The following is a 57,671-nucleotide window of genomic DNA, read 5'->3' as shown; positions in this document are numbered from 1 at the left end:
GCGCTCCCAGCCGTCCGACTGCAGCTCCGAAGGCCAGCGCGTGCGGGTCAACCTCTCGCGCAGGTCGTCGAGCGTCGCCTGTGGCACGTCGACGGTGAACGGACGGAACTTCATGGTCGCCTCCGGTGTCTGGTGCGTTCTCTTCGTCCACGCTACGAGGAGTAGCGGTCAGCCGACGTCCTCTTCTGCACACGCATCCCTGGCTATCGGGACCGTTCTGATCGCCAGACGACGCCAGGACGGCGTGCACGTCGCTCCCGTCACGACGCTGGGTCCGTGACGACGTCCCCTGACGGGAGGTGACCGCAGCGCTCGTCGGGTGCAACCTGACCGATGAGTGCGGGACGGAAAAGCAGTCGTCAGGACGTCGGGGAATAACGCAGGATTGTTCGTGGTCGTACTGGGTACGGATCGACGTGGTGCGCACCGCGTGGCCCGCCCGGGACGCGACACCGGCCTCCCGCTCCCGCCCCGACCGACACCCGACGACGCCCGCGCACCCTGCGCGTCGTCGCCCCCTTCCCACAGCCGGCCCAGACCGTGACCGGCGTCCCGACGCGAGCGGAGACACCCGTGCCATCCACGAAGACCAGACCGGAGACGACGAGGCCGGTCCCGCCGTCGGGCACCGTGTCCCCCGTCGTCGCCGACAAGCTCTCGCGCCGGGACTTCACCGTCATCGCGCTCCTGCTCTCGTCCGCGTTCGTCGTCATCCTCAACGAGACCACCATGGGCGTGGCGCTGCCCGCGGTGATGGACGAGTTCGGGATCACCGAGTCGGCCGGGCAGTGGCTGACCACCGGGTTCCTCCTGACGATGGCGGTCGTCATCCCGACGACGGGCTGGCTGCTGCAGCGCCTCGGCACCCGCGGGGCGTACATCCTGGCGATGTCGCTGTTCAGCGCGGGCACCCTCCTGGCCGCGATCGCGCCCGTGTTCAGCCTGCTCGTGGCGGCCCGCGTGGTCCAGGCGACCGGCACCGCGATCATGATGCCGCTGCTCATGACGACCGTCATGACCACCGTCCCCCACCACCGGCGGGGCCGCGTCATGGGCAACGTGTCGATGGTCATCGCCGTCGCGCCGGCGCTCGGCCCCACGATGTCCGGCGCCGTCGTGACGGCTCTCGGCTGGCGCGAGGTGTTCTGGGTCGTGCTGCCGATCGCCCTCGGCGCGCTGGTGCTCGGCGCGCTCAAGGTCCGGGACGTCGCCGACCGCGCGCGCAACCGGCTCGACCCGCTGTCTCTCGTGCTCTCCGTGGGCGCGTTCGGCGGCCTCGTCTACGGGCTCTCCGCCCTCGGCGAGTCCGCGCAGCACGCGATGCCGGTCTCCCCGGTGGTGCCGCTCGTCGTCGGCGTGACGTTCCTCGGCCTGTTCGGGTGGCGTCAGCTGGTGCTCCAGCGCACCGACGCCGCCCTGCTCGACCTGCGCGTCTTCCGCGCCCCGGGCTTCGCCGTCGGCCTGGGTGTGATGGCGGTGAGCATGATCGCGATGTTCGGCATGATCATCGGGCTGCCGCTCGTGCTGCAGCGCGCGATGGGCCTGTCTCCCGTGGTCAGCGGGCTGCTCATGCTGCCGGGCGGGCTCGCGATGGGCGTGCTCGGACCGATCGTCGGGCGCCTCTACGACCGCGTCGGGCCACGCCCGCTCGTCCTTCCCGGCGTCACCGCCGTGGGGGTCGCGATGGTCCTCTTCGCGGCCCTCGACCCCGCCTCGCCGTTGTGGCTGGTGCTGGTGGGCCACATGGTGCTGAGCGTGGGGCTCGCGTTCATCTTCACCCCGACCTTCACGTCGGCGCTCGGCGGCCTCAAGCCCTCGATGTACTCGCACGGGTCCGCCGCCGTCGCGACGGTCCAGCAGCTCGCCGGTGCCGCCGGCACCGCGCTCTTCGTCGCGCTGCTGACCCTACGGTCGGTGGCGCTGCTCGACGACGGCGCGTCGCAGGCCGAGGCCACCGCCGGCGGCGCGCAGCTCGCCTTCACCGTCAGCGCGGCCGTCGTCGTCGTCGCCCTGGTCCTGGCCTTCCGGCTGCGCAAGGCGGAAGCCCCCGAGGGTCCGGTCGGTCACTGACCAGCCGGGCGCCCTCTGCCGAACCCGGGGTTACCTACCCATCACGACGCTGATCGGTAGGTAAGCCCGGGTTCGGCGTCACGGGGTGGTCGACTCGGGCTGCTCGGCCCACCACGCCAGCAGGTCCGCTCGGGCGGTGTCCTCGTCGACCGGGCCCCGGTCGAGGCGCAGCTCCAGCAGGTGCTTGTACGCGCGGCCCACCACCGGACCGGGCGCGATCCCGAGGATCGTCATGATCTGCTGCCCGTCCAGGTCGGGACGGACCGCGTCGAGCTCCTCCTTCGCGCGGAGGTCCGCGATGCGCCGCTCGAGGTCGTCGTACGACTCGCGCAGCCGCTGCGCCTTGCGGCGGTTGCGCGTCGTGCAGTCGGCGCGTGTGAGGCGGTGCAGCCGCTCGAGCAGCGGCCCGGCGTCGGTGACGTACCGGCGCACCGCGGAGTCGGTCCACGCGCCGTCACCGTAGCCGTGGAACCGCAGGTGCAGCTCGACGAGCCGCGCGACGTCCTTCACGACCTGCTTGTCGTAGCGCAACGCCTTGAGCCGCTTCGCGACCATCTTCGCGCCGACGACCTCGTGGTGGTGGAAGCTCACGCCGCCGCCCTCCTCGAACCGCCGCGTGGGGGGCTTGCCCACGTCGTGCAGGAGTGCGGCGAGGCGCAGCACGAGGTCGGGTGCGGGGACGGCGCCGTCGGGCCCGGTCTCCTGCGCGATCGCCTGGTCGAGCACCGTCAGCGAGTGCTCGTACACGTCCTTGTGCCGGTGGTGCTCGTCGATCTCGAGCTTGAGCGCGGGGAGTTCGGGCAGCACGTGGTCCGCGAGGCCCGTGTCCACGAGCACCTCGAGCCCGCGCCGGGGCTCGGCCGCGCACAGCAGCTTCGACAGCTCGTCGCGCACACGCTCGGCGGACACGATCTCCACGCGCTCGGTCATGAGGACGAGCGCGGCGAGCGTCCCGCCGTCGACCGCGAACCCGAGCTGCGCCGCGAACCGCGCGGCGCGCATCATGCGCAGCGGGTCGTCGTCGAACGAGCGCTCCGGGGCGATCGGTGTGCGCAGCACGCGGCGCTCGAGGTCCCCGAGGCCGTCGAACGGGTCGACGAACGTCATCTCGGGCACGCGGACGGCCATCGCGTTGACAGTGAAGTCGCGGCGCGACAGGTCGCCCTCCAGCGTGTCGCCGAACGCGACGACCGGCTTGCGCGACGTCGCGTCGTACTCGTCGGACCGGTACGTCGTCACCTCGACGACGAGGTCACCCGCAGCGCCCGGCGGGGACGACGACGCCGGGTCGTGGCGGGTCTGGCGGGAGGACCCGAGGGACGAGGGTCCGGATGGTAGACCCGGCGTCGTCGTCCCCGCAGGGCGCCGCCTGCCGAAGCGCTTCGCGCCGATCGTGCCGAACTCCTTGCCGATGTCCCAGTGCGCGTCGCCCCACCGCGCGAGGATGGCCTGCGTCTCGTCGGGGGACGCGGACGTCGCGAAGTCGAGGTCGTTGCTCGCCCGCCCGAGGAACGCGTCCCGGACCGGGCCGCCGACGAGCGCGAGCTCGTGGCCTGCCGCGCGGAACGCCTCGCCCAGCTCGATCGCGGCCGGCGCGAGCTCGGCGAGCACGGCGAGGGCGCGGCGCTGCAGCTCGAGCGCCGCAGGGGTCGGCTGGGAGGACGGTGGCGTGGGCACGACACCCAAGCCTGCCAGATCGGACGGTCGGCGGAGCGCCACTCGGTAGTGTTGGTGCATGTCCACCCCTGCGCGCGCCGACGACCCCCGGAGGTTTCCGGGCGCCGACGGGCCGGGCGACGGGGGGACGACGGCGGGAGACCGCGGGCACGAGCGTCCCGTCGCCGTCCCTGCCCCGCCCGGAGGGCATCCCCTGCACATCGACCCGCGCGTCCGCTCCGCCCCGACGCCGGCGCCGCTCCCCGTCGTGGAGGAGGTGTCCGCCGGGGGACTCGTCATCCACGACACCGCCGACGGCCCGAGCGCCGCGGTCATCGCCCGCCGCAACCGGGGCGGCCGCCTCGAGTGGTGCCTGCCGAAGGGCCACCTCGAGGGTACGGAGACGCCCGAGCAGGCGGCCGTGCGCGAGATCGCGGAGGAGACGGGCATCCGCGGCGAGGTCCGCGAGCCGCTCGGCGTCATCGACTACTGGTTCACGGGCGACGACCGCCGCGTCCACAAGGTCGTGCACCACTTCCTGCTCCGTGCGACAGGTGGGTACCTCACGGTCGAGGGTGACCCCGACGGCGAGGCGGAGGACGTGGCCTGGATCCCGGTCGACGCGCTGCCCGATCGCCTCGCGTACCCCAACGAGCGGCGGATCGCGCTCGTCGCGCACAGCGTCCTCGCCGGTCGACCGGCGCGGTTCCACGGGACGATCACGAGTAGGGTGACCGGGACGATCGTCCGCTCGTCCCGCCGGCCGACCGACGAGCCGGGCGGGCCGCCCCCGCCCGCCCCACGGAGCCCCACCGACCACCCATGACGTCCTCCGACCCTCGCGGCGCGCGCGTGCACCACGCCGCCCCGGCCGTGCTGCTCGCTCTGCTCCTTCTCGTCCTGACGGTCCTCGCCCCGGTCACGAGCCGTGCGACGCCCTCCGAGGTGGGCGCGGACGTCGCACCGACGGACGGCGAGGTCACGGTCACGATCGACACGCTGTCCCCCGGCGTGCTCTCCGCGGGCGGGACGCTGGCCGTGACCGCGACCGTCGCCAACGGGACGGACCGCACGCTCGACGCGCCCGTGGTCGACCTCGGCGTCCAGCGCGGCGCCGCGGTGACCCGCTCGGCGCTCGACGCCTGGGCGACCGCCGACGCCTCGTCCCTCCCGGGCAACCGCGCCGCGCGCGAGACGCTCGACCCGATCGCTCCCGGCGCGACGGCGCAGGTCGCCTTCTCGGTGACCGCGGCTGAGCTGAGCCTCGGCAGCGCGAGCGACTGGGGGCCGCGGGGGCTCGCCGTCCGGGTGTCCGACGGCGGGGAGCGCCTCGCCGTGCAGCGCACCTTCGTCGTGTGGGCACCGTCGGGCGAGGTGCCCCCGGTCCGGCTGAGCGTCGTCGCCGCGGTCACGGGCCCCCCGGTCGACCCGGACCCGGAGACGTACGACGACGCGCTGTCGGCCGCCGTGGGGACGGACGACGAGCCGGGCCGTCTCGCGCGGCTCGCCGCGGCGACCGAGGCGACGCCCGAGATCGGCTGGGTCGTCGACCCGGCGCTCGTCGCGGCGGCGCAGGCGTCCCCGGACCCGGCGGTGACCCGATGGGCGAGCAGCACCCTCGCCGCGGCCGAGCAGCGGACGACGTTCGCCCTGCGCGCCTACGACCCGGACGTCGCGGCCTACGCCCACGCGAGCGTCGCGCTGCCCGAGGGCACGCCGCTCCCCGGCGCGGACCCTGCCGCCGTCCCCGTGGACCAGTCGGCCACGGCAGCCTGGCGGACGGACCTCGCGTGGCCCGCCGAGACGGTCCCGGACCTGCCGACCGTGACCCTGGCCGCGGCGTCGGGCGCGACGACCGTCGTGGTGGGCGGTGACGCGCTCGCCCCGGACTCCTCCTTGACGTACACGCCCACCGGGAGCGCACGGGTGCCCACGTCGGCGGGCGACGTCACGGCCCTCGTCCCGGACCCGGTGCTCACCGGCCTCCTGGCCGCCGGCAGCAGCGCCGAGCCCGTGACGACCCAGCGGCTCCTCGCCGAGACCGCGGTCATCGCGCGCGAGCGCCCCGCCGAGACGCGGAACGTCCTCGTCGCGCTGCCGCGCGCGTGGGACCCGGACCCTGCGGCGTTCAGCGCACGCCTCGCCGCGCTGCAGGGCGCCGCCTGGGTGGACGTCGTCCCCGTCGACGACCTGCTCGCCGCGGCCGTGCCCGACGTCGCGCGCACCGCCCTGCCGGAGAGCGCGCCGGCAGCGGACGAGATCTCGACGACGCTGCTCCGGACCCTCGCCCGCTCGCGCGACGACCTCGCCGCCTTCGCCACGGTCACCCCCGACCCGGCGGCCCTCACGCGGCCGCTCGAGAGCGGGTTCGTCACGCCGACCTCGGTCGCGTTCCGTGCCGTCCCCGCGGCGCGCACCGACGCGGTCGGTCAGGCCGAGCAGGCGGCCCGGTCGGTGACGGGGAGCATCTCGATCGTGCGCGGTTCGTCGATCCTGCTGCTCGCCGAGCAGCAGAGCCTTCCCGTCCGGCTGAGCAACGACCTGGACCAGGACGCCGTGGTCCAGGTCGTCCTGCGCCCGGACGAGCCGCGCCTCAAGGCGCCCACGCGGCCCACCGCCACCATCCCGGCGGGCTCCGAGATCACCGTGCAGGTGCCGGTCGAGGCCGCGGGCAGCGTCAACGTCGTCGTCGACGTCGAGGTGGTCAGCGAGGCGCGCCCCGACGTGCGTGTGGCCGACCCGCAGAAGTTCGTGGTCCGGGTGCGTGCGGACTGGGAGTCCGTCGGCACCGTCGTGGTCGCGGTCCTCCTCGCCGTCGGGATGCTCGCCGGCATCTGGCGGACCGTGCGCCGCGGGAGGTCCCCGCGACGTCTCGCCGGGGCGACCGTCGACCAGCCCGCTCCTCCCCCGACCGGCCCCCCGACCGGCTCCCCGACAGACGGAGGGCCGTCGTCGTGACCGGCGCACCGCGCCACGTGCGCCCTCGGGGCGAGGGCCACGGCGACCGGCCCGGCACGACGCGCGGGGGTGGCCGGACGGGGCCGTCGACCCTCCCGGGCGACCCCGCGGCGTCGGGCACGCCGGACGAGGTCGCCGAGGCGGGGGCGACCGAGGCCCCGAGCGGCGGCACCCGCACGGGCGGGCTCGGCCGGTCGTCGGCGCTCATGGCGTCGGGGACGTTCGTGTCTCGCGCGCTCGGCCTGGTGCGCAACGTGCTCCTCGTCGCGGCGATCGGGACCACCGGCCTGGTCGCCGACGCGTTCGACGTCGCGAACAAGATCCCCAACGTGCTGTTCGCGATCCTCGCGGGCGGCGTGCTCAACGCGGTCCTCGTCCCGCAGATCGTGCGGGCGTACCGAGCCCACAACACGCAGGAGCGGCTCGACAAGCTCCTCACCCTCTCGGGCGTCGTCCTGCTCGCGATCTCCGCGCTGCTCACCGCGGGGTCGAGCATCCTCGTCGCGCTCTACACCGGCCCGGGGTGGACGTCGCCCCAGATGTCGCTCGCCGTGGCGTTCGCGTTCTGGTGCACACCGCAGCTCTTCTTCTACGGGCTGTACACGCTGCTCGGGCAGGTGCTCAACGCGCGCGGCCAGTTCGGCCCGTTCATGTGGGCGCCCGTGCTCAACAACGTCGTGTCGATCGCCGGGTTCGCGGCGTTCATCGCCGTGTACGGGCCTGCCGCGGCGGGCAACGTCGACGACCTGTCGCAGTGGGACGGGCCGAAGATCGCGCTGCTCGCCGGGACGGCGACGCTCGGCGTCGCCGCGCAGGCCGTCATCCTCGTGGTGCCGCTGTGGCGTGCCGGGTTCCGCTGGCACGTCCGGTTCGGGCTGCGGGGCATCGGGCTGCGGTCGGCGGGCCAGGTCGCGCTGTGGACGTTCGCGGCCGTGCTCCTCGAGCAGGTCGGCGTGCTGTTCACGACGCGGTTCGCGAGCGAGGCGCCGCGCGCCGCGCTCACCGACACGTTCGGGCGGTACGCCGACGACCCCGGGGCGCTCGGCGTCGTCACGGGCCTCACCGCCGGCGCCCCCGAGGCGTTCGCCGACTCCCTCACCGTCGCGGGGAACGCCGCCTACACGCAGGCGCTCATGATCTACCTGCTCCCCCACTCGCTCGTCACGGTGTCGATCGCGACCGCGCTGTTCACCGGGATGAGCGCCGCCGCGCACGCCGGCGACGTCGCGCGCGTGCGGCACGACCTGTCGCGCGGCGTCCGCACGGTCGGCGTGTTCACCGTGTTCGCGACCGCCGTCTTCGTGGTGCTCGCTCTGCCGATCACCAAGCTGCTCGTGCCGTCCGTCGACGCGGCGTCGGGCGCCGCCGTCGCGCAGATCCTCGTCGCGATGGCGTTCGGGCTGGTCCCCCTCGGCGGCATGGTGCTCATGAAGTGGGTCTACTACGCGTTCGAGGACGGCCGGACCGTCTTCTGGATCCAGGTGCCGGGCACGATCGTGCTCGTCGGCGTGTCGTGGCTCGCGACGCGCGCGCTCGACCCGCAGTGGTGGGTCGTCGGCGTCGGCGCGGCGATGAGCCTGTCCAACCTCGTCGCGGTCGCGCTGCGGACCGTGGGTCTGCGCCGCACGCTGCGCGGCCTCGACGGCTTCCGCATCGTGCGCATGCACGTCAAGGCGGTCCTCGCGGCCCTCGTCAGCGCCGGCGTGGGCTGGGGCCTCCTCCAGCTCCACGGGCGGTTCCTCGGCGAGCTCTACGGTCTGACCTGGTGGCACGCGGTGCTCGTCGTCGGGGTGGTCGGGGTCGTCATGACCGCCGCGTACGTCGTCGGCCTCAAGGTGCTGCGCGTGCGCGAGCTCGACCAGCTCCTCGGACCGGTCGTCGGCCGCGTCCGACGTCTCGTGCGGCGATGAGGCGCACACCCGGCCCGGCGTGCCGACGGGCCCTGCGGCGGGCTCTCCGACAGGCTTGCCGATGGCAACCCGGGCATTCCGGGCCCGCGTACCATGTGGTGGTGTCGACCACGAGTCCCCCGAAGGAGGTCCGGTGAACGGCGTGGCCCCCGGAACACTGCTCGTCGCCCGCTACCGGTTGGACGAGCAGCTCGCGTCCGACCTCGCCGACGTCACGGCCTGGTCCGCGCACGACCAGATCCTCGACCGGCCCGTGCGGGTCTCGCTCGTCACCGGCGCGCACGTCGCCGACGCGCTCGACTCGGCACGACGCGCCGCGCTCGTCGCCGACCCGCGTCTCACCCGCGTCCTCGACGTCGGGGCGGAGGACGGCACGGCGTACGTCGTCACCGAACCGTTCGTCGGGATCACGCTCGCCGAGGTCGTCGCCGGCGGGATCGTCGACCCGCAGCAGGCCCGCGCGATCGTCGGCGAGGCCGCCTCCGCGCTCGAGGCCGCACGACGTCGCGGGGTGCACCACCTCGCGCTGCGGCCCGACGCCGTCCGGGTGGACGGCAGTCGCGTCGTCGTGACCGGGCTGGGTCTCGACGCGGGCGTCGCGGGTCAGGACCAGCAGGACCCCGACCGCACGTCCCGGGTGGACGCCGTCGGGCTGGTCGCCCTCCTGTACTACGCCGTCACCGCCCGCTGGGCCGGACCGTCGCTGGACGTCCCGTGGATCTCCGCGGACGCCATCCACCCGCTGCCCGCCCAGCTCGCGGGCGACCGCGCTCTCCCGCCGTCCGCCGTCCGCTCGGACGTGCCCCCCGAGATCGACGAGCTGTGCAGCGAGACCTTCACCGCCACGACGGGCGACGCGGCGTCGTGGACCGGCTCCGTCCCCGGCGGTGGGCCGAGCACGCCCGCCGACGTCGTCTCGGCCCTCGAGCCGTGGGGCGAGGTGTCCGTGGTGGCGGCGCTGCCCGCGTTCGTCCAGCCTGGCGCGGCCGCTTCCGCCGCAGGCGTGAGCCGCCAGTCCGTGCGGACCGCGTTCGACGGCGGGGCGTCGGCCCCGCCCGGGACGCCGCCTCCCGCTCCTCCCGTCCGCCGCCCCGCCACCGGTCGGATCCACCGCGTGGGTGCCGTCCCGGGAGCGGCCGGCTACGCCGCTGCGGGATACGCGGTCGGGGCCGCAGGGTACGGCCCGGAGCAGACCGTCGGCGCGACCGCGGTCGGACCGCCCCCTACCGGCCCGCTCCCCGTACCGCCGCCGCCCGCGCACGACCCCGGTACCACCCCGACCGAGGCCTACGCCACGCCGCCCGACGCCTACGCCGTCCCAGGCGGTACGCCGGCTTCCTACGCTCCCGCGGTCCAGCAGCCTGTGGTCCAGCAGCCTGCGGTCGGGCCGCCCGCGGAGCCGGGTGCCGAGGGCAGCTGGGGCGAACCCGTCCCGCGCCGTGGACCGCGCCGCTTCAACGCGACGCCGTTCGTCCTCGTGCTCGTGGTCCTGCTCGTCGGTGCCGGCGTGTTCTGGGCGGTCAACACCGCGTTCGACGGGTTCTCCCCTCCCGTGCAGTCCGACGGCCGCGAGACCACGGGCGTGGAGACCCCGGCCGAGGGCGAACCGAGCCCGACCGACGGCGGCGAGGAGCCTGCGCCGGCGCCCGACGTCCGGCCCGTCATCGCGTCCGCCCAGGCGCTCGACCCCCAGGGCGACGCCGACCCGGGCAACGAGGGCGAGCACCCCGAGGCCGTCGCGCTCGCCTTCGACGGCGCACCCGAGACGTTCTGGTACACCCGCCGGTACAACAGCCCCGACTTCGCCGGGCTCAAGGACGGCGTCGGCTTCGCCGTCGTCCTCGAGGAGAAGGCTCCCGTCCAGACGATCGTCATCGACTCGGGCGTCAACGGCGGCAACGTCGAGATCCGCGCCACGTCGCCGTCCACCCCGACCGAGGGGGCGGTGCTGGCCTCGGGCCCCCTGTCGCCGGGCGTCGAGTTCGAGTTCGCCGAACCCGTCGAGGCCGAGTCGATCGTGCTGTGGTTCACCGCGCTCCCGCAGAACGCGGCCGGTGAGAACCGCATGGAGATCAACGAGATCCTCCTCTCCTGAGACGCTGCCCGATGGCGGGGCGCCGTACCGTGGGAAGAGCACGCCGCGGAACAGATGGGCCGTCGCCAGCGTTCACCACATCGCGCGGACGGGTACGCCGCGCACCGACACCGAGGAGCATCACGTGACCGAGCAGCCGACCGTCGAGAACCTGATCATCGTGGGATCGGGTCCTGCGGGCTACACCGCCGCGATCTACGCGGCCCGCGCGGGCCTGGCTCCCGTGGTGCTGGCCGGATCGGTGACCGCCGGTGGTGCGCTGATGAACACGACGGACGTCGAGAACTTCCCGGGCTTCCCCGACGGCGTGATGGGCCCGGACCTCATGGTGTCGCTGCAGGCGCAGGCCGAGCGGTTCGGGGCCCGGGTCGAGTGGGACGACGCGACGTCGCTCGAGCTCGACGGCCCCGTGAAGACCGTCGTGACGGGGAACGGCGACACGTACCGTGCCCGCGCGGTGATCCTCGCGACGGGCTCCGCCTACCGCGAGCTGGGTATCGACGACGAGAAGCGCCTGTCCGGCCGCGGCGTCTCCTGGTGCGCCACGTGTGACGGGTTCTTCTTCCGTGACCAGCACATCGCCGTCGTCGGCGGTGGCGACTCCGCCATGGAGGAGGCCACCTTCCTCACCCGGTTCGCGGAGAAGGTCACGATCGTGCACCGCCGCGACGAGCTGCGCGCGTCGAAGATCATGGCCGACCGCGCTCTCGCCGACCCCAAGATCGAGTTCGCCTGGAACTCCGAGGTCATCGGCATCGCGGGCGAGAGCAAGGTCGAGGGCGTCCGCCTCCGCGACACGGTGACCGGCGCCGAGAGCGCCCTGCCGGCGACGGGCCTCTTCGTCGCGATCGGGCACGAGCCCCGCAGCGAGCTCCTCGCCGGTCAGATCGACCTCGACGACGAGGGCTACGTCCAGGTCGTCGGTCGCACCACCGCGACCAACCTGCCGGGCGTCTTCGCGTGCGGCGACCTGGTCGACCACACCTACCGGCAGGCGATCACCGCCGCCGGCTCCGGGTGCTCCGCCGCGCTCGACGCCCAGCGCTACCTCACCGAGCTCGCCGACCGGCTCGAGGACGCTGCCGGGCTGCCGCACTCCGCCGGCACGCCCGAGGCGCCGAACCCCGAGGAGCTCCCCGACGCGCTCGCCGAGCTCCACGTCTGACACCTCTCTCACCCGTCCCCGGCGGAGGCACCCTCCGCCGCCACTCCACCCTGGAGGTCACGCATGGCCACCGTCCCCGTCACCGACGCCACCTTCCGCGACGAGGTCCTCGCGTCCGACGTGCCCGTCCTCGTCGACTTCTGGGCCACCTGGTGCGGTCCGTGCCGCCAGGTCGCGCCCATCCTCGAGGAGCTCTCCGAGGAGTACGGCGACAGGATCAAGATCGCGAAGCTCGACACCGACGCGAACCCGGAGACCACCGGCGCCTACGGCATCGTGTCGATCCCGACCCTCAACGTCTACGTCGGGGGCGAGCTCCAGCGCTCGATCATCGGCGCCCGCCCGAAGCGGGCACTGACCGAGGAGATCGATGCCGTCCTCGCCACGACCGCCTGACACAGAACTTCACGACGCCAGAGGGCGGGCCGCCTCGAGCGGTCCGCCCTCCGGCGTCTTCACCGGATCCCCCGAACCGCCGTGCGAGACTGGGGATCGTGAGCGCGACCACCCCTCCCCCGCAGCCGCCGGCCTCCGGAGGCACCCGCCTCGACCCGTGGTTCGGCGCCTACGCAGAGCGTGCGCACGGCATGCGGGCCTCGGAGATCCGTGCGCTCTTCGCGGTCGCCAACCGCCCGGAGGTCGTGTCGCTCGCCGGGGGGATGCCCTACCTCGAAGGTCTGCCGCTCGACACGATCGCCGAGACCATGCAACGGCTCGTCGCGACGCGCGGGACGACAGCGCTCCAGTACGGCTCGGGCCAGGGCGACGAGACCTTGCGCGAGCGCATCGTCGACATCGTCCGGCTCGAGGGCATCGACTGCCACCCCGACGACGTCGTGGTCACGACCGGGTCGCAGCAGGCGCTCGACCTCGTCACGAGGATCTTCATCGACCCGGGCGACGTCGTGGTCGCCGAGGCCCCGAGCTACGTCGGTGCACTCGGCGTCTTCCGGTCCTACCAGGCCGACGTGGTCCACGTCCCCCTCGACGAGCACGGGCTGGTGCCCGAGGCGCTCGAGGAGACGCTCACCGCCCTCGCCGCCGACGGCCAGCGGGTCAAGCTGCTCTACACCGTGCCCAACTTCCACAACCCGGCGGGCGTGAGCCTGTCCGCCGAGAGACGCCCTCGGGTGCTCGAGATCGCGCGGCGTCACGGCGTCCTCGTCATCGAGGACAACCCGTACGGTCTGCTCGGCTTCGACGGGCAGACCCTGCCCGCGCTGCGCTCCCTCGACGAGGACGGCGTGCTCTACCTGGGGTCGTTCTCGAAGACCTTCGCCCCGGGCTACCGGGTCGGCTGGGTCGTCGCGCCGCACGCGGTCCGGGAGAAGCTCGTCCTCGCGAGCGAGTCCGCGATCCTGTGCCCGTCGAACGCGTCGCAGCTCGCGATCGCCGCCTACCTGGACGCCAGCGACTGGAAGGGCCAGATCAAGCAGTTCCGCGAGCTCTACCGCGAGCGTCGCGACGCGATGATCGGGGCACTGTCGGAGCACCTTCCGACGGCGCGCTGGACGGTCCCCGAGGGTGGGTTCTACACCTGGGTCCGGCTGCCCGAAGGGCTCGATGCCCGGTCGATGCTGCCCCGAGCCGTCACGGCACGCGTCGCCTACGTCCCCGGCACGGCCTTCTACGCGGACGGCACCGGAGCCGACCATGTGCGCCTCTCCTTCTGCTTCCCGACACCGGACCGCATCCGCGAGGGAGTGCGACGCCTCGCCGGCGTCGTGAACGCCGAGCGCGAGCTCGTCGAGATCTTCGGGACCGGCGCAGCGCTCGACCCCGATCTCACGGACGTCGAGAACCCCTCGCCCGACCTGGCCTGATCACCACAGCCATCTCACCGTGAGCTCGTCGCGCGACGCCGCGAGCTCAGCGACAAGGAGTCCGACCGTGGACACGACCACCGGCATCCCCTCCCCGGCGGACGAGCGCACGCAGCGCACGCCGGAGCCCGAGGCCTCCCGCTCCGAGCGGACGACGGGTGCGGGCCATCTGCCTCACCAGGACCTTCGTGCCGGAGAGGGGAACGTCGCCGCGGACGGTGTCGGGCACGTGCTCATCCTCGCCGGTGGCCTCTCGCACGAGAGAGACGTCTCCCTGAGGTCAGGTCGACGTGTCGCCGAGAGCCTGCGCTCCGCAGGGCTCGAGGTGTCCGTGCACGATCTCGACGCGACGCTGCTGCCCTTCCTGGACAAGCACCGCCCCGACGTCGTGTGGCCTCTTCTCCACGGCGCCAGCGGCGAGGACGGGTCGGTCCGCGACATGCTCGAGCTGCTCGGCCTCGCGTACGTCGGAACCGGGCCGCGGCAGAGCCGCACCGCCTGGAGCAAGCCCGTGGCGAAGAGCACCGTGCTCGGAGCCGGGATCAGCACCCCCGAGTACGTGACGCTCCCCCAGAGCCTGTTCCGCGAGCTCGGCGCGCAACCCGTCCTCGACGCCGTCGTGGCGCGCCTGGGGCTGCCGCTCGTCGTCAAGCCGACCCACGGCGGCTCGGCGTTGGGAGTCACGCTCGTCACCTCGGCGGACGCGCTCCCTCGCGCGATGGTGAACTGCTTCGCGTACGGCGAGGTCGCGCTGATCGAGCGCGCTGTGCAGGGCGTCGAGCTCGCGGTGAGCGTCGTCGACCTCGGCTCCGGTCCTTCCGCGCTACCTCCGGTGGAGATCGTGACCGACGGCCCGTACGACTACGACGCGCGGTACAACCCGGGCCGTACCGAGTACTTCGCGCCGGCCCGCCTCGACGACTCCGTCCTCCAGACCGTGCAGGACGTCGCTGTGCGCGCCCACACGTCTCTCGGGCTGCGTGATCTGTCCCGCACCGACGTCATCCTCGACGCCGACGGCGTGGTCCAGTTCCTGGAGGTCAACGTCGCGCCGGGTATGACTGAGACGTCGTTGTTCCCCCAGGCGGCTCGAGCAGCAGGGGCTGACCTGCCTTCGTTGTACCGCTCCCTCGTGGACTCTCGCGTCCGCTCCTGACGAGAGCAGCCAGCGGCCACGCCCAGCGGCACACCTCGACCGGTTCCTCACCGGACGCGCGGCGCGCGCTGTTTCACGTGAAACACTGCGGGCGGGATCCTCGCGAAGGCGTTGCGAACCGCCGCCACGCCGGTCTCCGGCACCGGGTCTCCGGCACCGGGCGAGCGGTCGCGGACGTCCGGTGCCTGCGACCTCCGACGGCACGGGCGCCTACAGGCCCCTCGGCAGGCCCTCGACCACATCGTGGATCGACCTTCGGGATCGCCCTTCACGTCGTGGACACGCCACCCGCCGCGCGGCGGAACCTTCTCGCGAGGCGATCGAACGCCGCCGCGAGCTCCTCCCCCTCGATCACCTCGACGTCGACGTCGAGCTGGGCCATCCAGAGCGCGAGCCGGTCCGGGTCGTCGGAACCCAGCTCGACACGGCACGAGGACGTGTTGACCGGCGTGATGTCGAGCGGGATCGGGATCATCGCGGCGACCCTCGCGGCAGGAGCATGCACGAGCACTCGCGCGCGGTACTTCCAGGACCCCGAGCTGACGCGCCGGACGACGAACTCGACGACCTTGTCCTCCGAGATGACGCGGGGCGCGAACCGCGAGCCCGTCGGTGCGCGCGGAACCATCCGGTCGACACGGAAGACTCGCCAGCTGTCACGGTCGAGGTCCCACGCGAGCAGGTACCAGAGCCGCCCCCAGGTCACCAGGCGTTGCGGCTCGACGTGGCGCGCCGCCTCGACGCCCCCGGGCTTCGTGTACCCGAAGCGGAGCCGTTCGTGGCCGCGAATCGCGACAGCGACCGCGCCGAGCACCGAGAGATCGAGCGGCGGATCCGCCCCGGGGACGGCGCTCGTCGCCTCCCGTACGGCGTCGGCGCGTCGACGCAAGCGCGAGGGCAGCACCTGCTCGAGCTTCGCGAGCGCGGTGAGCGACGTCTCTTCGACGCCGACCCTTCCGGTCGCGACGGCACCCAGCCCGACCGCGACGGCGACGGCCTCGTCGTCGTCGAGCAGCAGCGGGGGCATCGCCGTCCCGGCGGCCAGCCGGTACCCGCCGGTGACGCCGGAGCGCGCCTCCACGGGATAGCCGAGCGTCCTTAGCCTGCCGATGTCGGCACGGACCGTCCTCGTACTGACCTGGAGCCGACCGGCGAGCTCTGAGCTCGTCCAGTCGCGTCGGAGCTGGAGCAACGACAGCAGTTCGAGCAAGCGAGCCGAGGTCTCCAACATGGTGTCGATCCTTCCAGCGAATGCGGAAGCTCACCTGCCGCGTTACCTGGAAACGTCGGCGTCATGATCCAGACAAGCGTCAACGACGCCACCGCTCTCACACCGTTTCGTATCGACATCCCGCAGGCCGACATGGACGACCTGCGACACCGGCTGGCACGGACGCGCTGGCCGTTCCCCGTGCCGGGGCGAGCCGATCGCACTGACTTCAGCCGTGGCATCCCGTTGGCCTACCTGAAGGAGCTCGCCGACTACTGGCGCGACGGGTTCGACTGGCCTGCCCAACAGACCACGCTGAACGAGCTCGACCAGCTGACGACGGTCGTCGACGGGCAGACCTTCCACGTGGTCCACGTGCGCTCGGCGAACCCGGCGGCCACTCCGCTGATGCTGAACCACGGCTGGCCGGGGTCGTTCGTCGAGTATCAGCGCCTCGTCCCGCTGCTGACGGACGAGTTCCACATCGTCATCCCCTCACCGCCCGGCTTCGGGTTCTCCACGCCGCTGTCCGGGACCGGGTGGGAGCTGGCGCGGACGGCGGGGGCCTACGCAGAGATCATGACGCGCCTCGGCTACACCACGTTCGCCGCCCACGCGACCGACAGCGGGACGGGTGTCGTCGGGTGTCTCGCGGCGGTCCACCCGGAACGCATCACCGGCATGCACCTCGCCGTCGACCGCCCCCTGCTCGGGCTGGTCGGAGAGAAGTTCCCCTCCCCCACCGGGCTGTCCGACGGCGAGATCGGCCAGCTCGAGGCGCTGCAGGCCGCTAGTGCGGCAGAGCGCGGATACCTCGGCATGCACAACCATCGACCCGACACGATCGGCCCGTCTCTCACCGACTCGCCGGTCGGTCTGCTCGCCTGGATCGCCGAGAAGTTCAAGACCAGAACCACCGAGGGCTACGGGGTGCCGGTCGTCGACCGCGATCAGCTCCTCACCAACATCTCCCTCTACTGGTTCACCCGAAGTGGCGCGTCGAGCGCACAGTTCTCCTACGAGTTCGAGCACTCCGGGCTCGAACTCGTCATGGGCGCCGGGGTGCCGACCGGGTGGGCCGTGTTCGACACTCATCCGCTCATACGCCGCGCGATGGACCCGTGGAGGGCGACAAGCCACTGGAGCGAGTTCACCGAGGGCGGCCACTTCCCCGCGATGGAGGAGCCGAAATTGCTCGCCGACGACATCCGCACGTTCGTCCGCGGCATCGCCTGACCTTCGTGGGTCACCCTGTGGCGGGGGCTCGCAGCCTGTGGCGGAGGCTCGCAGCGGGGACTTTCGGCGAACGGCCGGCACGCCGCGACAGGCTCTCGTTTGCCTCGAACCTGGGCGTCCTGCGATGCGCCGCGCCTTGCCGGGCGTCGACCCACAGCGTCGAGCCTGAACGGGGACGCGTCACCGGGCGGGCAAGGAAGCGGCGGGAAGCAGACGGGAGGCGGGAGAACCGCGGGAGCGCAGGTGCTCGGAGAACGGCCTCCAGGAGTTGGCTCCCCCGCGCCCGCCGCCGCCTGCCGCCCGGAGATGGAACGGGGACTGCACTCACCGACCGCGCCGCCGCGACTTTCGTCGTGACGTTTCACGTGAAACGACTCCGAGCTCGACATGTTCTCCATCGCATCGACCCGCTGCCTCAATGTCGACGTCAGCCGACGTTTCACGTGAAACGTCTCCGATCACAGGATCCGCCGCTTCGGTCAGCGTCCGGCGGCGGACGTTTCACGTGAAACAACACCTCGGCAGCGGGGCAGCCATACGCGCGCCGATTGGCCTGTCGTAGACCTCCGCGCACTGATCCGGAGACCGAGTACCCCACTCGGTGATCAACCTGTCAAGACCCCGCGCACCTGATCGGCCTCACGAGTACCCAGCGCGGTGATCTGCACAACCGGTCACCACTCCGTGATCGGCCCACCGAGTCGCCCACGCGGTGATCGGCGTCCCGACCGCACCTCGTGGTGATCGTCATGTCGAGGGTGAGCGCAGTGTGCCCTGGGGAACAAGGTCCGACCACCTCATCGGCTCATGTCCGGGCGTGCTGCGAACGCACCGTGGACAGCAGGAACGTTGACACCCGGCTGCGGGCTCTCGCCGGCACGGCGCTGCTGCTACTGCCTCAGCAGGCCCGGGTCCTCGGGAGCCATGAGGTCGAGGATCCGGTTGAGGTCCTCGACGGAAGCAAACTCCACGGTGAGACGGCCCTTGTTCTTGCCGAGATCGACCTTGACCCGTGTCTCGAACCGATCGGACAGACGGGTTGCCAGCTCATCGATAGCGGCCGAACGGTGCCCCGCCCTGGGGGCCCGGGCCTGCCGACGCTCCTGATCCAGCCCGCCCATGGCGACGATCTCTTCCGTAGCGCGCACCGAGAGCCCTTCAGCCACGATGCGCTGGGCCAGACGCTCTATCTCGCCACCATCGGTGAGGCCGAGCAGCGCACGCGCATGGCCGGCCGAGAGCACGCCGGCGGCGACCCTGCGCTGGACGAGCGGAGGGAGTCGCAGGAGGCGCAGGGTGTTCGAGATCTGCGGGCGGCTCCGCGAGATCCGCTCGGCAAGCTCTTCGTGGGTGCAACCAAAGTCGTCGAGGAGCTGTCGGTAGGCCGCCGCCTCCTCGAGGGGATTCAGCGCACTCCGATGCAGGTTCTCGAGGAGCGCGTCGCGCAGAAGGTCTGCGTCCTCGGTCTCGCGCACGATTGCCGGGATGGCCGACAGGCCCGCCGCCTGGGTCGCGCGCCACCGGCGCTCACCCATGATGAGCTCATAGGAGTCGCTCTCCCCCGGCACAGGACGCACCACGATCGGCTGGAGGACACCGATCTCGCGGATCGAGCCGACCAGCTCTTCGAGGTCACTCTCATCGAAGACCGTTCGCGGCTGTCGCGGGTTCGGCCGGATCGCCTCGACGGGGATCTCGGCGAACCGCGCGCCCGGAACAGGCACCAGGTCAGCCCCGGCGCCGCCGGTCCACTGGAGGTCCTCCTCGAGCGTATCGATGGCCTCAGCCGACGGTGCGCCCGCGTCGTCGGCCACGGCGATCGCGGATGTTTCACGTGAAACCGTACCCGCGCCGTCCAGGATGTCGGCGTTCAACGCAGGACGGTGGGCGTCAGCGGCGGTCCCGTCTCGCCCGGCGGAGGACAGTTCCGCACGCACGGGCTCATCTGTCCGCGCCTCTTCGAGGGCAGCCAGCTCAGCGAGATCCTGCTCAGAGAGACTGACGACGCCGATGACGTCAGCAGGTCCAGGCGTTCCGTCGATCGGAGCGACAGCGACGGCAGGCTCTGCGTCGGAGCTACGCAAGGGATCGCTGCCGACAGTGGCCGCGCCATCGCCGACCGACTCCGTGCCCTGCGAGTCGCCAGCGTTCGCTGGCGCGCTGGGGAAGAAGACGTCGACGGGGCGCTTCCCCTCAGAGCTCGTCGGGATCAACGCACCGAGGCCGCGTCCCAATCCGCGCCGCTTCTCACTCATCGCTGCTCCTCCAGTCGGACTGCCGGTCCACCGACGGACGCGGCGAACTCGTGTTCATTCCTCGTCGTTTCGCCACGATCGGCGTCCCCCGCGGTCACCACGGCTCCCGTCTCGTGCTCCAGGGTGTCATCGTGGCGCTCCGGAGTCTCAGCAGGGTGGTCCGGCTCGGCGGGGTGGGACTCCGAGGAGTCGCCGCCACGCTCCGGACTTTCGCTCGGCAACTCCAGCGAGCCGACGATGCTGTGCGCCACGACTTCCGTTTCAGGCTGCAGGCCCATGTCAGGCTGCGCGCCGCGCGAGTCACCGTCCACACCCCGGTGCGCGCCGACATCCCCCTGGTGCTGTTCCCCTGCGGCATCCACGTCTCCCGACTCCCCGTCCTGCGACGAGTCGAGCCGAGCCACCAGGCCGGGCGCACGTTGTGTCAGCTCGCGCGCCGCTTCGAGGTACGCCAGCGCGCCGGTCGACCCCGCGTCGTAGGTCATCACGGTCTGGCCATGACTGGGTGCTTCCGAGATCCGTACGGACCGAGGAACCGTCGTGCGTAGCGTCTGGTCGGGAAAGTGCTCGCGCACCTCGGCTGCGACCTGCTGCGCGAGATTCGTCCGGCCGTCGTACATGGTGAGCAAAATGGTCGAGACGTGCAGGCCGGGGTTGAGATGGGCCTTGATCAGCTCGATGGTCTTGAGAAGCTGACTCAGTCCTTCGAGCGCGTAGTACTCGCACTGGATGGGAATGAGCACCTCCCGACCAACGACGAACGCGTTGATGGTCAGAAGGCCAAGGCTCGGAGGGCAGTCGACCAGCACGTAGTCGATCGGGTCAAGACCTGCCGCAACGCGCTTCTCGAGGTAGACGTCGAGCGCGCGCCGTAGCCGTGTTTCACGTGAAACCATCGACACGAGCTCGATCTCCGCACCGGAGAGGTCGATCGTCGCTGGGACGCACCACAGAGTGGAGATGTCCGGGCACTGCTGAACCGCGGACTCCAGCGGAGAGCCGTCCACCAGGACCTCATAGATCGACGGGGTTCCCGCGCGGTGGTCGACTCCCAGGGCTGTCGACGCGTTGCCTTGAGGGTCGTTGTCGATGACCAGGACGTTCAGACCGGCCTGCGCGAGGCCGGCAGCGATATTCACCGTCGTCGTGGTCTTCCCGACGCCACCCTTCTGGTTGGCGACCGTGATGATCCGCGTGGAGGCTGGTCGGGGGAAGCGGCGTCCTTGGAGATCGATCCGTCGGCGTGCATCGATGGCGAGCTGTGACGCCAGCGGTGTGCTCTCGTCCGTCTGAGGGAGGCTCGCCATGAGGGCGGCTCGCCGATCATCTTCGGCAGGGACGCTCGCCTCCGCGAGCCTGCCGGCACCACCGTCCCAGGCCGTAGCACCGGTGTCGACCTCGTGGGTGCTCTCGGTCACGCGCCTCTCCCTCTTCGACTCTTCGACCGGCAGACGCCGCGCCTCATGAACCGGGCCCGTCGCGGCGGTCCCCGACGGCCCCTCGTCATCACACGTCTCGTCCGAGACTCCCGTGCTCAGCGAGACCCAGTCTGCCGCACGATACGGACGACGGTGGTGCTCTCGACACCGGGGATCGTCGGCGCGTCGATGATCTCAGGCTCAGAGCCCTTGAACTTGCGGATCGCCTTGCGCGCGGGGTCGACCTCTTGGCTGACGCTCCGGCCCTTCAGGACGATCATCTCGCCACCTGGCCGCAGCAGGGGCATCGACATCCGCACGAGCTTGTCGAGGGAGGCGACAGCGCGGGACGTCACCGCGTCGCACTCGAACGCACCGTGAAACTCCTCAGCCCGCCCTCGCTTGACCTCGATGTTGGCCAGACCCAGATCGTCCGCGATCTCCGTCAGCCACGCGCAGCGCCGCTCCATCGGTTCGATCAGGAAGATCGTCGCCTCCGGGCGTAGCGCAGCCACCACGATGCCCGGCAGTCCCGCGCCGGACCCGACATCAGCGATCCCGCCGCGCTCCGGAAGGAACGGCACCACTGCTGCAGAGTTCAGGATGTGTCGGTCCCAGATGCGCGGAACCTCTCGCGGACCGATCAGGCCACGGAGCTCACCCTCGTCCTCGAGCCGCCGCGCGTAGGCCGCGACCTGCGGATAGGAGTCACCGAAGTACGCCGTCAGCGCCGACTCGTCAAGCGCCGTTCCGTGCCCGGCCCCCGTCTCAGCATCCATGAATCCGCATTCCTCCCTCGTGATGTTTCCGCACCCATCGTTTCACGTGGGGAACAACCCCCGATGTCGCTCTGGATACCCGTACCAACGCCGAACGCCCCCCGTTTCACGTGAAACAAGGGGGCGCTCGACGGCACGACTACTCGGCGGGATGAATCACCACGTACCGCTGGGGCTCCGTGCCCTCGGAGTCGCTGCGAAGGCCCGCCGCTGCGACAGCATCGTGGACGACCTTTCGCTCGAACGCATTCAGCGGGTCCATGGTCACGGTCGAACCCTCGGCGCGAACCTTCGTGATCGCTTCCTCGGCCAGTGCGGTCAGCTCGCGACGGCGCTGCGCACGGAAGCCGGCGACATCCAGCATGAGGCGGCTCCGCTCCCCCGTCCGCGCCTGAACAGCAAGGCGAGTCAGTTCCTGGAGGGCCTCGAGAACCTCACCGTCCTCACCGACGAGGGACCCGAGCTCCGAGTCGTCGTCGGCGACGATCTCGACCGCCGCACGATCGTGCTCGACGTCGATGTCGATGTCCCCCCCGAGATCGGCGATGTCGAGGAGCTCCTCCAGGTAGTCGGCCGCGATCTCGCCCTCCTCCTCGAGACGAGTCGGCTGGCGTGCGGTCGTCTCCTCGGCGGTGGTGTCGTCGGGCACGGGGATATCGGTTGATGGCATACGGATGCTCCTCAGTGCGGCAGGGTCGCGCGACGGCGCGGGGTCTACTGCTTCTTCTTGGGCTTCTTCGCCGGCCCTGAGGCCGGCGGTTCACTCGGACCCTCGTCGACGACAGGGGCGTCCTCGATCGGGCTCTTCTGCCCGTTGGTCGCGGCGGACGGTCCGGACACCTGCGGACGCGGCTTCTGGCGATCCTTGCGCTTCGGCTGCTGCCGCTGCCCGCGAGGCTGCTCGATGACCGGTGCCGCGTCCTCGACGACGCCCTTGGCGGCCTTCTTGCGTGCCTGGCGCTCCTTGAGGAGACGCTCCGCCTCGGAGCCGGGCGCCGGCATCCGTCGGATCGTGTAGAACTGCTGGCCCATGGACCACAGGTTGGTCGTGGTCCAGTAGACCAGGACACCGACCGGGAAGTTGACGCCCGAGACGGCGAAGATGAAGGGGAAGACGTACAGCATCATCTTCTGCGTCGACGCCATCGGTCCCTCGAGGGCTGCCTTCGGCATGTTCTTCATGGTCAGCTGACGCTGCGTGAAGAAGGTCGTGGCGCACATCGCGACGATGAGGACGGCGATGACGATCCGCGTCTGCAGGTCTTCGGTCCGCAGGAAGATGTCCGAGAGCTGCGCGCCGAAGACCGACGAGCTCTCGATGTCGCTCGCGACGGAGGCGTCGATCGGCCCGATCGGATCGTCCGTGCCGTTCGAGATCGGCACGAGGCCGTTCAGCACCCTGAACAGCGCGAAGAAGATCGGCGACTGCAGGAGGATCGGCATGCACGACGCGAAGGGGTTCGTCCCGTGCTTGCGGTAGAGGTCCATCGTCTCGCGGCTCATGGCCTCACGGGACGCCGGGTCCGACTTGCCCTTGTACTTCTTCTGGATCGCCTGCATCTCGGGCTGCAGCATCTGCATGCCGCGCGACGCCTTGATCTGCTTGAAGAAGAGCGGGATGAGCAGAATACGGATGATGACGACGAGGCCGACGATCGACAGGACCCACGCGGGACCTGGACCGTCGGAGAACCCCAGGAACACGAGACCCTGGTGGCACAGGTACATGATCCACGCCACGGCCCATTCGATGGGGGCGAGGAACGCGAAGAAGTCCATCGGTGACTGCTCCCTAACCTTCTGACAAAGCTCGTGAATCGCCCGCTGGGGGGCTCAGGACTGGTGCGTGTGCGCGTCTCGTGCCGGCGGCACGTCGTCGACCCCGCCGAGGCTCCAGGGGTTGCAGCGGAGCAACCTCCAGAGAGCGAGGCCCGTGCCGCGCAGCGCACCATGCCGCTGGACAGCGGTCAGGGCGTACTGGGAGCAGGACGGGTAGTACTTGCAGGTGGGCCCGGTCATGGGCGAGATCACGGACTGGTACGCCCGGATCATCCCGATCAGGGCGAGTGCGGGAACGCGCCGGAGGAGGTCGATCACCGCGTGCTTCGTCCCTGCACGAGGTGCGTCCGCCTCGAGGTCCGGGGAGGAGGGGGCGTCTTCGGTGGTGCTCGGCGGCGGGGCGTCACGCATTCGCGTCGCGCTCACGGCCGCGCGCTCTCGCGCTCGCGCCACCGGGAGACGGCACGGTCAAGACCCCGGGCGACGTCTCGGTCGAGCTGCTCGAACGTTGCCGACCCGGAGGCCGGGAGCGCGCGGACGACTGTCCGGCTGCGCACCGGCAGCTCTGTGAGATGCGTCGCGACGAGAGCACGAAGGCGGCGCTTGACGAGGTTGCGATGCACCGCGTTACCCACCGCCTTGGATACGACAAAGCCGACCTGTGGCGCGTCCTCGCCCCGAGAGTCCTCGGAGAGATGGACGACCACGGTCGACCTGCCAGCACGCACGCCGCGGCGCACCGCCCGTTCGAAATCTACGGAACGGCGCAGTCGGTGCGCCGCGGGGAGCACGCGATCAGGCAGAGAGCTCGGTGCGGCCCTTGCGGCGGCGGGCAGCCAGGATGGCGCGGCCGGCACGGGTGCGCATACGCAGCCGGAAGCCGTGGGTCTTCGCACGGCGCCGGGTGTTCGGCTGGAAGGTCCGCTTGCTCACGAGGTACTCCAAGAACGTCGGGGAGGTACACCGTCTATGTCCTCGACGATGCAGTGACAGGCTCCGGTGGACCCTGTCGGTGGTTCGGGTGGCGCTGACGAGCGGGTTTCCCCCTCGTCGGCCGTCCTGGTGCGAGCGACACGTGGACCGTGTGCGGTGCGCTGGTCCTCCGCGACGCGACTCGATCGCAGCTCGACCGGAGCTGCTCCCGAGTTGCTCACACGTGCTCACATGGGCGCGCCAAGAGCACCTTGAACGGCTGTACGACGCTACGCTGTCGGACCCGCTCAGGTCAAACCAGCGCACCCGCACGAGCACCGTCTCTCGAGCGTCGGACCCGTACCTCGTCCGTCCTGCGGATTCCTGTCGTCCACCGCCGTCGCGGATCTACGCCTTGACCTCCGCGCGTAGCCACGCTACGTAACCCACAGCCTGTGGACAACTATGTGGATGAGCCGCTGACGTGGCACGATCGTCCTCAGCACCATCCCACCTGACACCCGTCGACCCTCGTCACTCGCGCCATCCTGACGCGCGGCCATCTCTCGTCGACGCACACCCTCGACCCTCGTGAGGACACCGCCCGTGGCGAACCCGGCCGACAGCATCGCCGACGTCTGGGCGCAGACCCTGAGCATCCTCGAGGCGAGCCCGGACATCACCCCCCGCCAGATCGCGTTCATCCGACTGGCGAAGCCGCTCGCGATCCTCGACGACACCGTCTTCATCGCCGTGCCCCACGAGCAGACCCGCACCTATCTGGAGACGCGGGTCCGCGACGAGCTGGTGACCGCCATGTCGTCCTGCCTCGGTCGGGACGTCCGCTTCGGGATCACCGTCGACCCCGAGCTCAGCTCGGAACCCGTCCTGGCGCCCGCCTCACGACCCGCGGTCGAGCGCCCGTACGTCGACCCCGACGACGACCTCCCCGACCTGCCGGCGCCACCGCCACCTCGTCCGCAGGCGGAACCGAGCCGGCTCAACCCGAAGTACGTCTTCGAGACGTTCGTCATCGGCTCGTCCAACCGGTTTGCGCACGCCGCGGCCGTCGCCGTGGCCGAGGCGCCTGCCAAGGCGTACAACCCGCTCTTCATCTACGGCGACTCGGGTCTGGGCAAGACGCACCTCCTGCACGCGATCGGGCACTACGCCCACAACCTGTACCCCAACGTCCGGGTGCGGTACGTGAACTCGGAGGAGTTCACCAACGACTTCATCAACTCGATCGGTGAGGGCAAGGCCGGAGCGTTCCAGCGCCGCTACCGGGACGTCGACGTGCTCCTCATCGACGACATCCAGTTCCTGCAGGGCAAGGAGCAGACGATGGAGGAGTTTTTCCACACCTTCAACGCCCTCCACAACGCCAACAAGCAGGTCGTCATCACGTCCGACCTGCCGCCCAAGCAGCTCAACGGGTTCGAGGACCGGCTGCGGTCACGCTTCGAGTGGGGGCTCATCACCGACGTCCAGCCGCCGGACCTCGAGACGCGCATCGCCATCCTGCGCAAGAAGGCGAGCAGCGAGCGGCTCAACGCGCCGGACGACGTCCTGTCCTACATCGGTTCACGCATCTCGACGAACATCCGCGAGCTCGAGGGCGCGCTCATCCGGGTCACCGCCTTCGCGAACCTCAACCGTCAGCAGGTGGACCTGCCGCTGGCGGAGATCGTCCTCAAGGACCTCATCACGGACGAGGACTCCGCGGAGATCACGCCGGCGGCGATCATCGCGCAGACCGCGGCCTACTTCGGTCTGACCATCGAGGACCTCTGTGGCAGCTCCCGCTCGCGGGTGCTCGTGACGGCCCGGCAGATCGCCATGTACCTCTGCCGCGAGCTCACGGACCTCTCGCTGCCGAAGATCGGCCAGCAGTTCGGCGGCCGCGACCACACGACGGTCATGCACGCGAACCGCAAGATCACGGAGCAGATGGCTGAGCGGCGCTCGACCTACAACCAGGTCACGGAGCTCACGAGCCGGATCAAGCAGCAGCACCGCGGCTGACGGTCCGTACCGCCCACAACACGCCCCAGCGGGCCCGCAGCAAGCGCGCTGCGGGCCCGCTGCGCGCCCCTTGCAGGTCCACTGCTGGCCCGGACGACCCACCATGGTGCGCTCCATGCTCCTGGTGCCGGGTCTCGTCGCGCCGTCGCGGGGCGAGTCCCTCTGCAGGTCCCGCCCGCCGTGGCGCGGCAGGAGCGTGCTCCGACCAGGTTCTCGTGCACAGGGTGTGGGAGGAGATATCCACACCCATCCACAGGAAACCTGTGGGCAACCGCATCGTTCCCATCGCGCCCCGCACCGTGGACCACACCGCTGTGGTCCCTGCTCCGGCCGAGCGGGACACCCAGGTTTCCCACACCATGCTGTGGATGGCTGCTTCCCGGTCGACCGCTCATCCCGAGCGGGTGTGCACAGTTGTGCATCTCGCTGTGGATAACTGTGGATGACTGGCCTCGAGGTGTGGACGGAGCGCCTGTCCTCGGTGGACAGCGTGTGGGGAAAATCCAGCCGCCCACAGCTCGTGCGACTTACCCACACTCTGCCCACGGCCCGGTCCACACCCGAAAACGGCCTCTGAACTGCGCAAAGACCGGTTTTCCACCGTTTGCACAACCCCTATGACGACGACTAACGATCTATCAAGGGGAAAATTCGAGCGCCTTCATCAGGCCGAGACGCGCCGACCTGCCGCACCGTGCCGCGACCACCACCGAGGTCATCCCCGCCTCCCACGGCTCGATCCACATCCCCGCGGCTCCCGGTTCCTCCTCCACGTAGTCCTCGCGTACTGTTCATGCTGGACAGGACGTCCTTCCCCATCCCGCCGACACGCTGACCGCACCATCCGGACGCACCGCGCACACCGCCGTCGAGCGGGGCACCGGTACCCCGGACCTGACGCACAGGGCGGCACCGACCGGCACGGGCGAGCAGGGACGGCCGGCACGTGTGAAGATCAGTCCGATCTGGACGTGGGGACGAGAGGGTGTGGGATGAAGTTCCGGGTTGAGCGTGATGTCCTGGCCGACGCGGTGACCTGGACGGCGCGAACCCTGCCGACCCGTCCCCCTGCCCCCGTCCTCGCCGGGGTCCGCCTCGAGGCCGACGCCTCGGGCACGATCGGTCTCTCGAGCTTCGACTACGAGGTGTCCGCGCGCTCGGAGATCCCCGCCGAGGTCAGCGAACCGGGCACGGTCCTCGTCTCGGGGCGCCTCCTGGCGGAGATCTCCCGCGCGCTGCCGGCGAAGCCCGTCGACGTCGTCCTCGAGGGCACCAAGGTCATCGTGACGTGCGGTGCGAGCCGGTTCACGCTCCTGACGATGCCGGTCGAGGAGTACCCCGCGCTCCCGGCGATGCCCGAGCTGACCGGAACGGTCTCCGGTGACGAGCTCACGCACGCGGTCGCCCAGGTGACCGTCGCGGCCAGCCGCGACGACACGCTGCCCCTCCTCACCGGGGTCCGTGTGGAGATCGAGGGCGAGCGCATCACGCTGCTCGCGACCGACCGCTACCGCCTCGCGCTGCGCGAGCTCACCTGGACGCCCGTCACGCCCAGCTACTCGGCGGTCGCGCTGGTGCGCGCACGCACCCTCAACGACGTCGCGAAGTCGCTCGGCAGCTCGGGCCTCGTGAACGTCGGGCTCAACACGGGCGCCGGCGTCGACCTCATCGGCTTCGAGGCGGGCGGTCGGCACACGACCTCGCAGCTCGTGGACGGCGACTACCCTGCGGTCCGACGCCTCTTCCCGGACGAGACGCCCATCCACGCGGTCGTCCCCACCGCGCCGCTCATCGACGCCGCCAAGCGTGTCGCGCTCGTCGCGGAGCGCAACACCCCCATCCGTCTGTCGTTCACGGACGGGCAGGTCGTCCTCGACGCCGGGCAGGGCGACGACGCGCAGGCCTCCGAGGCGCTCGAGGCGGTGCTCGTCGGCGAGGAGATCTCGGTCGCCTTCAACCCGCAGTTCCTGCTCGACGGCCTGGGCGCGCTCGGCACGGACTTCGTCCGGCTGAGCTTCACGCACCCGAACAAGCCGGTCGAGTTCACCGGCCAGGAGTCCTTGGACGGCGAGGACTCGTCCGCCTACCGCTACCTGCTCGTCCCCATCCGCTTCGCCGGCTGAGGCAACCGCCCGACAGCGCACCACACGCACCCGGAGGACTCGTATGGTCACCCGCATCGGACTCGTCGGCCTGGGCAAGATGGGCAACAACATGCGCGAGCGCGTGCGCGCCGCCGGCATCGAGGTCACGGGGTACGACCCTCGTCCCGAGGTGTCCGACGTCGCGTCGCTCGCCGACCTGGTGGCCGCCCTGCCGACGGACGGGCCGCGGATCGTGTGGGTCATGGTCCCGGCGGGCGACCCCACGCGCGGCGTCGTCACGGAGCTCGGCGAGCTGCTCGGTGCGGGCGACGTCGTCGTCGAGGGCGGCAACTCGTACTACCAGGAGGACCAGGCGAGGGCTGCAGAGCTGGCCGAGAAGGGTGTCGGCTATCTCGACGTCGGCGTGTCCGGCGGCGTCTGGGGCCTCGAGAACGGCTACGGCCTCATGGTCGGCGGGGAGAAGGACCTCGTCGACGCCGCGATGCCGGTGTTCGACGCCCTGCGGCCCGACGGCCCGCGTGAGGAGGGCTTCGTCCACTCCGGCGGTGTCGGTGCGGGCCACTACGCCAAGATGGTTCACAACGGCATCGAGTACGGCCTCATGCAGGCTTACGCGGAGGGCTACGAGCTGCTCGCCGCGAAGGACCTCGTCACCGACGTGCACGGCACGATGAAGGCGTGGACGCGCGGCACGGTCGTCCGCTCCTGGCTGCTCGACCTCTTCGTCAAGGCGCTCGAGGAGGACCCGCAGCTCACAGCGATCGACGACTGGGTCGACGACTCGGGCGAGGGACGCTGGACCGTCGACGAGGCCATCGACAACGCCGTCCCGCTGCCGGTCATCTCGTCCGCGCTCTTCGCGCGGTTCGCGTCGCGCCAGGACCAGTCACCGGCCCTCAAGGCGGTCGCGGCCCTGCGCCAGCAGTTCGGCGGGCACGCGGTCAAGGCCGCGGGGCCGGCCTCGCCCGGAGCCGGTCCGCTCGAGCCGCCCGCCTGACCGCGCGGTCACGCGACGTCGGCCCGACCCCCAACCGCACCACCCGAGAAGCACATGTACGTCTCCCACCTGTCCCTCGTCGACTTCCGCTCCTACGAGACGGTCGACGTCGAGCTCGAGCCGGGCGTGAACGCCCTGGTCGGCCCCAACGGGCAGGGGAAGACCAACCTCGTGGAGGCGATCGGGTACGTCGCGACGCTCGCGAGCCACCGGGTCGCGGGCGACGTCGCGCTCGTCCGTGCCGGTGCGCCGCGCGCCGTCGTCCGGACCCGGGTGGTGCGTGGCGACCGGGCGAGCACGGTCGAGATCGAGCTCAACCCGGGCAAGGCGAACCGCGCGCGCATCAACCGCTCGCCCGCCGCCCGCCCGCGCGACGTCCTCGGGGTCGTGCGGACGGTGCTGTTCGCCCCGGAGGACCTCGCGCTCGTCAAGGGCGACCCCGACGGGCGGCGCCGCTTCCTCGACCAGCTCGCGGTCCTCCTCGTGCCGCGCGTGTCGGCGCTCCTCGCCGACTACGACCGCGTCCTGCGGCAGCGCGGCGCACTGCTGAAGTCCGCGTCCGCGCTGCGGGGCAGGGGCCGGGGGCGTGCGCCCCGCGCGCCGGAGCCTCCCGTGCCCGACGACGGTGCGGAGGTCCCGCAGGCGGGCGGCACCGAGGCCGCCCTCGCCACCCTGGACGTGTGGGACACCCGCCTCGCGAGCCTCGGTGCCGAGATCACCGCGCTGCGGCTCCAGCTCGTCGCAGCGCTCACCCCGTACGTCGCGCACGCGTACGAGCAGGTGAGCGCCGGGCAGGGCGAGGCGCTGGTCACCTACCGGTCGTCGGTCGACGAGGCGCTCGGGGAGGCGACGGCGCCGTCGGACGGCACGCCGGCGATCCCGGACGACCGTGCGGCCGGGTCGGCAGGGCACGACGACGGGGCGACACCCTCGGACGGTGAGCCGGCAGCGGCCGGCGACGGTCCGGCGTCGGGCATCCCGGACGTGCCGACGCTCGAGAAGCGCATGCTGGACGCCATGCGGGAGGTCCGGGCGAAGGAGATCGAGCGAGGGGTCAACCTCGTGGGCCCCCACCGGGACGACCTCGTCCTGACCCTCGGGGGGCTGCCCGCCAAGGGCTACGCGAGCCACGGGGAGTCGTGGTCCTTCGCTCTCGCGCTGCGCCTCGCGTCCTACCGCCTGCTCAAGGACGGCGCCCCGGCCGGGCTCGACTCGCTCCTGTGGGCGGACCAGTGGGGCCCCGACGGCGAGCCGGTCCTCGTGCTCGACGACGTGTTCGCGGAGCTCGACACGCGTCGCCGCGACCGCCTCGCCGAGCTCGTCGCAGGTGCGGGGCAGGTCATCATCACCGCGGCCGTCGCCGAGGACGTCCCGGCGATCCTCGACGGCGCGCGCTTCGTCGTGCAGGACGGGACGGTGACCCGTGTCGACGCCTGAGGACGAGAACCCGCCGCCGCAGGGCCGCGCGGAGCCGGACGACCGTGGCGGACGCGACGACGACGAGACACGCGCGCCACGGGCGACCGGGATACCCGTCGGGCACGTCGTCGACCTCACGCCGCCCGCGGAGGTCGCGCGCCAGGCGCTCAACCGGGCGAAGGCGGCCGCACGCGCCAAGGGCCTGCGGCCCGGTCAGGAGCCGCGTCGTCGGATCCTGGGGGACGCCCCGACGTCGGGGGCACGCCCGAGCGGACGCGACCCGCAGCTGCTCTCGGACGTCCTGGCGCACCTGCTGCGCGAGCGCGACTGGGTCGCGGACGTGTCGGTCGGCGGTGTCATCGGGCGCTGGCGCCAGGTCGTCGGCGACCAGGTCGCGGACCACTGCGAGCCCGAGACCTTCGAGGACAAGGTGCTCGTGGTGCGCGCGGACTCGACGGCGTGGGCCACCCAGGTGCGGCTCCTCGTCCCCCGGCTGCTCGAACGCCTGGCGCAGGAGGTCGGCGAGGGCGTCGTCGAGAGCGTGACGGTGCTGGGACCCGCCGGACCGAGCTTCCGCCGGGGGAAGCGCGCCGTCCGCGGGCCCGGGCCGCGCGACACCTGGGGCTGAGCCGAACGGCGCCGGGTACGGCGGAGGCCCGCCGCGACGACTGTCGCGACGGGCCTCCGAGGCTCGACCGGGCTCGGTCGGGGCGCGGGCCGGTGATCAGGCCTGCACGCGACGACGCAGCCAGAACACGAGCGCGCCGCCCGCGACGAGCAGGACCGCGAACGTGGCGGCACCCGCGACGGTCGCTCCCGTGGAGGCGAGCTCGTCGTCGTCGCCCGCGCTCACGAGCGTGACGTCCTCGGCCGCGACGGGGGCGACCGGCGGGTTCGCGCACTCGCTCGACGCCGGCGGGTAGTCCACGACCGTCTGGTACGACGGGTTGACCTCGAACATCACCTGGACGCCCTCGCGCGTCCACGCGAAGTTGCCCTCGGTCTGCGTGTACGAGCCGTCCTCGTTGCGGACGTACCCGGGCCACTGCTTGGGCTCGGTCGCGGACGCGCCGGGCCACAGGATGCTGCCGGACAGCGGCTGGCCCGTCACGACGTAGTTCTCGCCACCGCGGGGGTGCAGGAACGTGATCGTCAGCGGGGTGTCACCCTCGGCCTCGACGCCCTCGGGCAGCGCGACCGCGTAACCCAGGTGCGGGACGTCGGACTCGCAGACGGCCGTGATGGCACCCGGGACCAGGGCGCAGTCCTCGGCGGTCGGGACGAGCGCGTCGCGGGGCAGCAGGGCGCTGCCGTCGTCGAGCAGGATGTAGCCCGCGAGGTCGGCACCGAAGGTGTGACCGTTCGTGGGCGTCGCCAGGATGCCGTCGACCGTCGGGAGGTAGGTGACCTGCTCGGTGCTCGCGGGCAGCTCGAGGTCGTCGACCTCTGCGCCGCAGAGCTCGAGCGGAGCGGGTGCGACCGGCGCGACCACCACGTCGACGGGGGGCGTCGACGGTTCGGTCGGCGTCGCGCACTCCTCGGCGGACGGCAGGTCGATCCCGAAGTCGGTCAGCTCCTGGTGCGTCCAGTCGACGAGGCGTCCGTCCATCGACGTCCCGTCGGGGTACGTGATGGTCGGAGGCATCGTGTACTCGTCGGGGCCGCCGCGCAGGAGGTCCTGCTGGACGCCCCAGCCCTCGCAGAGGTCGACGTCCTCGAGGAGGTCGGTCTCGGGGAGCTCTGTGAACCAGTGCTCGTCGTTCTTCAGCTCGTCCTCGGGCAGGACGAGCGTCTTGGTCGCGAGGAGCTCCTGCTCGCCCGAGTTCTCCCAGGCGGCGTCCTTCGTCGGGTCGAGCTTCGGGTACAGGTAGATGCCCACCTGGACCTCTTCGCCGTCGTCACCCTCGGCCGGCGGGCAGGCCGTCGTCGAGCCCTTGTCCGACCAGTCGAACCGGTCCTCGTCGGAGGCGTCGACGGAGACGCTCCACGCGTGGGCGGCCGAACCGTCGAGCGGGAACGACTTCTTGTAGCTGTCGCCGAACCGGTCTTCGGCAAGAGTCTTCCCGTCGACGACGACGGTCACCCTGTTGCCACTGTTCGCGTAGTAGCTCAGGTCGACGTCGAGCGAGTCGCAGTCGGCGACGACGACGGGGGTGTGGGCCGAGGCGGGGGCGGCGGTGGCGACGAGCAGCCCGCCGAGGGCGAGCGCCGTGGTCATGGCGCCCGCGAGGAATCTCTTCACTGGGGGAGTGTCCCTTCGGGGTGGGGCCGACCGCTTCGCCGCGGCCGACGTGCACAGGAGGATCGCGTGTGGTAGTCAACCACGTTCCTCGCAAAAAGCAGATTCCCCCAGATACCTGATGAGCGGTCGTGAAACGGGCGCACGAGATGCGTCCTGCGCTTCTGGGTCCCCCGCCGGCCGAGGTCTCCGTACGACCGCCGCGGACGGTGCAGGGGGACCTGTGGGCAAGCCTGTGGACAACGATGTGGAGAAACTTCGGACGCAGGATGCGGAGACGGCCGCGAAGATGCGCACGAGCTGTCCCCAGGAGGCCGAAGATCCGCGGTTTTCGGCTCGTTCCAGGTAGACTGGGAGGGTCATTCCGGGTCGTCTCACCGACCGTCCACGCAGCCCTCCGCAGAGGTCGCCGCCGGCCACCACCGGTACCGCGTCCACGCACGGGGCGAGCGGCGTCGACGGCCGGTCGGGGGCCCGGAACCTATGAGCCGTCGACGACCGTCCTGCAGCGGGATACGGCCGGATCCTGGCCGGATCCGCGCCCGTGCCCGCCCGCGGCAGCCGTCGTCGCGCGCGACGACGAGGAGCAGTACTGCCCGTGGCAGATCACACCGACACCGCCCAGCCCGTGTCCGCGGCACCCGCCGACGGAGCACCTCCCGCAGGCGGTGGCTACGACGCGAGCAACATCACCGTCCTCGAGGGTCTCGAGGCGGTCCGCAAGCGTCCGGGGATGTACATCGGCTCGACGGGCGAACGAGGGCTCCACCACCTGGTGTACGAGGTTGTGGACAACTCTGTGGACGAGGCCCTCGCAGGCCACGCGGACACCATCGACGTGACACTTCTGGCAGACGGAGGTGTACGAGTCGTCGACAACGGTCGAGGGATCCCCGTCGCCATCCACCCGACCGAGGGGAAGCCGACGGTCGAGGTCGTCATGACGATCCTCCACGCCGGCGGCAAGTTCGGCGGGGGCGGCTACGCGGTGTCCGGCGGGCTCCACGGCGTCGGCATCTCCGTGGTCAACGCGTTGTCCCGCCACGTCGTCACCGAGGTGCGGCGCGACGGCTACGCGTGGCGCCAGGAGTTCGGCGACGGCGGCAAGCCCCTCACCGGGCTCGAGCGGGGCGAGGCCACGACCGCCACGGGCACGACCCAGACCTTCTGGGCCGACCCGGAGATCTTCGAGACCACCGAGTTCGACTTCGAGACGCTGCGCGCCCGGTTCCAGCAGATGGCGTTCCTCAACAAGGGGCTGCGCATCAACCTGACCGACGAGCGTCCCGCGCACCTCGACACGGGCGACGAGGTCACGGGTGCCGCCCCGGCGGAGGACGACGAGGTCTCGGAGACGAGCTCGGACCAGGCTTCTGCACCGAAGGGGCGGACCGTGTCGTACAAGTACGACGGCGGCCTCGTGGACTACGTGAAGCACCTCAACTCCGCGAAGAAGGTGGAGCTCGTCCACCCCGACGTCATCGACTTCGAGTCCGAGGACACGGAGCGGCGCATCTCGGTCGAGATCGCGATGCAGTGGACCGGTTCCTACTCGGAGTCCGTGCACACCTACGCGAACACCATCTCGACGACCGAGGGCGGCACGCACGAGGAGGGCTTCCGCGCGGCCATGACGTCCCTCGTCAACCGCTACGCACGGGACAAGGGCATCCTCAAGGAGAAGGACGACAACCTCACCGGGGACGACATCCGTGAGGGGCTGACCGCCGTCGTCTCCATCAAGCTCGGTGAGCCGCAGTTCGAGGGCCAGACCAAGACGAAGCTCGGCAACACCGAGGCGAAGACGTTCGTCCAGCGCGTCGTCAACGAGCGCCTGGTCGACTGGTTCGACTCGCACCCCACCGAGGGCCGCGACGTCATCCGCAAGGCGATCCAGGCGTCGCAGGCCCGCCTCGCCGCGCGCAAGGCGCGAGAGGCCACGCGCCGCAAGGGCCTCCTCGAGTCCGGTGGCATGCCGGGCAAGCTGCGCGACTGCCAGTCGAACCGTGCCGAGGAGTGCGAGATCTTCATCGTCGAGGGCGACTCCGCGGGCGGCTCCGCCGTGCGCGGGCGCAACCCCGACAAGCAGGCGATCCTCCCGATCCGCGGCAAGATCCTCAACGTCGAGCGCGCGCGACTCGACCGGGCCCTGTCCAACCAGGAGGTCCAGTCGATCATCACCGCGTTCGGCACCGGGATCGGCGAGGACTTCACCCTCGCCAAGCTCCGCTATCACAAGATCGTGCTCATGGCCGACGCCGACGTCGACGGCCAGCACATCGCCACGCTCCTACTCACGCTGCTGTTCCGCTACATGCGGCCTCTCATCGAGAACGGCCACGTGTACCTCGCGCAGCCGCCGCTGTACCGGCTCAAGTGGTCCAACGCGCCGCACGACTACGTGTACTCCGACCGGGAGCGCGACGCCTTCCTCACGCAGGGCCAGGCCGCCGGCAAGCGGATCCCCAAGGAGAACGGGATCCAGCGCTACAAGGGTCTCGGCGAGATGGACTACTCCGAGCTGTGGGACACCACGATGGACCCGGAGCACCGCACGCTGAACCAGGTCACCCTAGACGACGCCGCCGCCGCGGACGAGATCTTCTCCGTGCTCATGGGCGAGGACGTCGAGTCACGACGCAACTTCATCCAGCGCAACGCCAAGGACGTGCGTTTCCTTGACATCTGAGCCGCTCGTCGGTCGCGCTGGCGGTGGGTCGCCGGGACGGGGCACTCCGGGGCGGCCGTGCCGGGTCTACCATCCGCGCCGCTCGTTCCTCGCGGCGCTCCCGCCAGACCCGGCACGACCCGGCACGGCCGCCCCTCCGGCCCCGTCCCGGCTCAGAAACGCCCGCAGTCTCGCGCTGACCGCGCGGTGGGACGGCCGGCGGGCAGGCAACGACGGCACGCCGCACGCGAACGTGACCGCGACGAACGAGAAGACGAACGAACGAGGTAGATCGTGACCGACGAGCAGAACCCCGAGATCGAGCCCGCGGTTCCCGGCGACGGGGCCGAGGAGATCGTGCACGCCGACGGGACGGCCGTCGCGGTCCACCACGGGCGCATCGAGCAGGTGGACCTGCAGCTCGAGATGCAGCGGTCGTACCTCGACTACGCGATGAGCGTCATCGTCGGGCGTGCGCTGCCCGACGTGCGCGACGGGCTCAAGCCCGTGCACCGACGCGTGCTGTACGCGATGTACGACGGCGGGTACCGGCCGGACCGCTCGTTCTCGAAGTGCTCGCGCGTCGTCGGCGACGTGATGGGCAAGTTCCACCCGCACGGGGACACCGCGATCTACGACGCGCTCGTGCGCCTCGTGCAGGACTGGTCGCTGCGGTACCCGCTCGTGGCGGGCCAGGGGAACTTCGGGTCGCCGGGCAACGACCCGGCCGCCGCCCCGCGGTACACCGAGTGCCGGATGGCGCCGCTGGCCATGGAGATGGTCCGGGACATCGACAAGGACACGGTCGACTTCCAGGACAACTACGACGGCCGCACGCAGGAGCCCGCGGTCCTGCCCGCGCGGTTCCCGAACCTGCTGGTCAACGGCTCGGCGGGCATCGCCGTCGGCATGGCGACGAACATCCCGCCGCACAACCTGCGCGAGGTCGCCGAGGGTGTCCAGTGGCACCTGGACCACCCGGAGGCGAGCCGCGAGGAGCTGCTCGCCGCGCTCCTGCTGCGCATCAAGGGCCCCGACTTCCCGACGGGTGCCACGATCCTCGGGCACAAGGGCATCGACGAGGCGTACCGCACGGGGCGTGGTTCCGTCACGATGCGCGCGGTCGTCAACGTGGAGGAGATCCAGGGCCGGATCTGCCTCGTCGTCACGGAGCTGCCGTACCAGGTCAACCCCGACAACCTCGCGGCCAAGATCGCGGACCTCGTCAAGGAGGGTCGCGTGCAGGGCATCGCGGACATCCGCGACGAGACGTCGGGCCGCACCGGTCAGCGCCTCGTCGTCGTGCTCAAGCGTGACGCCGTCGCCAAGGTCGTCCTCAACAACCTGTACAAGCACACGCAGCTGCAGGACACGTTCGGCGCGAACATGCTGGCGCTCGTCGACGGCGTGCCCCGCACGCTGAGCCTCGACGCCTTCATCCGCCACTGGACGGCGCACCAGCTCGACGTCGTGGTGCGGCGCACGCAGTACATGCTCCGTGAGGCCGAGAAGCAGATCCACATCTACCGCGGGTACCTCAAGGCGCTCGACGCGCTCGACGAGGTCATCGCGCTCATCCGTCGCTCGCCGGACGCCGACCAGGCCCGTGAGGGCCTCATGACGCTCCTCGACGTCGACGAGATCCAGGCGACGGCGATCCTCAACATGCAGCTGCGTCGTCTGGCCGCGCTGCAGCGCCAGGAGATCATCGAGCAGCACGACAAGCTCCAGCGCGAGATCCTGGAGTACGAGGCGATCCTCGCCTCCGACGAGCGGCAGCGCGCGATCGTCGGCGACGAGCTGCGCGAGATCGTGGACCGGTACGGCGACGAGCGTCGGACGACGATCCTGCCCTTCGACGGCGAGGTCTCGATGGAGGACCTCATCGCCGAGGAGGAGATGGTCGTCACCATCACGCGCGGCGGGTACGCGAAGCGCACTCGCAGCGACAACTACCGGTCGCAGCGACGGGGCGGCAAGGGCGTGCGGGGGACGCAGCTGCGCGAGGACGACATCGTCGACCACTTCTTCGTCACGACGACGCACCACTGGCTGCTGTTCTTCACGAACCTCGGCCGCGTCTACCGGGCGAAGGCGTACGAGCTGCCCGAGGGCGGGCGGGACGCGAAGGGTCAGCACGTCGCGAACCTCCTCGCGTTCCAGCCGGGCGAGAAGATCGCGCAGGTGCTCGACCTGCGGGACTACGCGGCGGCGGAGTACCTCGTGCTCGCCACGCGGCGCGGGCTCGTGAAGAAGACGCGGCTCACGGAGTACGACTCGCCCCGCTCGGGTGGTCTCATCGCGATCAACCTGCGCGAGGACGAGGCGGGCACGCCGGACGAGCTCGTCTCGGCACGTCTCGTGGACTCGACGGACGACCTCGTCCTCGTCTCGCGCAAGGGCCAGTCGATCCGCTTCACCGCCGACGACGACGCGCTGCGCCCGATGGGTCGCGCGACGTCCGGTGTCACGGGTATGAAGTTCCGCGAGGACGACGAGCTGCTCTCGGCGGACGTCGTCGAGGACGGCGCGGACCTGTTCGTCGTGACCGAGGGCGGGTTCGCCAAGCGCACGCGGCTCAGCGAGTACCGCGTCCAGGGACGCGGTGGTCTGGGCATCAAGGTCGCCAACCTCGTGGAGGCTCGTGGAGATCTTGTGGGAGCACTGGTCACGGAGTCCGACGACGAGGTCCTCGTCATCATGGAGCGGGGGAAGATCGTCCGGTCGGCAGTCGACGAGGTCAACCTCACCGGGCGCAACACCCAGGGAGTGACCTTCGCGAAGCCGGACAAGGGGGACCGCATCATCGCCGTCGCCCGGAACGTCGAGCGTCGTCTCGGGGAGGATCGGGATACCGTGGGCGAGGAGAGCACGTCGAACGACTCCGCCCCGGAGACCGACCAGAGCGCCACGGCCGAGGAGGCCGGTGGGACCGACACGGCGCACGGAACCACCGAGGAAGCCAGATGAGCACCGAGAACAACGCACCGCCGGCGATCACGCCGAGGCTGACCGTGCCGCGCCCTGACACGAGCACGCCGCCCCCGCCGCCGCCCCCGCCCTCCCCCGCGGAGAGCAACGGCAGCTCGGGCAACGGCACCTCGGGCAACGGTACGTCCGGCCACAGCTCGCAGGGCAACGGCTCCCTGCGGACCGACGGTCCGTCGGACGGCATGGAGGTCGCCTCCGGCGAGAGCCGCGTCGCGGTGGCCCGGGCCGGCGCGGTGAAGGCGGCCGCCGCCGCGATCGCTGCCGCGAAGTCGGCGGCCAAGAAGGTGTCCGCGTCCGTCCCGGCCGCTCCCCCGGAGACCACGCACGACGACGAGATCGACGATCGGACGGTGAAGCGCGTGACCACCACGTCAGCTCCCGCGTCGGTGGGTGCCACCGCGCCGGCCACGGCGACCAACGGTTCCCCCGGGGGCTCCTCGTCGATGCACTACTCCGCGGCCGGGGTGACCGGCACCGCGAGCCCGGTCACGGGAGCGACTCCGGCGGCGTCGCCCGCGACGGGCGCGATCCCGACCGTCCGTCACGACGGGCCCCGTCGCGTGCGGCTGTCGGTCTCCCGCGTCGACCCGTGGTCGGCCATGAAGCTCGGGTTCCTGCTCGCGGTCGCGATCGGCATCATGACCGTCGTGGCGACGGCGGTCGTCTGGTACGTCCTCGACGGGATGATGGTCTTCCAGAAGGTGCAGGACTTCGTCACGCAGATCGCGGGCGAGGAGAGCAACGTCGACATGCTGCAGTTCGTCGAGTTCGGGCGCGTCATCTCCGTCGCGACCCTGCTCGGTGTGGTGAACGTGGTGATCATCACGGCTCTGTCGACGATCATGGCGTTCCTGTACAACATCGTCGCTGCTCTCGTCGGTGGCGTGCACCTGACGCTGACGGACGACTGACGCGGGAGCGCTCCAGAAGGGTGCCGGAGCCCGCTCTCGGTTTGGGCGTCCGGGCCCCTGTGGGGTAATCTCAAGCGCTGCCTGCGTGCGGAGCAGCTCCTGACCTGGAGTCGGAGCCTGCGTCGTCGCCGGCGAACGGGCCTATAGCTCAGACGGTTAGAGCGCTTCCCTGATAAGGAAGAGGTCAGAGGTTCAAGTCCTCTTAGGCCCACTGCCGAACCCACTCGAGGGGGAACGTGATGAAGAAGCTCCTGGTCCTTCTGCTCGCCGCCGGCGCCGGCTACCTCCTGTGGCGCAAGTACTCGGAGGACAACGCCGAGCGCGACCTGTGGGCAGAGGTCACCGACACGTTCGAGTGAGCACTCACCACAGCTGACCGGCCTCCGGCCGCGTCGCCCGGGGCCATGGCGCAATTGGTAGCGCACCTGCTTTGCAAGCAGGGGGTTGGGGGTTCGAGTCCCCCTGGCTCCACACCGGATGACCTGGACCGATACATTCGGCCCGGGTCATCTTTCTTGTCTCCAAGAGGCAGAATCCTGTCCGGTGCATTCGGAACCTGCCCGTGACGAGGCCGCTCCCGCGGTTGCTCGTCCGTCGGAGTCGACGATTGCGGGCACGTTCCGGAAGACGTCGTCCCCGGTGAGCCGGCGATACGATCTCGAGGTGATCCGTGAGCACGCTGTTCTCCATGTCCTGCCCGGGCGCGAGGAGGACTTCGAGAGCGCGTTCGCCACGGCCAAGCCGCTGATCGAGGCCACACCGGGCTTCGTTGCTCTGACCCTCTCCCGATCGATCGAGACGCCGTCGACGTACGTGCTCCTGGTCGAGTGGGAGTCCGTCGAGGCGCATGAGATCGGGTTCCGGCAGGGGGACGGGTACGACGAGTGGCGCTCGCTCCTGCACCACTTCTACTCCCCGTTCCCGACGGTCGAGCACTTCCGCGACGTCGACCTCAGCCACGGATCCGGTCAGCCGGAGCGTTCCGCGGAAGTGAGTCACGACGAGGCTGTGCGAGCGTTCGTCGTCGGATCGACGAAGTGGCGCTGACCGCGTGGATGCATGAGCACCTTCGTGTCGCCACCAAGCCCTACCTCGACGCGAACACCCTCGGCCGGCTCGAGGATGACGTCGTCGCAGAGCTCGACCCGCCGCTCGACATCGTGAAGGTCGGAAGGTCACCGGTGCGGACACGGGTCCGCGCTCTCCGCAAGGTCTACGCCCACCTCTGAACCTGACTAGCCGCCTGCCAGTCGGGTCCGACGTCGGTCCGCAGACGACGTCCGCAATCGACGGGCTCTCGCGGCTCGCGGTCGGGCGGTTCTGCTGGCGGTGCTGCGGGCGGTGGCCTTGCGAGCAGGGGGTCGGGGGGAGTCCCCTGGCTCCACGTCCCGAACAGCACGAAGGCCCCGCACCTCACGGTGCGGGGCCTTCGTCGTCCCGTTCCCGGGACCGCGGGCGAGCCGCGGTCCCGGGAACGGAGGTCAGACGTCGTCGGCCTTGTCCGCGGCGTCCTGCCCCTTGGCCTCGGCGGCCTCGCGGGCCTTCCTCGCGGCCTGCTCGACGTGCTCCGCCGCCTTGTCGGCGTCGCCCCCGGCAGTCGTCTCCGTCGTGTCGGCGGGGACGGCCGAGGCGGTGCCTGCGGCGTTCTTCGCGGTGCCGCGTGTCCGGCTCGTCGCCTTCTTCGCGGCCTCCTTGGCGTCGCCGACGGCTCCGGTCACGCGGTCGCTGACGTCGTCGCGGACCTCCGTGGCCCGTTCGGCGATCTTGTCGGTCGCTTCGCGTCCCTTGGCGACGGCGCTGCCGGCAGCCTCCCCGAGCGTCTCGGCGGCGTCCCCGACGGCGTGGCGGGCGTCGCCCACGACGTCGTCGAAGCGCACGTGCTGCTCCTCCTGCTCCCAGGGCTCGGCCCAGGGATCGGTGGTCGGCTGGGCGCGGCGGTACAGCACGTAGCCGACGCCCGCGGCGGTGACGCCGCCAGCGATCCACCACAGCGTCTTGCCCGTGCTGCCCGAGGCGTCGCTCTCCGCGGCCTTCTTGCCGGCCTTGTCCGCGACCTCGGCGAACTTCCTGCTCGCCTTGTCGGCAGCCTTGTCGGCGGCCTTGGCCGCCTTCTTGCCCGCCCTGCCCGACGACTTCTTCGCCTGCTTGGCCGCCTCCTCGGCGGCCTTCTTCGCCTGCTTCGCGAGCTTGCGGCCCTTCCTGCCGCTGGCTGCCGCCGCGGCAGCGGTCGCCGCTGCGGTGGCGGCCGCGGCGTCGTCGGCGGCGCGCTGCGCGGCCTCGGATGCGCTGGCCGCCGCGGCGTTGAAGCTCGCGACGATCCTCGGCAGCACGTCGTCGACGATCTTGTCGTGCGCCGTGTCGATCACCGGGGCGGTCTTGTCCGCGGCCTTCTCGACGCGCGGTGCAGCGGCCTGGATGCTGTCCTGCCACGCCTTCTCGACGCGCGGCTGCAACCATTCGAGGAACGCCTCGACCTTCGGGGTGCTCCACTCCTTCGCGTGGGCCGCCGCGTCCTTCGCCTGGTCCGCGAGCTGGATCGCCGCGGTCTGCGCCGATGCGGCGGCGACGGCCGCCTGGTCCTTGATCTTCTCGGTGTCCAGCGAGTCGATCGTCTCCTTGATCGGGCTGGACCCGGAGCGGGAACGAGTCATGCGTGCTCCTCGGGTGTCGTCGTCCGGGACGGACGAGTGGTGGAAGGTCACGATTCCGCCCACTCTGCCACCAGCGGGGCGCGCCCGCGAGATGTCCCGCGCCCCGGCGTCGGACGGGTACGGCGCGGGTCTCGTGGGAAGATGGTGGGCATGTTCGCAACCTTCCACACGACCGCTGGTGACATCCGGATCGAGCTCCTGCCGAACCACGCCCCGAAGACGGTGGCGAACTTCGTCGGCCTCGCCCAGGGTACGAAGTCCTGGTCGGATCCCCGCACCGGCGCCGAGCGCACCGAGCCGTTCTACGACGGCCTCATCTTCCACCGCGTGATCTCCGACTTCATGATCCAGGGCGGCTGCCCGCTCGGGACGGGCACCGGAGGCCCGGGCTACACGTTCAACGACGAGATCCACCCCGAGCTCCAGTTCGACAAGCCGTACCTGCTGGCCATGGCCAACGCGGGGCTCCGCCGCAACCCGGTCACGGGAGACGCCGAGGGGACCAACGGTTCCCAGTTCTTCATCTCGACCGTGCCGACGCCGTGGCTCAACGGCAAGCACACGATCTTCGGTACCGTCGCGGACGACGCGTCGCGCGCCGTCGTCGACGGGATCAACAACACACCGACGCGTCCGGGCGACCGCCCGCAGGAAGACATCGTCATCAGCTCCGTGACCATCGAGGACTGACCATCTCGCAGCCACCGGTGCCCCCGGGACCCCCGGGACCCCCCGCGTACGGGACGGCCGGGTCGCACGACGGCCCCGCCGTCCCGCCCGTGTGCCCCCGCCACCCCGACCGCGTCTCCTACGTCCGCTGCCAGCGGTGCGGACGGCCGACGTGCCCGGAGTGCCAGCGCCCCGCGGCCGTCGGGATCCAGTGCGTCGACTGCGTGCGCGACGCGTCCCGCAACGCGCCGGAGCAGCGCACGGTGCTCGGCGGGAGGGTGCGTGGGGGCCCACCGGTCGTCACGTTCACGATCATCGGGCTGTGCGTGGTCAGCTGGATCCTGCAGCTCGTCACGGGCGGCGAGTGGACGCGCATGCTCGCGTTCGCCCCGGTGGTCGGTGAGCAGGATCCGTACCGCTTCCTCACGGCCGCGTTCCTGCACTCGACCAGCCCGGTCCACATCCTGTTCAACATGTACGCCCTGTGGATCACGGGCCCGTTCCTCGAGCAGATGCTCGGCCGGTGGCGCTTCACGGCGTTGTACCTGCTGTCGGCCCTCGGCGGCTCGGTCGGCTACCTCGTGCTCGCCGGCGGCCCCGCCGAGCAGGCCTGGTACACGGCCGTGGTCGGCGCCTCCGGGGCCGTCTTCGGGCTCTTCGGCGCGATTCTGCTCGTCCTGCGCCGCACAGGACGCAACGCGATGCAGATCGTCGTGCTCATCGGCATCAACTTCGCGATCGGCCTGTTCTTCCCCGGCATCGCGTGGCAGGCGCACCTCGGCGGACTGGTCGTCGGCGTGCTGCTCGGGCTCGCGTACGCGTACGCGCCGAAGGCGCAGCGCACCCTCGTGTCGGTCGGCGCGACGGCGTTCGTCACCCTCGCGCTGATCCTCACGGCGTGGCTGACGTACCGGTCCGTGGCGCTTCCCACCGGGCTGGTCGGCTGACCGTCGCAAAGTTGTCCACAGGGTTGTTCACAGGTGTGGAACGAACTACGCGCGTGTCATTCCTGCCGGCGGACCGGCGTCCGGCCGCTCGCTACTTCCAGCGGGTCGTGAGCGCGAAGCCGGCGATGATGAACGCAAAGCCGACCCCGAGGTTCCACGCACCCAGCGCGGGGATCGGGAGCTGCGCAGAGCCGCTGAGGTAGAAGAGCACGATCCAGGCGAGGCCCAGGAGCATCAGCCCGAGCATGGTCGGGACGAGCCAGCGGGGGTTGCCCGTGTCGGGCTTGGGCTGGCGGGGCTCGCGGGCCGGGCGCGCCGGCTTCTTGCGGGACTTCGACTCGGGCACGAGGGATGGCTCCTGTCCTGGTGGTTCCTGCCGTCGTCGTGCAGGAACCGTGCGTGGCTCGGGTGGACGTCGTCGACGGGCGGTCGCGGTCCGGGGCTCTTGCCCGGGTCGCGGCGGTCGTCCCGTCCGTGGACGGCGTTCGTCGTCTAGCGTAGTGGGCGCACACAATAGACCACGCCACCGAGCGCAGGAAGGAAGGGCGTATGAGCACCGAGCAGTCCCCGGTCCCCGCGCCCTCGCGCGCCCGGCGCTTGCGGTCCGCGCTGACCGTAGCCCTCGTGCTCGCGCTGGCCGGCCTGATGTTCACGGCGAACGCCCGCCTCGCGCGTGGCGAGGAGAGCCGGCACCCGGAGAATCTCGCCCAACTCGTCGACAGCGAGTCCGATCGTGTCGCCGATCTCGCGGCCGAGGTGGACGCGCTCAACGACGAGATCGCGTCGCTCTCCGCAGCGGACCCCGCGACCGGCGCGGTCGACCCCGGGCTCGCGACCCGGTCGGGCGTCGCCGCCGGCACGCTGGCGGTCAGCGGTCCCGGCGTCTCCGTCATGCTCGACGACGCCCCGCCCGAGGGGAGCTACCCCGCGTCGATCCGTCCGGACGACCTCGTCGTGCACCAGCAGGACATCCAGGCCGTCGTCAACGCCCTCTGGGCGGGCGGCGCCGAGGCGATGACGCTCCAGGGGCAGCGGGTCACCGCGACCTCGGCCTTCCGCTGCGCCGGCAACATCCTGCTGCTCCACGGTCGCGTGTACTCGCCGCCCTACGTCGTGGAGGCGGTCGGGGACCCGCAGCAGCTGCGCGACGCGCTCGACCGCTCGGAACGGATCGACATCTACCAGGAGTACGTCGAGGCGGTGAACCTCGGTTGGGCGGTCGACGAGCACGACCGGATCGACATGCCCCGCTACGAGGGTGCGCTCGAGCTGAAGTACGCGCGCTCGTCCTCGCCGACGTCCATCCCCGACGACGCCTCGCAGACGGACGATGACCGGCCGGCCGAGGTCGCCCCGTGAGCACGGCCACCGCGCCGCCCATCCGGCACCGCTCCGGCGGCCGGTCTCGACGCGGGGGGCCGGTCTCCGCCGTCGTCGGCGTGCTGGGCGAGGTCCTCATCACCCTGGGGGTGCTCCTCGGCCTCTACGTGGTGTGGCAGCTCTGGTGGACCGACGTGCAGGCCGACCGCGAGCAGGCCCAGATCCTCGCCGAGCTGGACGCCCCGGTGCCTGACGCGGACGACGTCGCGGTCCAGGTCCGGCGCGACGCCCCGCCCGTCATGGAGCCGCCCGCGGCCGGCGAGGTCTTCGGCACGCTGCACGTCCCCCGCTGGGACGACGCGGTCATGCCCATGGCCGAGGGCACGGACAAGCGCGCGATCCTCGACAAGGCGATGGCGGGCCACTACCCCGAGACCGTCATGCCCGGGGACGTCGGGAACTTCGCGCTCGCCGGCCACCGCATGACCTACGGCGCGATCTTCCACCGCGCCGAGGAGCTGCAGATCGGGGACCCGATCGTCGTCGAGTCGGACGACACGTGGTACGTGTACCGCGTGACGCACCTGCAGGCGGTCGAGCCGGACCAGGTCGAGGCCGTAGCCCCGGTCCCGTGGGAGCCCGGCGTCGAGCCCACCGAGCGGTACCTGACGCTCACGACGTGCCACCCCATCGGTCTCAACTCGCTCCAGGCGCGCTTCATCGTCAACGCGAAGCTCGACTACTGGCTGCCGGTCGCGGACGGCACCCCGCCCGACCTCGTGGGCCAGACCGCACCGACAGACGGGAGCGCGTGATGTACGGGGCGTTGTGGCGCATCCTGCCGGGGCCCGCGTGGGTCCGGGTGCTCCTGCTGCTGGTCCTCGCGGCCGCCGTCGTGCTGGCGTGCTTCGAGTGGTTGTTCCCCATCGTCGCCGAGCGCATGCCGTTCAACGACCCCAACGTCCAGACGGGCGCCGTCGGCATCCCGGCACAGGCAGGAGAGAACCCGAGATGACCCGCATCCTCGTCGTCGACAACTACGACTCGTTCGTCTACACGATCGTCGGCTACCTCGACCAGCTCGGGGCGCAGACCGTCGTCGTGCGCAACGACGCCGTCCCGGAGCCGGACGCCGACGGCGTCTTCCGCGACACCGACGGCACGCCGTTCGACGGCGTGCTCGTCTCCCCCGGTCCCGGGACGCCCAAGGAGGCCGGGCAGAGCGAGCAGGTCATCCGGGCGTGCGCCTCGTCGCGCACCCCGATGCTCGGCGTGTGCCTCGGCCACCAGGCGCTCGCCGAGGTCTACGGCGCGACCGTCACGCACGCCCCGGAGCTCATGCACGGCAAGACGAGCCTCGTCGAGCACGACGGCGCGGGCGTCCTCGACGGCCTGCCCGAGCCCTTCACCGCCACCCGGTACCACTCGCTCGCCGTCGTGCGGGACACGGTTCCGGGCGACCTTGCGGTGACCGCGCAGACGGCGGCCGGCGTGGTCATGGGCCTGCAGCACCGTGAGCTGCCGCTGCACGGCGTCCAGTTCCACCCGGAGTCCGTCCTCACCGAGGGCGGGCACCGCCTGCTCGCGAACTGGCTCGAGGCGTGCGGGCTCGACGGCGCGGTCGAGCGATCCGCAGGCATGGCACCTCTCGTGCGCCAGTAGCGCGAACGTCCGCGACCACGACGACGGCCCCCACCTCCGCAGAGGTGGGGGCCGTCACGTCATGGTGCCGGAAGACCGGTGGTCAGGGGTTACCGTTCCCGCCGCCGTTTCCTCCGCCGTCGCCCTCGCCGTCACCGTCGCCGTCGCCCTCGCCGCCGGTCGCCGGGCCGGGGCCCGTCGAGACGATGAGCGAGACGTCGGTGCCCTCGGGCACCTCGGACCCGCCGCGCGGGTCGGAGCCGATGACGGTGCCCGCGGGCCACGTGTCCGACTCCTGCGTCTGGCGGTTCGGTGACGGGTTCAGCCCGGCGGCCCCCAGCGCCTCGGTCGCCTGCGCCTCCGTCATGCCCGCGAGGTTCGTCGGGACGGTGGTCGTCTCGACGGCCCGCGGGATCGCGACCGCGATCGTCACGTCCGATCCCTGGGGGACCTGACCGGCGTTCGGCTGCTGCGACAAGACGGTGCCCTCGGCCTCGTCGGACTCGGTCTCCTCGACGACGGGGTTGAGGCCCAGGTCGGTGATCGCCGCCTCGGCGTCCTGCCGGTTCATCCCCACGAGCTCTCCGAGCTCGACGCGCCCGTCGGAGGTGTAGAGCGTGACGGCGGAGTTGGCCGCGACCGTCTCGTTCGCGGCCGGCTCGCTGCGCGTCACGCTCCCCTCCGGGACGCTCGCCGAGTTCTCCGTGTTCACGGTGCCGACCGTGAGACCGGCGTCCGTGAGGAGCTGGCGCGCCTCGTCCTGGCTCCTGCCGGTGACGTCGGGCACCTGGACGCTGTCCGGGCCGGTGGAGAACCAGACGCTCACCTCGGTGCCGGGGTCGACGTCCTCGCCGCCCGCCGGGTCCTGGCGGATGAACTCCCCCTCGGGGACGTCGGCGCTCTGCTCGAGCACCGGCGTGAACTCGAGGTCGAGGTCCTCGAACAGCGTGCGCGCCTCCTCCTCCGTCATCCCGGCCTGGACCGTGGGGACGGTGACGGTGTCGGGCTCGGCCGGGGCACGGTTGAGCAGCCACAACGTGACGATCGCCGCGATCGCGAGCACGCCGACCGCGATGAGGGTCCACATGAGGCCCTTGCGGCTCTTGTGCTCCTCCTCGTCCTCGCCCGGGACGTCGCTCGGCGGGACGGCGGGAGCCGCCGCCGTCGCCCACGGGGACGGCGGCGCGGCTGCCGGGCTCATGACCTGGGTGGCCGACTCGACCATCGTGGGCTGCAGGTCGGCTGCGGCGACGGCGCCCAGGCCGGCGGCCGCGGCCGCGACCCCTAGCGAGGGCGCGGTGATCGCCCCGCCGCGCACGGCGTTCTCGAGGTCCGCACGGAACTCGGCGGCGTTCGAGTAGCGCGCGGTGCGGTCCTTGGCGAGCGCCTTGAGCGTGATCCGGTCGAGCACCTCGGGCACGTCGGGCGCGAGGGCGCTCGGCGTCGCCGGGGCCTCGCGCACGTGCTGGTACGCCACGGCGACGGGCGAGTCGCCGATGAACGGCGGGCGGCCCGTGAGGAGCTCGTAGAGCAGGCAGCCGGTCGAGTAGAGGTCGCTGCGCGCGTCCACGGTCTCGCCGCGCGCCTGCTCGGGCGACAGGTACTGCGCGGTCCCGATGACGGCGTGGGTCTGCGTCATGGTGGCCGCGGAGTCCGCGACGGCGCGCGCGATGCCGAAGTCCATGACCTTCACCGCGCCCGTGGGCGTGATCATGACGTTGGCCGGCTTGATGTCGCGGTGCACGATGCCCGCGTGGTGCGAGTACTCGAGCGCCGCGAGCACGCCCGCCGTGATCTCGACGCCCTCGTCGATCGGGACCGCCTGGCCGTCGCGCAGGATGTCCCGCACGGTGTGGCCCTCGACGTACTCCATGACGATGAACGGGACGTGCACCGACGCGCCCTGCGTGTCGGTGTGCACGTCCTCGCCCGTGTCGTACACGGCGACGATCGCGGGGTGGTTCAGCGACGCGGCCGCCTGCGCCTCGCGGCGGAAGCGGGCGAGGAACGACGGGTCGCGCGCGAGGTCGGAGCGCAGGATCTTGATCGCGACGGTGCGTCCGAGCCGGGCGTCGTGGCCGATGTGCACCTCGGCCATGCCGCCGCGGCCGATGAGCTCACCGACCTCGTAGCGACCGGCAAGCACGCGGGGAGCGTTGTCCACCACTCATTCGTCCTTCGGAGTCGTCGGAGCCGCGGGCGCGTCCGCGCGCGGCACATCTGGCGCAATCATCCCACCCGGGGGCGTCCGGGAGGGACGGGGACACAACGATGTCGTCACGATGTCACCCCGTGGTCCCCGGGGTGCGCGACCAGCGCGACGAGGTGCGCCGTCGGCACGGCGGACCGCGCGGCGTCGTCCGCGGAGTCGTCGCCGCCGGTCACGATCGTCGCCACGAGGACGACGAGGAGCAGCCCGAGCAGCGCGACGAGCGGCCACGTCATCCCCTTCGGGATGCCGCCGATCCGCTGACCCGTCGTGGTCGAGGTCCGGCGCGCCGTGGCCGTGGGTCCGGGCGGGTCCTGGGTCTGGCGGCGCATCTCCGCACGGGTCGACGGCGGGCCGGACGCCGTCCGGTCACCCGGACCCGGGCGGTCGCCGGGGCCGTCGGGCCGGCCCGCGGGACCGGCGCTCCGCGTCGCGGAGCGCGGCGACCCGGGCCGCGCGGCCGCGGGTGCGGGGCGCCGCGTGCGGGACGAGCCGTGCATCTCCCGGCGGGGCGGGTAGGAGCGCGGGGACGCCGCGTCGTCGTCCTCCCCGGGCGCGCCGGGAGCCGACGACGGACGCTCCCACGGCAGCGCGGGACCGGCCTGGAACGGCGGGACCTCGGCGGGGGCGGGCGGTGCCGGCGGGGCCGCGCGCTCGTCGTCCGGGTGGGGCTCGCGGACCGTCGCCGGGATGACGATCGGCGTGATGACGGGGGCGAGGTCCTCGTGAGGGACGCCGCGTCCGGCGTCCTCGGACGCAGGACCGGTGGGCTCCGCGCTCGCCGCCGCCGCGTCGTCGGGCTCGTGCCGACCGCGTCGGGACCGTCGCGTCGGGGGACCGCTCACGCGCGCGGACCACGGGTCGGCGGCGAGCCGGGCGCCGATCTCGTCGAGCACCTGGGCCAGCTTCGCCGCCGTCCGCGGGCGTGCGAGCGGGTCCTTGGCGAGCATCGCCATGATGAGGGCGGACAGCTCCGGGTCCACCGACGACGGCAGCGGCGGGACGGCCTCGTTGACGTGCGCGACGGCGATGTCGACGGGCGTGGAGCCCGTGAAGGGCCGGTTCCCGACGACCGACTCGTACGCGACGATGCCCAGCGCGTACACGTCGGACGCGCCGGTCGCGGCCTGCCCGACGGCCTGCTCCGGCGACAGGTACTGCGCGGTGCCCATGACCATGCCCGTGGCCGTCATCGGCACCTGGTTCGCCGCGAGCGACACCCCGAAGTCCGTGATCTTCACCGTGCCCGAGCGGTCGATGAGGATGTTGCCCGGCTTGACGTCCCGGTGCACGACGCCTGCGACGTGCGCGGCGTGCAGCGCGCGCGCCGTCTGGGACAGGATCGGCAGGAGCCGCGACGGCGGCAGCACGGGCTCGCGCTCGAGGAGGTCCGCCATGGGCTCGCCGATCACGAGCTCCATGACGAGGTAGCCGGACCGGTCCTGCTCGCCGTAGTCGTACATCTGCGCGATGTTCGGGTGGGACAGGGCGGCGCTGTTGCGCGCCTCGGTGCGCAGGCGGTTGAGGAAGTCCTCGTTGCCCGCGTACTCGGTGCGCAGCACCTTGACCGCGACCTCGCGGCCGAGCGCGTCGTCCGCCGCGACCCACACCTCGCCCATGCCGCCGACGGCGATGCGCCGGACCAGGCGGTACCGGTTGCCGAGGTGGAGCCCCCGCACGGGCTTCATCCGTTCAACACCGCCTCCATGACGGCCTTCGCGACCGGTGCGGCGATCGCGCCGCCGGTCGCCTCGCTGCCCATGGACCCGCCGCGCTCGACGAGGACGGCGACGGCCACCTGCGGGTCGCCGGCGGGCGCGAAGCCGGTGAACCACGCGTGCGGGTCGACGTCCGGTCCGGTCTGCGCGGTGCCCGTCTTGCCCGCGACCTGCACGCCGGGGATCTGCGCCGCCGTGCCGGAGCCGTTCTGCACGACGCCGAGCATCATCTGCGTGAGCTGGTCCGCCGTCGTCGGGGACACCGAGGTGCGCAGGCGGCGCGGCTCGGACTGCTGGACGACCTCGAGGTCGGGGTCGCGGATCGTCTCCACGGTGTACGGCGCCATCTGCACGCCGTCGTTCGCGATCGCGGCCGAGACCATCGCCATCTGCAGAGGGGTGGCGCGGACGTCGCCCTGGCCGATCGCGGCGAGCGCGGTGCGCGGTGGTGACGACTCGTCGGTGTCGTTCGTCGGGAAGTGGCTCGCGGTGACGTCCATGGGGATGGTGAGCGAGTCGTCGTCGAACCCGAAGGCCTCGGCCTGGTCGCGCAGCACGTCGTCGCCGAGCGCGACCCCGAGCGCGGCGAACGACGTGTTGCACGAGATCCGCAGCGCGTCGGCGAGGGTCATCTCGCCCGTCGGCGAGCAGCGGATACCGCCGAAGTTCGGCAGGACGGACGACGACTGCGGGAGCTGGTACTCGTTCGGCGCGGGGATCACCGACTCGGACGTGTACTGGCCGCTCTCGATCGCCGCCGCCGACGTGACGAGCTTGAACGTGGAACCCGGCGGTTCCGTGTTGCCGCGGATCGCCCGGTTGCTCATGGGGTTGCCGTCGGCGTTCGTCAGCTCCTGGAAGGCCGCGCTCGCCGCGCCCGTGTCGTGCGTCGCCAGGGCGTTGGGGTCGAAGCTCGGCTTGGACACGAGCGCGAGCACCCGACCGGTCGTCGGCTCGATCGCGACGACGGCGCCGCGCTGGTCGCCCAGCGCGTCCCACGCGGCCTGCTGGGCGGCCGGGTCGATGGTCAGCTCCACCGAGGCGCCCTGCGGCTGCTCGCCCGTGAACAGCGCGGTGAGGCGGTCGAGCCACAGGGAGCTCGCCTCGCCGTTGAGGTACTCGTTCTCGGCGCGCTCGATCTCCGACGTGCCGTTGACGACCGAGAAGTAGCCCGACACGGGCGCGTACAGCGGTCCGTTCGTGTAGGCGCGCTGGAAGCCGAACGGGTCGTCCACGGGGGTCGACGACGCGATCGCCTCGCCCGCGACGACGATCGGGCCGCGGAAGTTGCCGTACTCGCGGTAGATCGTGCGGACGTTGCGCCCGTCGTTGTTCAGGCTGTCCGCCTGGAACACCTGGATGTAGGTCGTCGACACCATGAGCGCGAGGAACATCACGAGGACGACGCTCGCGACGCGGCGCAGGGGGACGTTCATCGGGCTCCTCCCCACGGGTCGGCGTCGGTCGGTCTGCGGACCACCTCGGTGCGCTGGTCGTCGGCGTGCTGGTCGGGTTCAGGTCCGGGAACGGGTCCGGCGCCCGACGGCGCGGGCTCGCCCGCGCGCGGCACCGCGGCCTGCACTCCGGTCGCCGCCCGGACCGGCCCCGTGCCAGGGTGCGCGCCGCCGACCGTGGTGGGGGCGTCGTCGGGCCTGGCGCCGACGGGGATCGCGCCGGTGCCGCCGACGACCTCCACCGGGTCGCTGTCGGTGCGCTGGCGTGCCCCGCCGGGCGCGACGAGGCCGCGCACGGGCAGCGACGACGGCCGCCGCGCGTCGTCGGAGATGCGCAGCAGGAGGCCGACCACGATCCAGTTCGCGAGCAGGGAGGAGCCACCCTGGGCGACGAAGGGCATGGTCAGGCCCGTGAGCGGGATGATGCGCGTGATGCCGCCGACGACGACGAACAGCTGCCACGCCATGACGAACGCGAGGCCGCCCGCGAGGAGCTTGCCGAAGCCGTCGCGCACGCCGATCGCGGTGCGCAGGCCGCGCTCGACGAGCACGAGGTAGGCGAGCAGGATCGCGAGCAGGCCGGTGAGGCCGAGCTCCTCGCCGAGCGACGCGTAGATGAAGTCGGAGAACGCGTAGGGCACGAGGCGCGGGTAGCCCTCGCCCCAGCCGGTGCCGAAGAGCCCGCCGTTCGCCATGCCGAACAGACCGCCGACGAGCTGACCGGAACCGCCCGGGTCCCGGTTGTAGATCTCGGGTGCGAGCGGGTCGAGCCACACGTCGACACGGGCCTGCACGTGGCCGAACGTCGTCGCGGCGAGCACCGCCCCGGCGGCGAAGAGCAGCAGGCCGATGACGACCCAGCTCACGCGCTCGGTCGCGATGTACAGCATCGCGACGAACAGGCCGAAGAACAGCAGCGACGTGCCGAGGTCGCGCTCGAACACGAGGATCGCGAGCGAGACGAGCCACACGATGATGATCGGTCCCAGGTCGCGCAGCCGCGGGAGCTGCAGGCCGAGCAGCCTCGGCCCGGCGAGCGCGAGCGTGTCGCGGCTGGTCACGAGGTAGCCCGCGAAGAAGATCGCGAAGGCGATCTTCGCGAACTCGGCCGGCTGGAGCGAGAACCCGGCGACCTGGATCCAGATCTGCGCGCCGTTGATGCGCGTGCCGAGCCCGGGGACGAGCGGCAGCGCGACCAGCACGATGCCCGCGATCATCGCGGTGTACGTGTACCGGCGCAGCGTGCGGTGGTCGCGCAGGAACCAGATGACGAGGAACGCGCAGAGGATCCCGAGCGCCGTCCACTGGAGCTGGCGCGGCGCAAGGTCCTGGGTGCCTCCGGTGATCTGCGAGCCCAGGTCGAGCCGGAAGATCATCGCGAGGCCGATGCCGTTGAGCGCGACCGCGACGGGGAGGATCACGGGGTCGGCGTACGGGGCCTTGATCCGCAGCAGCACGTGCGCGGCCCCCGAGAGCACGACCATCCCGGCGCTGTACAGGTAGAAGCGACCCGGCAGCTCGCCCGTGAGCTGCAGGCCCACGATCGCGTACGCGCCGATGCCCAGCGCGAGCGCCAGGACGAGCAGACCGAGCTCCGCACCCCGCCCGGGGCGCACGTCGGTGGTCTCCACCGTCGCCATCACGCCCCCGCGTCGCTGCTGGTGGTGACCTCGGGCGTGCTCGTGGGCTCGTCCGTCGGTGTCGGCGTGCTCGTGCCGGGCTCGTCGCCCGACGTCGCGTCCTCGCCGGATCCCTGGTCCGCCTCCTGGTCCGCGGTCGCCTCGGCGACGAGGCGGTCCGCGCGGGCGCGCGCGTCGTCGAGCGACGACGCGGGGATCGTGGTCTCGAGACGGTCGACGACGTACCCGGGCAGGTCGTCGACGCGCGCGCCGGTGAGCTCGACGGGGGTCGACAGCGTGACGGGGCCCGCGCTCTCCGGGATGCCGCGGAAGACCGCGACCTGCCCGTCCGCGACGCCCACGTAGTACTGCGACTGCGTCCAGCGGTAGCCGGCCCAGCCGGCGACGCCCAGGCCTACGACGACGAGCGCGATCGCGACGACCGTGACCCAGCGGCGTGGTGCCCGGCCGGGCCGGACGTCGTCCGTGCCGTCGGCGTCGGCGTCGCCGGGCTCCGGGTCGTCGTCGGCCGGTTCGTCGCCGTCGGCCGACGTGGCGGTCTTCGGGGCGGCGGCCTTCGCGCTCGCGACGAGCGAGGCGGCGCGCGCGGCGGGACCGTCCGCCGCGGAGGTCGGGCGGTCGCGGTCGATCGCGGCCGATCCCACGACCTGCGCGTGCGTCGAGGGGGCTCCGCCGTCGGGCAGGGCGTCGACGTCGACGACGTCCGCGACGACCACCGTGACGTTGTCCGTCGAGCCCGCGCGCAGCGCGAGCTGCAGCAGCCGGTCGGCGCACTCGTCGACGTCGGGCGTGTCCAGCATCGTCTGGGCGAGGGTCTCGGTGCTCACGAAGCCCGACAGGCCGTCGGAGCACAGCAGCCAGCGGTCGCCCGGCTTCGCCTCGCGCACCGACATGTCGGGCGTGAGGTCGATGTCGAAGTCGCCGAGCACGCGCATGACCACGTTGCGCTGCGGGTGCGTCTCGGCCTCGTCCGCCGAAATGCGGCCCGTGTCGACGAGGTGCTGCACGAACGTGTGGTCCGTCGTGACCTGCGCGAGCTCCTCCTCGCGGAGCAGGTACGCGCGCGAGTCGCCGAGGTGGGCCATCGCGAGCTTGTTCCCCGCGCGCAGGATCGCCGTGACGGTGGTCCCCATGCCCGCGAGCTCCGGGTCGGACACGCTGCGCTCGACGAGGTCCTGGCGCGCGTGGTCGATCGACTGCTCGAGCTCGGTCAGCGCGTCGTCGGACCCGTGAGACTCGCCGTCGAGGTGCGCGAGCGCCGCGATCGCGATGGACGACGCGACGTCGCCCCCCGCGTGCCCGCCCATGCCGTCGGCGACGACGAGGAGGTGCGGCCCCGCGTACCCCGAGTCCTGGTTGTTCGAGCGCACGAGCCCGACGTCGGAGCGCGCGGCGTAGCGCAGGGCGATGTTCACTGCGGCTACCTCTGCAGCTCGACGACGGACTGACCGATCCGCACGCGCGTCCCCGGACCGAGCGGCATCACCTGCGTGATGCGCTGGTCGTCGACGTAGGTGCCGTTCGTGGAACCCAGGTCCTCGACGAACCAGGAGCCGTTCTGGGGAAAGATCCGGGCGTGCCGCGACGACGAGTAGTCGTCGTCGAGGACGAGCGTGCAGCTCGGGGCGCGACCGATGAGGATGGACGACGTCGTCAGCGGGACCGTCGTCCCGCGCAGCGGGCCCGCCGTGACGACGAGCCGGGACGGGCCGGCCGGCGCGGACGGGCGGGCGGGCTCGGGGGCCGCGGGAGCGCCGGCGGAGGTCGACGGCGCGGGGCGAGCCCCGGCGTCGGACTTCTTCCCGCGGCGCGGCGTGATCTTGGTGCCGTACAGGTCGCGACGCAGCACCCCGATCGCGGAGAGCACGAACACCCAGAGCAGCACCAGGTAGCCCAGCCGGAGCAGGGTGAACGTGAGGTCGGTCATGCGGGCCGGATCACCACTCCTCGTTGTCGGACGCGCCGGTCCAGAACATGATGCGGGTACGGCCGATGGTGAGGGAGTTGCCGTCGAGCAGCGTCGCCGCCGGGACCTGGTGGCCCTCGACGAACAGCCCGTTCGTCGAGCCGAGGTCGGACGCGATGACGCCCTCCGGCGTCACGCGGATCTCGAGGTGCCGGCGCGAGACGCCCGGATCGTCCACGACGATGTCGGCCTCCGACCCGCGCCCGATCACCGTCACGGGACCCGTGAGGAGGTAGCGCTGGCCGTCGATGTCGACGAGGGGGTGCCGCGTGCTGGGCGACGCCGACGTCGCGGGCGCCACGTTCCCCCGCACGCTCGCCGACCGGAGCTGGAAGCGGCCGACGTCGAGCACGTCGTTCTGCTCGAAGCTCACGCTCACCGGGCCGACGAACGCGTAGTGCTGCGACGCCGCGTACTGCGTGACGTTCGACGCCAGCTCGTCGGCGAGCGTCTCCGCGCCCCACCCCTCGACCTGGCCGAAGTCGTCCACCGACAGCTCGATGGTGAACTCGTTGGGCACGACCGTGCGGTCACGGTCCACGACGGCGGCGCGGTCGTCGACCTCCCGGCGCAGCGCGCTCGCCAGCTCGACCGGCTTGACCTCGCTCCGCCCGACCTTGGAGAACGCGTTGTTCACGACGCGCTCCACGCCCTTCTCGAAACGGTCCAGGACTCCCATGCCACCTCCTCCCGTTCGTCGCTCGATCACGGCCCTGCTTGCCGGTCTCCGCAGACGCGGACCTCGCGTCCAGGCAGAGTACCTAGATCGTATCGACCACGTCTGCGGCGTCGGCCCGTTTCGCCGGGAGAATCCGGGACGGATGTGGCGCGTTCGTGGTGGACGATGTGAACGTCGGGCGGACGGCGAGGTGCACGCGTGCCGTCGGTCCCGTCGCGGCGGTCGTGACCTCAGCCCTCGCTCGGCGCCGAACACGACCTGAAGGTCGTCAACGGGGCCAGAACGACCTCGAGGTCGTGGTCGACGGCGCGCGGTGACATGGTCGGCGGGCGGTGGCTCCGGTGGCTCCCGGACGGGCGGTGCGATTTCCGGGGGAAGGTCTGGTGCTGCTAGTCTTCTGCGGCACGCGCGAGTGGCGGAATGGCAGACGCGCTGGCTTCAGGTGCCAGTGTCCGAAAGGGCGTGGGGGTTCAAGTCCCCCCTCGCGCACGTGAAGAGGGTTTCGACTTCTCGGTCGGAAGACCTTCGGAAAGTCCCGGTCAGGTGATCCTGGCCGGGACTTTCTGCGTCCCTGGGCCTGTGCGGAGCGGTGGACGACGGCGTTCGCCGGCTCTGGGCGTGGCCGGCCAGGGTCCAGGGGGTGCTTGGGGTGGGTCGGGCGGTGTGCGGAGGTGTCTGAGGGCACGGCGGAGCGTCGCGCGGGCCGTGGTTCGACGCCCGGTATTGCTGTCGCGTGTGCGCGAAGCTGTCCTGGCGTTCAGTGCGAAGCGGGTTAATCCCCTTCGCCGGGTGGTCCGCGGCGGTGTCGTCGCAGTGACCGGGTGCTTCTGCCGAGGGGTCGGCTGTCCGCGGGTTCGTTCAGCTGCGTGGCCCAGGGGTCGGGTTCGTCGTGGCGTGTGTGCCAGCGGTAGAGCTCGACGGTGTTGTGGGCGGCGAGGTAGATCGCGAGGAGCAACGCGGTGGCATGCCGGTCGAGGATCTGGATGAAGCCGCGGTTGAG

48 protein-coding genes, 3 tRNA genes and 1 pseudogene (1 of these 52 running past the window's edge) are annotated in these 57,671 nt (G+C 71.5%); 30 read left to right on the top strand and 22 right to left on the bottom strand.

Going from position 1 to position 57,671, the window contains the following annotated elements:
* Positions 1-114, bottom strand: partial view of an epoxide hydrolase family protein gene (locus AC4H2G_RS04565; RefSeq protein ID WP_494364568.1) — the 5' end (the start) only. Its footprint begins 1,137 nt before the window's first position; the window shows 114 of its 1,251 coding nt (coding positions 1-114); it begins with the start codon at positions 112-114; its stop codon lies beyond the left edge, outside the window.
* 459 nt (positions 115-573) lie between these two features.
* On the opposite strand from AC4H2G_RS04565, the gene AC4H2G_RS04560 reads away from it, so the two are divergent.
* A complete protein-coding gene (locus tag AC4H2G_RS04560; protein WP_494364567.1) occupies positions 574-2,070 on the top strand; it encodes an MDR family MFS transporter in 1,497 nt (498 codons plus the stop codon).
* A 78-nt stretch (positions 2,071-2,148) separates the two neighbouring features.
* Here the strand turns inward: AC4H2G_RS04560 and AC4H2G_RS04555 are convergent, their stop codons facing one another.
* The gene (locus AC4H2G_RS04555; protein ID WP_494364566.1) at positions 2,149-3,747 is read right to left on the bottom strand and encodes a CCA tRNA nucleotidyltransferase; all 1,599 of its coding nucleotides are present in this window, start codon (positions 3,745-3,747) and stop codon (positions 2,149-2,151) included.
* A 58-nt stretch (positions 3,748-3,805) separates the two neighbouring features.
* Here AC4H2G_RS04555 and AC4H2G_RS04550 point away from each other — a divergent pair, with 58 nt between their 5' ends.
* The 8 genes from AC4H2G_RS04550 to AC4H2G_RS04515 all read left to right on the top strand — a co-directional run bounded on the left by AC4H2G_RS04550 (position 3,806) and on the right by AC4H2G_RS04515 (position 14,833).
* A complete protein-coding gene (locus AC4H2G_RS04550) occupies positions 3,806-4,552 on the top strand; it encodes an NUDIX hydrolase (RefSeq protein WP_494364565.1) in 747 nt (248 codons plus the stop codon).
* Positions 4,549-6,684, top strand: coding sequence for a DUF6049 family protein (locus tag AC4H2G_RS04545; protein ID WP_494364564.1), 2,136 nt, complete (start codon positions 4,549-4,551; stop codon positions 6,682-6,684). Before AC4H2G_RS04550 ends, AC4H2G_RS04545 begins: the two co-directional genes overlap by 4 nt.
* Complete coding sequence (gene murJ / locus AC4H2G_RS04540; RefSeq protein WP_494364563.1) at positions 6,681-8,594, top strand: murein biosynthesis integral membrane protein MurJ; 1,914 nt, start codon at positions 6,681-6,683, stop codon at positions 8,592-8,594. The genes AC4H2G_RS04545 and murJ overlap by 4 nt, the downstream gene beginning before the upstream one ends.
* 133 nt (positions 8,595-8,727) lie before the next feature.
* Positions 8,728-10,689 carry a protein kinase family protein gene (locus AC4H2G_RS04535; protein WP_494364562.1) on the top strand — a complete coding sequence of 654 codons (1,962 nt, stop codon included), beginning with the start codon at positions 8,728-8,730 and terminating at the stop codon, positions 10,687-10,689.
* A 124-nt stretch (positions 10,690-10,813) separates the two neighbouring features.
* Positions 10,814-11,854, top strand: a complete 1,041-nt coding sequence (trxB, locus tag AC4H2G_RS04530) for a thioredoxin-disulfide reductase (RefSeq protein ID WP_494364561.1) — start codon at positions 10,814-10,816, stop codon at positions 11,852-11,854.
* Between the two features lie 63 nt (positions 11,855-11,917).
* Positions 11,918-12,250 (top strand): thioredoxin, encoded by a 333-nt coding sequence (gene trxA / locus AC4H2G_RS04525; protein ID WP_494364560.1) that lies wholly within the window; start codon positions 11,918-11,920, stop codon positions 12,248-12,250.
* A 98-nt stretch (positions 12,251-12,348) separates the two neighbouring features.
* Positions 12,349-13,677 carry an aminotransferase-like domain-containing protein gene (locus AC4H2G_RS04520; RefSeq protein WP_494364559.1) on the top strand — a complete coding sequence of 443 codons (1,329 nt, stop codon included), beginning with the start codon at positions 12,349-12,351 and terminating at the stop codon, positions 13,675-13,677.
* A gap of 169 nt (positions 13,678-13,846) precedes the next feature.
* Positions 13,847-14,833, top strand: coding sequence for a D-alanine--D-alanine ligase family protein (locus AC4H2G_RS04515; protein ID WP_494364962.1), 987 nt, complete (start codon positions 13,847-13,849; stop codon positions 14,831-14,833).
* A gap of 268 nt (positions 14,834-15,101) precedes the next feature.
* Here the strand turns inward: AC4H2G_RS04515 and AC4H2G_RS04510 are convergent, their stop codons facing one another.
* Positions 15,102-16,064, bottom strand: a complete 963-nt coding sequence (locus AC4H2G_RS04510) for a helix-turn-helix transcriptional regulator (RefSeq protein WP_494364558.1) — start codon at positions 16,062-16,064, stop codon at positions 15,102-15,104.
* 63 nt (positions 16,065-16,127) lie between these two features.
* Between AC4H2G_RS04510 and AC4H2G_RS04505 the strand changes: the two genes are divergently transcribed.
* Entirely contained in the window at positions 16,128-17,279 is a 1,152-nt protein-coding gene (locus AC4H2G_RS04505; protein ID WP_494364557.1) for an epoxide hydrolase family protein, read from the top strand.
* An 890-nt stretch (positions 17,280-18,169) separates the two neighbouring features.
* Here AC4H2G_RS04505 and AC4H2G_RS04500 read toward each other — a convergent pair.
* The 8 genes from AC4H2G_RS04500 to rpmH form a co-directional block, all read right to left on the bottom strand.
* Positions 18,170-19,534 carry a ParB/RepB/Spo0J family partition protein gene (locus tag AC4H2G_RS04500; protein ID WP_494364556.1) on the bottom strand — a complete coding sequence of 455 codons (1,365 nt, stop codon included), beginning with the start codon at positions 19,532-19,534 and terminating at the stop codon, positions 18,170-18,172.
* A complete protein-coding gene (locus tag AC4H2G_RS04495) occupies positions 19,531-20,952 on the bottom strand; it encodes a ParA family protein (protein ID WP_494364555.1) in 1,422 nt (473 codons plus the stop codon). Before AC4H2G_RS04495 ends, AC4H2G_RS04500 begins: the two co-directional genes overlap by 4 nt.
* Positions 20,953-21,068: 116 nt before the next feature.
* Positions 21,069-21,731 carry a 16S rRNA (guanine(527)-N(7))-methyltransferase RsmG gene (gene rsmG, locus AC4H2G_RS04490; protein WP_494364554.1) on the bottom strand — a complete coding sequence of 221 codons (663 nt, stop codon included), beginning with the start codon at positions 21,729-21,731 and terminating at the stop codon, positions 21,069-21,071.
* A 139-nt stretch (positions 21,732-21,870) separates the two neighbouring features.
* Complete coding sequence (locus AC4H2G_RS04485; RefSeq protein ID WP_494364553.1) at positions 21,871-22,401, bottom strand: Jag family protein; 531 nt, start codon at positions 22,399-22,401, stop codon at positions 21,871-21,873.
* 44 nt (positions 22,402-22,445) lie between these two features.
* On the bottom strand, positions 22,446-23,510 hold the full coding sequence (gene yidC / locus AC4H2G_RS04480; RefSeq protein ID WP_494364552.1) for a membrane protein insertase YidC: 1,065 nt from the start codon (positions 23,508-23,510) through the stop codon (positions 22,446-22,448).
* Between the two features lie 54 nt (positions 23,511-23,564).
* Positions 23,565-23,828, bottom strand: coding sequence for a membrane protein insertion efficiency factor YidD (yidD, locus tag AC4H2G_RS04475; RefSeq protein ID WP_494364551.1), 264 nt, complete (start codon positions 23,826-23,828; stop codon positions 23,565-23,567).
* 104 nt (positions 23,829-23,932) lie between these two features.
* Positions 23,933-24,301: a ribonuclease P protein component gene (rnpA, locus tag AC4H2G_RS04470; RefSeq protein WP_494364550.1), complete on the bottom strand. Its 369-nt coding sequence runs from the start codon at positions 24,299-24,301 to the stop codon at positions 23,933-23,935.
* Positions 24,302-24,305: 4 nt separating this feature from the next.
* Positions 24,306-24,443, bottom strand: a complete 138-nt coding sequence (gene rpmH, locus AC4H2G_RS04465) for a 50S ribosomal protein L34 (RefSeq protein ID WP_012880118.1) — start codon at positions 24,441-24,443, stop codon at positions 24,306-24,308.
* A 570-nt stretch (positions 24,444-25,013) separates the two neighbouring features.
* Here rpmH and dnaA point away from each other — a divergent pair.
* From dnaA to AC4H2G_RS04440, 5 genes are all read left to right on the top strand, one after another.
* On the top strand, positions 25,014-26,447 hold the full coding sequence (gene dnaA / locus AC4H2G_RS04460) for a chromosomal replication initiator protein DnaA (protein WP_454042237.1): 1,434 nt from the start codon (positions 25,014-25,016) through the stop codon (positions 26,445-26,447).
* A gap of 992 nt (positions 26,448-27,439) precedes the next feature.
* Complete coding sequence (gene dnaN / locus AC4H2G_RS04455; protein WP_494364549.1) at positions 27,440-28,570, top strand: DNA polymerase III subunit beta; 1,131 nt, start codon at positions 27,440-27,442, stop codon at positions 28,568-28,570.
* A 43-nt stretch (positions 28,571-28,613) separates the two neighbouring features.
* Positions 28,614-29,549: a phosphogluconate dehydrogenase (NAD(+)-dependent, decarboxylating) gene (gnd, locus tag AC4H2G_RS04450; RefSeq protein WP_494364548.1), complete on the top strand. Its 936-nt coding sequence runs from the start codon at positions 28,614-28,616 to the stop codon at positions 29,547-29,549.
* Positions 29,550-29,603: 54 nt separating this feature from the next.
* Entirely contained in the window at positions 29,604-30,986 is a 1,383-nt protein-coding gene (locus AC4H2G_RS04445; protein WP_494364547.1) for a DNA replication/repair protein RecF, read from the top strand.
* Between the two features lie 91 nt (positions 30,987-31,077).
* Positions 31,078-31,596 (top strand): DciA family protein, encoded by a 519-nt coding sequence (locus AC4H2G_RS04440; protein WP_494364961.1) that lies wholly within the window; start codon positions 31,078-31,080, stop codon positions 31,594-31,596.
* A 96-nt stretch (positions 31,597-31,692) separates the two neighbouring features.
* Here the strand turns inward: AC4H2G_RS04440 and AC4H2G_RS04435 are convergent, their stop codons facing one another.
* Complete coding sequence (locus AC4H2G_RS04435; protein WP_494364546.1) at positions 31,693-33,210, bottom strand: hypothetical protein; 1,518 nt, start codon at positions 33,208-33,210, stop codon at positions 31,693-31,695.
* A gap of 625 nt (positions 33,211-33,835) precedes the next feature.
* On the opposite strand from AC4H2G_RS04435, the gene gyrB reads away from it, so the two are divergent.
* The 8 genes from gyrB to AC4H2G_RS04395 all read left to right on the top strand — a co-directional run bounded on the left by gyrB (position 33,836) and on the right by AC4H2G_RS04395 (position 41,006).
* Positions 33,836-35,896: a DNA topoisomerase (ATP-hydrolyzing) subunit B gene (gene gyrB / locus AC4H2G_RS04430; protein WP_494364960.1), complete on the top strand. Its 2,061-nt coding sequence runs from the start codon at positions 33,836-33,838 to the stop codon at positions 35,894-35,896.
* A 333-nt stretch (positions 35,897-36,229) separates the two neighbouring features.
* On the top strand, positions 36,230-38,845 hold the full coding sequence (gene gyrA, locus AC4H2G_RS04425) for a DNA gyrase subunit A (protein ID WP_494364959.1): 2,616 nt from the start codon (positions 36,230-36,232) through the stop codon (positions 38,843-38,845).
* The gene (locus tag AC4H2G_RS04420) at positions 38,842-39,777 is read left to right on the top strand and encodes a DUF3566 domain-containing protein (RefSeq protein WP_494364545.1); all 936 of its coding nucleotides are present in this window, start codon (positions 38,842-38,844) and stop codon (positions 39,775-39,777) included. The genes gyrA and AC4H2G_RS04420 overlap by 4 nt, the downstream gene beginning before the upstream one ends.
* A 137-nt stretch (positions 39,778-39,914) precedes the next feature.
* Positions 39,915-39,988: transfer RNA gene (locus AC4H2G_RS04415), tRNA-Ile, on the top strand.
* Between the two features lie 28 nt (positions 39,989-40,016).
* Positions 40,017-40,136, top strand: coding sequence for a DLW-39 family protein (locus AC4H2G_RS04410; protein ID WP_251152963.1), 120 nt, complete (start codon positions 40,017-40,019; stop codon positions 40,134-40,136).
* Between the two features lie 39 nt (positions 40,137-40,175).
* Positions 40,176-40,248, top strand: a tRNA-Ala gene (locus tag AC4H2G_RS04405).
* Positions 40,249-40,440: 192 nt separating this feature from the next.
* Positions 40,441-40,824: an antibiotic biosynthesis monooxygenase family protein gene (locus tag AC4H2G_RS04400; protein ID WP_494364544.1), complete on the top strand. Its 384-nt coding sequence runs from the start codon at positions 40,441-40,443 to the stop codon at positions 40,822-40,824.
* Between the two features lie 8 nt (positions 40,825-40,832).
* Positions 40,833-41,006: a hypothetical protein gene (locus AC4H2G_RS04395; RefSeq protein ID WP_494364543.1), complete on the top strand. Its 174-nt coding sequence runs from the start codon at positions 40,833-40,835 to the stop codon at positions 41,004-41,006.
* Positions 41,007-41,258: 252 nt separating this feature from the next.
* Here AC4H2G_RS04395 and AC4H2G_RS04390 read toward each other — a convergent pair whose 3' ends face one another.
* Positions 41,259-42,428: a hypothetical protein gene (locus AC4H2G_RS04390; protein ID WP_494364542.1), complete on the bottom strand. Its 1,170-nt coding sequence runs from the start codon at positions 42,426-42,428 to the stop codon at positions 41,259-41,261.
* A 150-nt stretch (positions 42,429-42,578) separates the two neighbouring features.
* Here AC4H2G_RS04390 and AC4H2G_RS04385 point away from each other — a divergent pair, with 150 nt between their 5' ends.
* Together AC4H2G_RS04385 and AC4H2G_RS04380 are read left to right on the top strand one after the other, a co-directional pair.
* The gene (locus AC4H2G_RS04385) at positions 42,579-43,118 is read left to right on the top strand and encodes a peptidylprolyl isomerase (protein WP_494364541.1); all 540 of its coding nucleotides are present in this window, start codon (positions 42,579-42,581) and stop codon (positions 43,116-43,118) included.
* Between the two features lie 17 nt (positions 43,119-43,135).
* Complete coding sequence (locus AC4H2G_RS04380) at positions 43,136-44,044, top strand: rhomboid family intramembrane serine protease (protein WP_494364540.1); 909 nt, start codon at positions 43,136-43,138, stop codon at positions 44,042-44,044.
* A gap of 91 nt (positions 44,045-44,135) precedes the next feature.
* Here the strand turns inward: AC4H2G_RS04380 and AC4H2G_RS04375 are convergent, their stop codons facing one another.
* The gene (locus tag AC4H2G_RS04375) at positions 44,136-44,390 is read right to left on the bottom strand and encodes a cell division protein CrgA (RefSeq protein WP_251152967.1); all 255 of its coding nucleotides are present in this window, start codon (positions 44,388-44,390) and stop codon (positions 44,136-44,138) included.
* Between the two features lie 203 nt (positions 44,391-44,593).
* On the opposite strand from AC4H2G_RS04375, the gene AC4H2G_RS04370 reads away from it, so the two are divergent.
* From AC4H2G_RS04370 to AC4H2G_RS04355, 4 genes are read left to right on the top strand one after another with little or no spacing between them, the layout of a single operon-like run.
* The gene (locus tag AC4H2G_RS04370; RefSeq protein ID WP_494364539.1) at positions 44,594-45,403 is read left to right on the top strand and encodes a DUF881 domain-containing protein; all 810 of its coding nucleotides are present in this window, start codon (positions 44,594-44,596) and stop codon (positions 45,401-45,403) included.
* Positions 45,400-46,179, top strand: a complete 780-nt coding sequence (locus AC4H2G_RS04365) for a class E sortase (protein WP_494364538.1) — start codon at positions 45,400-45,402, stop codon at positions 46,177-46,179. The genes AC4H2G_RS04370 and AC4H2G_RS04365 overlap by 4 nt, the downstream gene beginning before the upstream one ends.
* The gene (locus AC4H2G_RS04360; protein WP_494364537.1) at positions 46,179-46,379 is read left to right on the top strand and encodes a hypothetical protein; all 201 of its coding nucleotides are present in this window, start codon (positions 46,179-46,181) and stop codon (positions 46,377-46,379) included. The genes AC4H2G_RS04365 and AC4H2G_RS04360 overlap by 1 nt, the downstream gene beginning before the upstream one ends.
* Entirely contained in the window at positions 46,376-47,026 is a 651-nt protein-coding gene (locus tag AC4H2G_RS04355) for an aminodeoxychorismate/anthranilate synthase component II (RefSeq protein WP_494364536.1), read from the top strand. Before AC4H2G_RS04360 ends, AC4H2G_RS04355 begins: the two co-directional genes overlap by 4 nt.
* A gap of 82 nt (positions 47,027-47,108) precedes the next feature.
* Here AC4H2G_RS04355 and pknB read toward each other — a convergent pair whose 3' ends face one another.
* The 7 genes from pknB to AC4H2G_RS04320 form a co-directional block, all read right to left on the bottom strand.
* Entirely contained in the window at positions 47,109-49,172 is a 2,064-nt protein-coding gene (gene pknB, locus AC4H2G_RS04350) for a Stk1 family PASTA domain-containing Ser/Thr kinase (protein ID WP_494364535.1), read from the bottom strand.
* Between the two features lie 110 nt (positions 49,173-49,282).
* The gene (locus AC4H2G_RS04345; RefSeq protein ID WP_494364534.1) at positions 49,283-50,902 is read right to left on the bottom strand and encodes a serine/threonine-protein kinase; all 1,620 of its coding nucleotides are present in this window, start codon (positions 50,900-50,902) and stop codon (positions 49,283-49,285) included.
* Positions 50,899-52,368 carry a peptidoglycan D,D-transpeptidase FtsI family protein gene (locus AC4H2G_RS04340; RefSeq protein WP_494364533.1) on the bottom strand — a complete coding sequence of 490 codons (1,470 nt, stop codon included), beginning with the start codon at positions 52,366-52,368 and terminating at the stop codon, positions 50,899-50,901. Before AC4H2G_RS04340 ends, AC4H2G_RS04345 begins: the two co-directional genes overlap by 4 nt.
* On the bottom strand, positions 52,365-54,026 hold the full coding sequence (locus AC4H2G_RS04335; protein WP_494364532.1) for an FtsW/RodA/SpoVE family cell cycle protein: 1,662 nt from the start codon (positions 54,024-54,026) through the stop codon (positions 52,365-52,367). The genes AC4H2G_RS04340 and AC4H2G_RS04335 overlap by 4 nt, the downstream gene beginning before the upstream one ends.
* Entirely contained in the window at positions 54,026-55,441 is a 1,416-nt protein-coding gene (locus tag AC4H2G_RS04330) for a Stp1/IreP family PP2C-type Ser/Thr phosphatase (RefSeq protein WP_494364531.1), read from the bottom strand. The genes AC4H2G_RS04335 and AC4H2G_RS04330 overlap by 1 nt, the downstream gene beginning before the upstream one ends.
* A gap of 5 nt (positions 55,442-55,446) precedes the next feature.
* Positions 55,447-55,953 (bottom strand): FHA domain-containing protein FhaB/FipA, encoded by a 507-nt coding sequence (locus AC4H2G_RS04325; RefSeq protein WP_494364530.1) that lies wholly within the window; start codon positions 55,951-55,953, stop codon positions 55,447-55,449.
* A gap of 10 nt (positions 55,954-55,963) precedes the next feature.
* Positions 55,964-56,671 (bottom strand): FHA domain-containing protein, encoded by a 708-nt coding sequence (locus AC4H2G_RS04320; RefSeq protein WP_494364529.1) that lies wholly within the window; start codon positions 56,669-56,671, stop codon positions 55,964-55,966.
* A gap of 406 nt (positions 56,672-57,077) precedes the next feature.
* Between AC4H2G_RS04320 and AC4H2G_RS04315 the strand changes: the two genes are divergently transcribed.
* Positions 57,078-57,160 (top strand) — tRNA-Leu (locus AC4H2G_RS04315).
* Positions 57,161-57,443: 283 nt separating this feature from the next.
* Here AC4H2G_RS04315 and AC4H2G_RS04310 read toward each other — a convergent pair.
* Positions 57,444-57,671, bottom strand: a pseudogene (locus AC4H2G_RS04310) (hypothetical protein); the annotation flags it as partial.

This window comes from Cellulosimicrobium sp. BMG9.23, from assembly GCF_059159985.1.
Note: the sequence above shows the minus strand (reverse complement) of the source record. Positions and strands in the feature narration are given on the sequence as shown.

Excerpts from the sequence above, each read along its gene's own strand:
- AC4H2G_RS04550 (WP_494364565.1), top strand. The coding sequence starts at position 3,806 with ATGTCCACCCCTGCGCGCGCCGACGACCCCCGGAGGTTTCCGGGCGCC.
- AC4H2G_RS04545 (WP_494364564.1), top strand. The coding sequence starts at position 4,549 with ATGACGTCCTCCGACCCTCGCGGCGCGCGCGTGCACCACGCCGCCCCG.
- trxA (WP_494364560.1), top strand. The coding sequence starts at position 11,918 with ATGGCCACCGTCCCCGTCACCGACGCCACCTTCCGCGACGAGGTCCTC.
- AC4H2G_RS04510 (WP_494364558.1), bottom strand. The coding sequence starts at position 16,064 with ATGTTGGAGACCTCGGCTCGCTTGCTCGAACTGCTGTCGTTGCTCCAG.
- AC4H2G_RS04505 (WP_494364557.1), top strand. The coding sequence starts at position 16,128 with ATGATCCAGACAAGCGTCAACGACGCCACCGCTCTCACACCGTTTCGT.
- AC4H2G_RS04500 (WP_494364556.1), bottom strand. The coding sequence starts at position 19,534 with ATGAGTGAGAAGCGGCGCGGATTGGGACGCGGCCTCGGTGCGTTGATC.
- rsmG (WP_494364554.1), bottom strand. The coding sequence starts at position 21,731 with ATGGATGCTGAGACGGGGGCCGGGCACGGAACGGCGCTTGACGAGTCG.
- AC4H2G_RS04485 (WP_494364553.1), bottom strand. The coding sequence starts at position 22,401 with ATGCCATCAACCGATATCCCCGTGCCCGACGACACCACCGCCGAGGAG.
- yidC (WP_494364552.1), bottom strand. The coding sequence starts at position 23,510 with ATGGACTTCTTCGCGTTCCTCGCCCCCATCGAATGGGCCGTGGCGTGG.
- dnaN (WP_494364549.1), top strand. The coding sequence starts at position 27,440 with ATGAAGTTCCGGGTTGAGCGTGATGTCCTGGCCGACGCGGTGACCTGG.
- gnd (WP_494364548.1), top strand. The coding sequence starts at position 28,614 with ATGGTCACCCGCATCGGACTCGTCGGCCTGGGCAAGATGGGCAACAAC.
- AC4H2G_RS04445 (WP_494364547.1), top strand. The coding sequence starts at position 29,604 with ATGTACGTCTCCCACCTGTCCCTCGTCGACTTCCGCTCCTACGAGACG.
- AC4H2G_RS04420 (WP_494364545.1), top strand. The coding sequence starts at position 38,842 with ATGAGCACCGAGAACAACGCACCGCCGGCGATCACGCCGAGGCTGACC.
- AC4H2G_RS04410 (WP_251152963.1), top strand. The coding sequence starts at position 40,017 with ATGAAGAAGCTCCTGGTCCTTCTGCTCGCCGCCGGCGCCGGCTACCTC.
- AC4H2G_RS04395 (WP_494364543.1), top strand. The coding sequence starts at position 40,833 with ATGCATGAGCACCTTCGTGTCGCCACCAAGCCCTACCTCGACGCGAAC.
- AC4H2G_RS04390 (WP_494364542.1), bottom strand. The coding sequence starts at position 42,428 with ATGACTCGTTCCCGCTCCGGGTCCAGCCCGATCAAGGAGACGATCGAC.
- AC4H2G_RS04385 (WP_494364541.1), top strand. The coding sequence starts at position 42,579 with ATGTTCGCAACCTTCCACACGACCGCTGGTGACATCCGGATCGAGCTC.
- AC4H2G_RS04370 (WP_494364539.1), top strand. The coding sequence starts at position 44,594 with ATGAGCACCGAGCAGTCCCCGGTCCCCGCGCCCTCGCGCGCCCGGCGC.
- AC4H2G_RS04360 (WP_494364537.1), top strand. The coding sequence starts at position 46,179 with ATGTACGGGGCGTTGTGGCGCATCCTGCCGGGGCCCGCGTGGGTCCGG.
- AC4H2G_RS04355 (WP_494364536.1), top strand. The coding sequence starts at position 46,376 with ATGACCCGCATCCTCGTCGTCGACAACTACGACTCGTTCGTCTACACG.
- AC4H2G_RS04345 (WP_494364534.1), bottom strand. The coding sequence starts at position 50,902 with ATGAAGCCCGTGCGGGGGCTCCACCTCGGCAACCGGTACCGCCTGGTC.
- AC4H2G_RS04340 (WP_494364533.1), bottom strand. The coding sequence starts at position 52,368 with ATGAACGTCCCCCTGCGCCGCGTCGCGAGCGTCGTCCTCGTGATGTTC.
- AC4H2G_RS04335 (WP_494364532.1), bottom strand. The coding sequence starts at position 54,026 with ATGGCGACGGTGGAGACCACCGACGTGCGCCCCGGGCGGGGTGCGGAG.
- AC4H2G_RS04325 (WP_494364530.1), bottom strand. The coding sequence starts at position 55,953 with ATGACCGACCTCACGTTCACCCTGCTCCGGCTGGGCTACCTGGTGCTG.
- AC4H2G_RS04320 (WP_494364529.1), bottom strand. The coding sequence starts at position 56,671 with ATGGGAGTCCTGGACCGTTTCGAGAAGGGCGTGGAGCGCGTCGTGAAC.